Here is a 55,790-nt window from a genome sequence, read left to right on the forward strand (position 1 = left end):
AACCCGCCATCGAGACGATCTGGACGGCCTCCGGGGCCGATCGCCGCCGGTGCGACCCCGCCCCCGAAGCCGATGGGGCCGCGCTCGACCGGCTGGAGGCGGGTCTGCTGTCGCCCGAGTCCGATGGCGCACGGGAGGCGCTGGACGATCTCGCCGCCTGGGGGATCCCGGCAGAGGAGGTCGCGGATCTCCATGTTCCCGCCATGGCGCGGCGCCTCGGGCTCCGCTGGCACCGGGACGAGCTGAGCTTTGCGCAGGTGACCATCGGCATGTCGCGGCTGCAGCGGCTGGTGCGGGATATCGTGGCGGAGTTCGACACGGACCGCTGCGTGGGCCGCGAGGTCGGCTCGCTGCTGCTGGTCGTGCCCGAACAGGAGCAGCACACCCTTGGCGCGATCCTCCTGTGCGGCCAGCTGCGCAGGCGGGGTCTGTCGGTGCGGCTCTGGCTGGGCTTTCGGCCCGGGGATGCCGCCGATGCCCTCACGTCAGGATCCTATGACGGCGTGTTCATCTCCGCTTCGCGCTCATACGGTCTTGAAAACCTTCAGGAGGTCATCAAATCTGTGCGCGACGCCGCGCTGTCGACCCTGCCGGTCTGCATCGGAGGTTCCTTTACGGAACCCTTGCGACTGCCGAGGGACGTAGAGGCCGCGGTCCATATGACCGAGGACATCGACGAGGCGCTCGAGATTTGCGGTATCCACACCAGAGTCGCGCCGCCCGCGCCCCGCGCGTTACGGAGTTAAATCATGGTACAGCGCACGACCCCGGCGGACTGGAGATGACCTCCAGGGGCATGCGCTATTGGGAGAGCGGAGCGATACCGCTCATCGCCCCCGAGATCCTGGGCGACATCATCACCCAGGTGGCCGATGTCGGCATCGTCATCAATGAATCGGGTTCGGTCCTCTCGGTGATGGTGAACCCGCAGACGGACGGCCTGCAGCGCCTCGTTCAGCTCGAGGGCGAGGACCTGCGCAGCGTTCTTGCCCGGGAAAGCATATCGAAATTCGACGAGCGGCTGACGGCGTTTCTCGAAGGCAAGGGAAGCGTGCGGCCGGTTGAGCTGAACCACGACGAGGCGCGCATCCCGATCGGCTTTCCGGTGCGCTACAGCTTCCATCGGATCGGGCCCGATGGCGCGATCCTGCTGCTGGGCCGCGACCTGCGGCCCATAGCCGAGATGCAGCAGCAGCTGGTGAAGGCGCAGATCGCGCTGGAGCGGGATTACGAGACCCAGCGCGAGTTCGACACCCGGTTCCGCGTGCTGATGGAGGCCACGCGGGACGCCCATCTCTTCGTCTCCCTCCAGACCGGACGAATCACGGAGGCCAACACCGCCGCGGCGACGGCGCTGGGCAGCGACCGCGACGACATCGTGAACACGGCGCTGACCGCGCTGGTCGAGGGCAGGCGCAAGGGCGAACTGATCGAGGCGCTGACGACGCAGGCGCTGGCCGAGCGGCCGGTGGCGGTCGAGGCGCGGGCGCGCAAGGGCGGAGACCCGCTGCGGCTGGTTCCGACGATCTTCCGGTCCGGCGGGGACCGGATGCTGCTCTTGCGGGTGGAGACCTCCTCGGAGGGAGCCGCCGGCGGCGACGCCCTGGCGACCAACCTGATGGGGCTGTTCCAGCTCGGCCCGGACGCCATCGTCTTCACGGACGATGCGGGCACGATCCTGTCGTCCAACGAGGGGTTCCTCGAACTGATCGACGCGGCCCACGACCTGAGCGTGAAGGGGCGGTCGCTGTCCGATTTCCTCCAGCGCGGCTCGGTGGACCTGCGGGTGCTGGCCGAGAACGCCGCCCGGGCGGGACGGATGCGGATGTACGCCACGAAGGTGGTGGGCGACTACATCTCGCCCCGGGCGGTGGAGATCGCGGCGACGGCCCTGCAGGGCGGGGAAAGGACTGTCTTCGCCTATGTGCTGCGCGACACCAGTCGCGCCGAGACCGTGCGCACCGCCGCGTCGCCGATGACGGACGAGGGCGTGCGGTCGGTGATGGAGCTGGTGGGCAGCGCCACGCTGAAGGACATCGTGGCCGAGACGACGAACGTGGTCGAGAAGATGTGCATCGAGACCGCGGTCGAGCTGACGATGAACAACCGCGTGGCCGCCGCCGAGATGCTGGGCCTGTCGCGGCAGTCGCTCTACGTGAAGCTGAGGAAATACGGGCTGCTGAGCAGGAACGAGGACGGCGAGGACTGAACCTTGCGGCCTCTGGCGCAAGGGTCCACGCTGGGCGCCCATGTCGCGGCATCACCATCATCATGACCATGGCGGCGACCGGCGGCTGAGTGCCGCCGTCGTGGTGAACCTTGGCCTGACAGTGGCGCAGGTGGCGGGCGGACTGCTGTCGGGCTCGCTCGCGCTGATCGCGGATGCGCTGCACAATCTCAGCGACGCGATGTCTCTGATCATCGCGCTCGTGGCAAGACGCATCGCCCGCAGGCCGCCCGATGCGCGGATGACCTTCGGCTATGCGCGGGCCGAGACGGTGGCGGCGCTGATCAACTACACCACGCTGATCCTCATCGCGCTCTATCTCGGCTACGAGGCGGTCGCCGGCCTGATCTCGCCGGACCCGGTGGGTGGATGGATCATGATCGTCGTGGCAGGAATCGCGCTGGTGGTGGACCTCGTGACAGCCGCGCTGACCTACGCCATGTCGAAGCAGAGCCAGAACATCCGCGCGGCTTTCCTGCACAATCTCGCCGATGCGCTGGGATCCGTGGCGGTGATCGTCGCCGGCGTGCTCGTGCTGCTCCACGACTGGTGGAGGGTCGATTCGATCGCCACACTCGGGATCGCGGGCTATGTGCTGTGGATGTCCGCGACGGAGATCGGCGGCGTGATCCGGATTCTGATGCTGGGCGCGCCGGACGAGCCCTCGACCGGGGAGGTGATCGGCGCGATCCGCGGGGTGGACGGAGTCGGCGACGTGCACCACGCGCATCTGTGGCAGATGGAGGAGCATGCGACAGCGTTGCAGGCCCATGTCACGCTGGATGCCGGGCGGTGGGGGAACGCCGACGCCATCAAGGCGGAGATCAAGGTCCGGCTGCGGGAACGGTTCGGGATCGGGCACGCGACACTGGAGCTGGAATGCGCGCGGCACGGCTGCGTGGATGCGGCCGTCGTGGGCCACGGCGACAGCTGAGAGGGGCTGGACCGGAGGGGACGGGCTGCGACCCGCTGTCCGACTGTAAGGCTGAGTTTACACTTGCCGAAATGCCGATTGTCATCCTAATCTGACAGTCATGAGCGTCCTGTCCGATCTGCCCCCCGTCGAACGCCGCTGGCCCGAGCCCCGGGCGGCACTGCGGCTGATCAAGCCGATCACCTGGTTTCCACCGATGTGGGCCTTTGCGTGCGGCGCGGTCTCGGGTGGCGGCTCCTTTGCGGAAAACTGGGGCCTTGTGGTGCTGGGCGTGCTGCTCGCGGGTCCCATCGTCTGCGGCATGAGCCAGGCGGCGAACGACTGGTGCGACCGGCACGTCGACGCGATCAACGAGCCGGACCGCCCGATTCCCTCGGGCCGCATCCCGGGCCGCTGGGGCCTCTGGATCGCCCTCGCCATGTCGGTGCTGTCGCTCGTCGTGGGCTGGCAGCTTGGCCCCTGGGGCTTTGCCGCGACCGTGGCGGGCGTGCTGGCGGCCTGGGCGTACAGCCAGGAGCCCGTCCGGCTGAAGCGGTCGGGCTGGTGGGGACCGGGGCTTGTGGGGCTCAGCTACGAGACCCTGCCCTGGATCACCGGCGCGGCGATACTTTCTGCCGGCGCGCCGTCGCCCGAGGTGCTGATCGTCGCCCTGCTCTATGGCCTCGGCGCGCACGGGATCATGACGCTCAACGACTTCAAGGCCCTGGAAGGCGACACGCAGACGGGCGTGAATTCCCTGCCCGTCACGCTGGGCCCCGAACGCGCGGCGCGGCTGGCCTGCTGGGTCATGGCGCTCCCTCAGGTCGCGGTGATCCTGCTCCTGGCCTACTGGGACCGGACCGGCCACGCCATCGCCGTGACATGGCTGCTGATCCTGCAGACCCATGCCATGCGGGTCATGCTGAACGACCCGGAGGGCAAGGCGCCATGGTACAACGGAACCGGCGTGGTTCTCTATATCTCGGGGATGATGGTCACGGCCTTCGCCCTGCGCGGACTGGGGGTCTAGGATGACACTCTCCTGGGTCCAGATCGTGCGGCTGGGGCTGGTGCAGATGTGCCTCGGCGCCATCGTTGTGCTGATGACCTCGACCCTGAACCGGCTGATGGTGGTGGAACTGTCCCTGCCCGCCGTCCTGCCGGGCCTGCTCGTGGCGCTGCACTACGGCATCCAGCTGAGCCGGACGCAGCTCGGCTTCGCCTCCGACCGGGGCGGGCGGCGGACGGTGTTCATCACCGGCGGAATGGCGGTGCTGGGCGCAGGGGCGGCGCTGGCCACCTCCGCGATCCTCCTGTTTCCTGTCAACTACTGGGCGGGCCTCTCGGTTTCGATCCTCGCCTACGCGCTGATCGGGCTCGGCGCGGGGGCCGCAGGCACCTCCGTTCTGGCGCTCCTCGCCACGGCGACGGCGGCAAGGCGGCGCGCGGCGGCGGCGACGATCACCTGGCTGATGATGATCTTCGGCATCGCAGTGACGGCGGGTGTCGTGGGCACCCTGCTCGATCCCTATTCGCCGGGCCTGCTCATGCGGATCGTGGGCGCGGTCACGGTGGGCGCGGTCGTCGTCACGGCCTTTGCCATCCATGGGATCGAACGCAGCGTGCGCGCGGTGCAGGAGCCGGAACAGACGCCGTTCCTCGAAGGTCTGGCACAGGTCTGGGCGGAGCCGCGCGCGCGGGTGTTCACCATGTTCGTCTTCCTGTCGATGACCGCCTATTTCATGCAGGAGCTGATCCTCGAGCCCTACGCCGGCCTCGTCTTCGGTTTCACGCCTGGACAGTCCACCCAGCTGTCGGGCGCACAGAACGGCGGGGTGTTCCTCGGGATGATCACGGTCGGCGTGCTGGCCACAGGCCTCGGTCTCGGAACGCTCCGGCACTGGGTCATCGCGGGGTGCCTCGGGTCGGCTGCGGCGCTGTCGGTGATCTCGGCCATCGGCCCGGCGGGGCTGTCGACGCTGCTGGTCCCCGCCGTGGTCGCCATGGGCTTTTTCAACGGCATGTTCGCGGTCGCGGCGATAGGCTCGATGATGGCCATGGCGGGCGAGGGCCGGGAACGGCGCGAGGGCACGCGCATGGGCCTCTGGGGTGCCGCGCAGGCCATCGCGGCGGGCTTCGGCGGGCTGACAGGTGCTGCGCTCGCGGACGTGATGCGCACCGTCCTGCCCGACGCGTCGGCCTTCGGCACGGTCTTCGTGATCGAGGCCACACTCTTTGTCGCGGCGGCCCTGATGGCCGCGCGGATCATGGACCGGGGCACCGTCCCCCAGCTGGTACCGGGAGAATGAGCATGTACGACGTGATCGTTGTGGGAGGCGGGCCCTCGGGTGCCACCGCCGCCGAGGACCTGGTGCGGTCCGGCCATTCCGTGGCGCTGCTGGACCGGGCCGGGCGGATCAAGCCTTGCGGCGGCGCGATCCCGCCGCGGCTGATCGCCGATTTCCACATTCCCGAAAGCCAGATCGTGGCGAAGATCACCACCGCGCGGATGATCTCCCCCACCGGGCGCAAGGTGGACATCCCGATCGAGAACGGCTTCGTCGGGATGGTCGACCGGGAGCATTTCGACGAGTTCCTGCGCGTCCGCGCCGCCGAGGCGGGGGCCGAGCGGCTGACCGGCACCTACCTCAGGATCGAGCGGGACAAGGACGGCACCCATGTCGTCTACCGCGAGAAGGCGACGGGCGAGGAGAAGCGCGCCACCTGCCGGCTGGTGATCGGCGCGGATGGCGCGCGGTCGAACGTGGCGCGGGACGAAGTGCCGGGCGGCGACAGGATCCCGTATGTGATCGCCTATCACGAGATCATCGAGAGCCCCGGGCCGCGCGGCGAGTATCATCCCGATCGTTGCGACGTGGTCTATGACGGGCGCATCTCGCCGGACTTCTACGGCTGGGTCTTTCCGCACGGCACATCCGCCAGCGTCGGTATGGGCAGCCTGGTGAAGGACGTGAACCTGAAGGAAGCGACGGCGGCGCTGCGGGTTGCGGCGGGCCTCGACGACTGCAGGACGATCCGCCGCGAGGGCGCGCCGATCCCGCTCGAGCCGCTGAAGCGGTGGGACAACGGGCGCGACGTGCTCCTGGCTGGCGATGCCGCGGGCGTGGTGGCGCCCTCCTCGGGCGAGGGCATCTACTACGCGATGATCGGCGGGCGGGTCGCGGCGACGGCGGCGGCGGCGAAGCTGAAGACCGGGCGGATCAGGGACCTGCAGCTGGCGCGGAAGCTCTTCCTGCGCGAGCACGGGCAGGTGTTCCGGGTGCTGGGCGCCATGCAGAGGGCATATTACCGCAGTGACGAGCGGCGGGAGAGGTTCGTATCGCTGTGTCATGACATCGACGTGCAGCGGCTGACCTTCGAGGCCTACATGAACAAGAAGCTGGTGAAGGCGCGCCCCCTCGCGCATCTGAAGATCGGGGTGAAGAACCTCGCGCATCTGACCGGGCTGGTTGGACCCGAACGCGTGTGACCGCGCCGATCCCGGCCTGGGTCAACGGAACGCTGCAGCCGGTCGACAAGCTGCTCGTCCACCAGCGCGGGCTGAAGCACAAGGCGGTCAGCGTGTTCGTGCTGAAGGGCGCCAAGGTGCTGATCCAGCAGCGGGCGGCGGGGAAGTACCACACGCCGGGGCTCTGGGCGAACACCTGCTGCACCCATCCCGACTGGGGCGAGACGGCGGCCGACTGCGCGGTCCGGCGGCTCGAGGAGGAGCTGGGGATCACCGGGCTGCATCCGGCGCCGAGGGACCGGGTGGAATACCGGGCCGACGTGGGCGGCGGGATGATCGAGCACGAGGTCGTGGATATCTTCGTCGCCCTGGCCGGGGAGGACCTCGTGGTGCAGCCGAACCCCGAGGAGGTCATGGCCGTCGACTGGGTGGATTTCTACGATCTGGCGGCGGCGGTGAAGCGGCGGCCGGAGCAGTATACGCCGTGGCTGCGCATCTATCTCGAGGAACACCAGGCCGCGATCTTCGGCGACCTCGTGCGAGCCTGAGCCGGGGCGTACACAGTGAACACCCCTTCAAGTTCCTGATTTTAAATCCAAAAAGTGTTAATGGTTTGGGTGCGCGGCGGGGGCGCTGCCCCCGTTCGGGTGCGCGTCCGGCTACGCGTCCGGCTGCGCCGGACCCCCGGACTACCTCAGGCCGGATAAGACCGGGGGAGGGCGCGCCGGGCGGAGCGTGTCGCCCCGCCCGGGCGCAGCATCAATCGGCGCGGACGAGGGTGCCGCCGCAGGCCTCGAGCGCGGTGGCGGCGATGTCGGTCGCGGTGAGGCCGGCATCGGCATACATGGCCTCGGGGGAGGCCTGGTCGATGTAGCGGTCGGGGAGGGTCATGGTGCGCACGGCGCAACGGCCGTCGAGCTGACCGGAGTTCGCCAGGTGGTGCAGGACCATGGCGCCGAAGCCGCCCTGGGCGCCCTGCTCCACCGTCAGCAACGCCCGGTGGCCGCGCATCAGGCGGCGGATCAGCGCGGTGTCGAGGGGTTTGGCGAAGCGCGCGTCGGCGAGGGTGACCGACAGGCCCTGCCTCTCCAGCAGCGCCGCGGCGCGGCGGCATTCGCCGAGATGCGCGCCGAACGAGAGAAGCGCCACGTCGGAACCGTCCTGCAGGACGCGGCCCTTCCCGATCTCCAGCACCTCGCCGCGCTCTGGCAGGGGGGCGCCCTCCCCCTCGCCGCGGGGGTAGCGGAAGGCGATGGGGCCGCTGTCATGGGCGGCGGCGGTAGCGGTCATGTGCACCAGCTCCGCCTCGTCGCCCGCGGCCATCACCACCATGTTCGGGAGCGCGGCGAGAAAGCCGATGTCGAAGGCCCCCGCATGGGTCGGCCCGTCGGCGCCGACGAGGCCCGCGCGGTCGATGGCGAAGCGCACGGGCAGGTTCTGCAGGGCGACGTCGTGGACGATCTGGTCGTAGCCGCGCTGCAGGAAGGTGGAGTAGATCGCGCAGAAGGGGCGCAGGCCGGAGGCCGCCATGCCGGCGGCGAAGGTGACGCCGTGCTGTTCGGCGATTCCCACGTCGAAGACCCGGGTCGGGAAGCGGTCGGCCATCAGATCGACGCCGGTGCCCGAGGGCATGGCGGCGCTGACGGCGACGATGCGCGGGTCTTCCGCGGCGAGTTTCGTGAGGGTCTGGCCGAAGACCTTGGTGTAGGACGGCGCGTTGGGACGACTCTTGGCCTGGGCGCCGGTGGCGACCTCGAACTTGGACACGCCGTGACCACGGTCGGCGGCGAGCTCGGCGGGGGCGTAGCCCTTGCCCTTGACGGTGCAGACATGGATCAGCACGGGCCCGGTGGCGCGGGCGCGGGCGGCGCGCAGCACGGGCAGAAGCTGGCCCATGTCATGGCCGTCGATGGGGCCGATGTAGCTAAGGCCCAACTCCTCGAAGAGCGTGCCCTGCCCGCCCGGAAGCCCGGTGACGAGCTGGCGCGCGCGGCGGGCGTGGTCGCGGATCGGGCCGGGGAGCGCGGCCTCGAAGCCCTCGGCCATCCTGTGCGCGGCGCCGAGCGGGCCGTCGTAGAGTGAGGAGAGGTATTTCGACATGGCGCCCGTGGGGGGTGCGATGGACATCTCGTTGTCGTTGAGGATGACGAACATCCGGCGCTTCTCGTGGCCGGCGTTGTTCAGCGCCTCGTAGGCCATGCCGGCGGAGATCGCGCCGTCGCCGATCACGGCGATGGCGTCGCCCGTGGGCAGGCCCATGTCGCGGCCCACGGTGAAGCCGAGCGCGGCGGAAATGGAGGTGGAGCTGTGCGCGGCGCCGAAGGGATCGAAGGCGCTTTCCGCGCGCTTGGTGAAGCCCGAGAGGCCGCCCTCCTGGCGCAGGGTACGGATGCGGTCGCGCCGTCCGGTCAGGACCTTGTGCGGGTAGCACTGGTGGCCCACGTCCCAGATCAGCTTGTCCCGGGGCGTGTCGAAGACGGTGTGGAGCGCCACGGCAAGCTCCACCACGCCGAGGGACGATCCGAGGTGGCCGCCGGTCTCGGACACCGCCGAGATCACCTCTGCGCGGAGTTCGCGGGCCACCTCGGCGAGGGTGGCGTCCGAAAGGCCGCGCAGGTCGGCGGGGTAGTGGACGCGGTCGAGATTGGGGGTCATGGGTCGCATCGGTCCGGTCTCCTCCCGGGTATGAAAAAGGCGCCGCGTCGGGTCTTCTTCCCTCCGCGGCGCCAGGTCCTGTAGCCAACAGGAAGGGAACCGGGGGTTTGCGCCCCCTGTGACGGACCGGTCGGGGACCGGACCGACGGCGGAGGGGGCGGCGCGGGGGCCGCCCCCTGTCTCGTCAGGCGGTGCCCGCCAGCTCCTCGGCGGTGAGCACGAGGCCCAGCCGGTCGCGGACGACCGGGTCGGGGGTGTCCCGGCTCTCGGGGGGCAGAAGCTCTCCGATCGCCGCGAGAACCGCTATGACGAGCCAGATCGAGACCACCACGATCGCGGCGTAGCCTGCGCCCTTGAGCATCAGGTAGCCGGTGGTCGCGGCCAGCTGGCCCTTGCGCCCGATCCGAAGGATGTCGTTGTCGTCAACCATCGTCGTCTCTCCTTACTGCGGCGCGTAGCCGTGGTCCTGGGCCCAGACGTACCAGTTGTCCACGACCGTGCCCGTGAGCAGGATCCCGATACCGCCGGTCAGCGTGGTCAGAACCGCGAACCACCAGGCCCAGCGGTGGATGCCCTCCATCGTGGCGTTGAAGCCCATGGTCCAGCGCCAGAAGAGCGCCGCCCGTTCCGAGGCCGTTCCGCGGTCGACGATCTGCTCGATCTCGCGCTCGCCGCCGAAGCGGGAGACCGCGAGGATCGTGGCGCCGTGCATCGCGAAGAGCAGCGCGGAGCCGTAGAGGAACACGATCGAAAGCGCGTGGAACGGATTGTAGAACAGGTTGCCGTAGGTGATCGAGAACAGGTTGGTCCAGTCGAGGTGGCTGAAGATGCCGTAGGGCACCGCCTCGGACCAGCTTCCCATCAGGATGGGCCGGAACAGTCCGAGCACGAGGAACAGCCAGATCGCCGAGGCGAAGGCATAGGCCACATGCTTGCCCATCTTCAGGTCCGCCGCCCGCTGATAGGTCCGCACCCACCAGGTGCACACCGAGATCAGCAGGAAGAAGGACGCGATCAGCCAGCCCAGACCCTCGCCCAGCGGCGGGATGCCGAGACCGTAGGAGGCCGGCGGCGGCTCCAGCGAGAAGTAGAAGAGATCCCGCAGGAAGACCGCCGGGTTGTAGCCGGCCTGGTCCCAGAAGGCGAGGCCCACGAGCACGAACCACGCCGTGCCGGTGGCGAGGCTGATCACCCCCCAGGGCCCGAGGTAGATCGGCCCGAGCTGGGCGTTCCCGAAGATGCCGAAGAGACGGCTGATCCCGGGTTTGCCGAAGCGGCCCTCATGGAGGTCGAGGCCCGTGTCGTCGATCCCCATTTCCGGGGGCCCGGCCACCTGCACCTGGGTGAAGATGTTCTGGTATTCCCGGGTCAGATAGTCGTTGGGCTTGCGCCGGGACGACGGGGCTCCGTTCGGTGTGCTGACGTCAGCCATTGATGCCTCCCTCGAGATTCACCCACCAGGGCAGGTCCACGTACCAGTACCACCAGTCGGCCCAGACCCCGAACCAGACGGTCCCGGAGATCACGATGCAGACCGCGCTCCAGAATCCGGCATTCAGCGCAAGGAACAGACCGAGGCGGTGGATGCCGAGGGGGCCGATGGAATAACCGATGAGATCACGGAAATAGGTGTCCTCATGGTCGGGGGATTTGACCTTCTCGCCCTTCTCCGGATTCACCGCCGACAGGACCAGAGACCCGTGGAGGGCGAGCGCGAGCGTCGTCGTGAAGAAGAACGTGATCGCGATCATGTGGGCCGGGTTGTAGTGGAAGTTGCCGTAGGTGTAGCCGACGTTGTTGACCCAATCGAGGTGCGACCAGATTCCGTAGGGGAACGCATGGCCCCAGGCGCCGAGCAGGACGGGCCGGATCACGACGAGGCTCGTGTAGGCGAGGATCGCCACGCTGAAGGCGAAGGGCACATGGTAGCCGATGCCGAGCTTGCGGCAGATTTCCACCTCGCGCAGCATCCACGAGATGAAGGCGCCGTGGGCGCAGATCGTGATGATCTGCCAGAGCCCGCCCTCGCGGAGCGGTGCCGCGCCGAGACCGTATTCGAGCGGCGGCGGGTCGATCGAGATCAGCCAGGGGTTCCACACCCCCTGGATGGCCGTCCCGTAGAAGATCAGAGCGGTGCCGAGGGCGGCGAAGAAGAGTGTCGTGACTCCGAAGAAGCCCACGTAGAAGGGGCCCACCCAGAAATCGAACAAATCGCCGCCGACCAGCGTCCCGCCCCGGACGCGGTACTTTCTTTCGAAGGTGAGCTGAGCCATCTTCAAACTCCTATGACGCAGTCCGGTCGGAATAGGGCGCCGGTCCGCAAGTTGGTCGGGTTGTCCGCGGCCGACCCCGGAAAGGGTGCCGCCCGCGGACGCAAGGTTATCCCGTGTCCGCGCCTTACTCGGCGGCGGCGGCGGTCGTTTCCGGCGCGAACGCCAGCTCGAACCAGTTGGTCGCGGGATTGCTGAGCAGGACGAGGTGAATCATCACTGCCAGGAGGAACAGGAAGACGCCCTGAGCCACGAAAACGCGGCGGGGATCCCAGATCATCCAGATCTTGTAGAACTGCGACATTTCTCAGTTCCTTCCTTACCAAGCGAACCAGGGCAGTTTGATGTACGTCAGGATATGAGCCACGACGGCCACGATCGTGAAGATCGTGAACCCGCTCATATACACCGAGTGCAGCTCCTGCGCCTGCTCGTCAGTGAGACCCGTAAAGGACAGGTCCGTATTGTCAGCCATGGATAGTCTCCTGAAACTGACGCCGCGAAACCCCCGCGGCCGGGGTTCGACAGAGGCTCATCCTCTGCCCTGGCTCCGCCGTTCCCCCCGTTTCGGGGAGGAAAGCGACAGATACGGGACCGGCCCCGGGGGACCGGACCACGATGACGTCCCTCACGCAGAGAAGATGTGAGGGGTGATGATGCGGGCCTGGGTCCAGGCCCGGCTCACCGGATCCTTGGCCGGCAGACGCCCGTGGCGCAGCGCCGTCAGCGTCCAGGTCAGGAGCGCGAGGGGCAGCGTGGCGAGGAAGATCAGCCCGAAGTAGGCGTAGTATTCCCGGCGCTGGGCATTGGCCCGGTGGCGCGGGGCGACGGGGCCGTTGGTGGTCAGTTCGCTCATGGGAAGTCTCCCTTCCTTGGGTCGAGGGCCGTGACGGTCTCGAGCACGACGCGTTCCGCGCCGGAGTCGAGGGCCGCCGCTTCGGCTGCGTCGCGCAGCGTCTTGGCGGCGGAAATGCGGGTGAGGATCGGGTGGCGGGCCACGATCTCGTCGAGCTTGGCCTGTGCATCGGCATCCCACGGAAAGCTGCGGCGCAGCGGCGTGGCGGTGGCCTCGCCCTCGTCCATGCGGGTGCCGAGGGGCAGGATGTGGAAGAGCGCGTCGAAGAGGCCGTTGCAGACCTCCTGCAGGACGTAGGTCGCCCCGGCGTAGCCCATGAAGGGCGTGCCGGTGGCGCGCCGGATGGCGGCGCCCGGAAAGCTCGCCGGGATGAAGGCGGGCGCGGGTCCGTGGCCGGCCTTCTGCTCGGCGAGGTACATCTTCTCGTTGATCGAGCCCATGACGATGAGCGGGCGCTTCTCGGCGATCATGCCGCGCACCGCCTCGTTGTCGGTCTTAGTGCCCCGGGTGCGGGCCACGGCGAAGGCGCAGGGAAAGCCCAGATCGCCTTCGAGATAGTGGCGGATGCCGCGGGCATAGGTCTCGGTCGCCACGATCCCGAAGGACGCGGTGGCGTAGAAATCCTGCGTGACCGAGCGCCAGAGATCCCAGACGGGCTTCAGTGTCGAATGCTTCTCGCGCTCGATGAAGGGCTCGGGGTCGAGGCCTGTCAGCTCTCCGAGCTTGCGCAGGAACCTGGTCGTGGAGTCGATGCCGAAGGGGGCCTGCAGGTAGGGCTTGCCCAGCACCTCGCAGAGCCCGCGGCCGAACTCGCGGTACATGCAGATGTTGACGTCGGCGTTCACGAGGTTGCGCATCTCGGCGAGATGGCTGCCGAGCGGCATCACCATGTTCACCTCTGCGCCGATGCCTTCGACGAGGCGCCGGATCTCGGCGAGGTCGGAGGGCATGTTGAAGGCGCCGTACATGGGCCCGAGGATGTTCACGCGGGGGGCGGCCCCCTCCTCGCGCTTTTTCTCGGGGGGCATCCGGCCCTTGGTCATGCCGAACTCGGTGAAGATCCAGGTCATCGCGCGGTCGGCGCTCTCCCACTGGTCCTCGTCGATGGTGCGCGGCAGGAAGCGCTGGATGCTGGTGCCCTGGGGCGTGACGCCGCCGCCGATCATCTCGGCGATGGAGCCGGTGACCACGACCGCCGGCAGCGCCGGGTCGAGCGTGTCCCAGGCGCGCTTCATGGCGCCCTCGGTGCCGTCGCGGCCAAGCTCTTCCTCGGCGAGCCCCGTCACGACGATGGGCAGCTCGTGGGGCGGCAGGCCGTCGGTGTAGTGCAGGACCGAGGTGACGGGCAGGTTCTCGCAGCCCACGGGGCCGTCGATCACCACCTGCAGGCCCTTCACGGCGCAGAAGGCGTAGACGGCGCCCCAGTAGCCGCCGGCGCGGTCATGGTCCTGGATCAGCATGGGCGCCTCCGGGGGAGGCACGATCTTCCAGAAGATCGTGGGGCCCAATGAATTTCTAGAAATTCATTGCGGGTCATATCATCTGCTCCGCCGCGGCGGCGCGGGCCTGCTTGTCGAGCTTCTTCTGGTGCTGGGCGCGGAAGTCGGGGCGCAGGTTCGGCGCGCCCTCCCAGATGCCGGCGGTATCGCCCGCGCCCACGCCCTGGAAGAAGGCCTTCATGTCGTCCATCCGGGCCTTGCCGGCGATGGCGGCGTTCACCACCTCCTGCAGGGAGCCCGCGCCGGCGGGACCCATCAGCGGCCGGGCCGAGATGAGGTTGGTGAAGTAGAGGCCGGGGATGCCCAGTTCCTTGGCCTTCTGCACCACGGGTGTCGTGCCGATGGCGAGGTCGGGCTCGAATTCCTGCATCGCGCCGAGATCGTCCTCGAGGCTGGCGCGATAGGTGACGTGCACGCCCTTGGCAGCAAGCCACTCGGCATCCTCTGCGAGCCAAGGCGTCTTCGGGCAGGCGGTGCCGACGTAGCGGACATCCGCGCCGCTCTCGATCAGGAGGCGCGCGACGAGAAGCTCGGAGCCCTCGTAGCCCGAGAGGGTGATGCGGCCCTTGATGCGGCTGCCCTGAAGCGCACCGCGGATGGCGGGAAGGAAGGCGTTCTGCGCGGCGGCCACGCGGCCCGGGTCGATGCCGAAGGTCTCGCCGATGGCCGCCAGCCAGGCGGCGGTTCCGTCGAGGCCCACGGGCGCCGAGCCCAGGACGGGGCGGCCCGCGGCCTGAAACTCGCGTACGGAGGCGGTGTAGAAGGGATGGATCGCGGCCACGGCGCCGCAATCAAGCGCGGCGTAGAGCTCCCGCCATTCGCGGCAGGGCACGACGGGACCGGCGGCGAGGCCCAGGGGGGCCAGCATCGCGCCGATCATCATCGGGTCGGCGGGGAACATCTCGCCCAGCAGGGTCACGGTGGGCAGGTCGTTCGTTCCGCTCGCGGGACGCGGGACGGGGCCGGCCATGGCCTCCTCGCGGGCGTATTTCAGCATGGCGCCGGCGAGGACGTCCTTCGCCTCGGCATGGGTCGGCACGCCGAAGCCCGGCACGTCGATGCCAATGATCCGCACGCCGTCGATCTCGTCCGGCAAAAGGCGCAGCGGCACGCCCGAGGCCGTGGGCACGCAGAGGTTGGTCACCACGATGGCGTCGTAGCGGGCGGGATCGGCGAGTTCGTAAACGCCGTCGCGGATGTCCTCGAAGAGCTTTCCGGTGACGAGCGATTCCGAGTTGAACGGGACGTAGCCGACCGACCGGCGGGCGCCGTAGAAATGCGACACGAAGGTCAGGCCGTAGACGCAGCAGGCGCTTCCCGAGAGGATCGTGGCGACGCGCTTCATGCGAAGTCCCACGCGGAGCGAGCCAAAGGCGGGGCACATGGACTGCGGCTTGTCGTGGGGCCCCGTGGGGTAGTCCTCGCGGAACTTCCGCATGAGGTCGGGCGCGGCGCGTTCGGCGGCGGCGGTCATCTCCGAGCCCGAGTGGCAGCCGAGCCCGTCCACCGGGGCGGGCGCGCTCGTCTCTCCCTGCGGGCGAGTCTCGCTGCGGATCACCTCGACGGTGCCGCTGTCGTCGTAGCCGACCTCGTATCCCTCACGCGTCGTCATAGATGACCTCGAGCGACTCGCGGGGTTTGGCGTGCTTGCCGCGCATGTCCGCGTCGGTGGCGGGCTCCAGCGTCACGCCCGCGCCGGTGTCGGAGCCGTCGAAGAGCTCCAGCAGTTCGTCCTGGGTCAGGGCGGCGGGCCGCAGGGGCGGCGCCTCGGCGACGTTCATCCCGAGTTCGGCAAAGAGCGCGCCCCAGGGCGAGGCATCGGTGCCGACGATCTGGTAGTTGGCAGATTTCTTGCGCAGGTCGTCGTCCTGGGGGATCGAGGCGAGGATCGGGATGTCGACGGCCTTCGCGAAGGCCTGGGCCTCGCCGGAATGGTCGTCCTTGTTCACCACGAGGCCCGCGACGCCGACGTTGCCGCCGAGCTTGCGGAAGTATTCCACCGCGGAGCAGACGTTGTTGGCGACGTAGAGGCTCTGCAGGTCGTTGGAGGCGACGAGGATCACCTTCTGCGCCATGTCCCGCGCGATGGGCAGGCCGAAGCCGCCGCAGACCACGTCGCCGAGGAAATCCAGCAGGACGTAGTCGAAATCCCAGTCGTGGAAGCCCAGCTTCTCCAAGAGTTCGAAGCCGTGGATGATGCCGCGCCCGCCGCAGCCGCGGCCCACTTCGGGGCCGCCGAGCTCCATGGCGAAGACGCCGCCGCGCTTGAAGCAGACGTCGCCGATCTTCACCTCCTCGCCGGCGAGCTTTTTCTTCGTCGAGGTCTCGATGATGGTCGGGCAGGCCTTGCCGCCGAAGAGCAGCGAGGTGGTGTCGGATTTCGGGTCGCAGCCGATCAGCAGTACGCGCTTGCCCTGTTCGGCCATCATGTGGCTGAGGTTCGCGAGCGTGAAGGACTTGCCGATACCGCCCTTGCCGTAGATCGCGATGATCTGGGTCTTCTTCGTGGGCTCGCCCTGGGGCACCTCCAGCGAGGGCTCGGCGGCCTCGTCCTTCAGCCGGGTGTCGTAGTCCTTGAGGTTGGGGACTTCGTCTTTCATGCGGCGCTCCAGTCGAGGATCATCTTCAGGCAGGCGGGATCGTCGAAGGCCTTCGGATAGGCTTCGGCGGCCCGGTCGGCCGGAAGGCGGTGGGTTATCAGGCCGTCGAGCGACAGGGCCCCGGACTCGACCAGCGCGCGGGTGGCGAGCAGGTCATCACGGGTCCATTCGGCGGCGATGCGAAGCCGCGCCTCCTTCATGAAGGCCGGCGGGAAGGCGAAGGAGAGCGGCGCGGTGTAGAAGCCGGCCAGCACCACCTCGCCGCCCCTGGCGATCCGGCCGATCCAGTCGTTCAGGAGATCGCCGCGGCCCGAGGCATCGTAGATCGCGCGGTAGTCGCGGCGCGGATCGTCGTCGGGATGCAGCACCTCGTAGCCCGCGGCGCCGGTCCGGCGGCCGGGGTCGACCTCCCAGACGGTGGGGACGGGCGCGCCCGCGGCGAGGGTGAGACGGGCGAGGAGGCGGCCGAGGACGCCATGGCCGACGATCAGGTCGGGAACCGTCACGTTCGGACCGGCGAGGGCATGGCGCGCGGTGGCGGCGAGCGCGAGAAGCGCGCCCTCCGGCCCGTGGGCCGCGTCGATTCGCACCGCGCGGTCCGCCGCCGACACGAGCCGGGAGGAGGCCCCGCCGAAGAGACCGAACGCACCCCGGTAGCAGCTGGCGCCCGGAACGAACACATGGTCGCCGACCGCGTAACCCGTCCCGGATCCTGCCTCGACCACCTCTCCGGCGGCCTCGTAGCCGGGAACGAGTGGATAGCCCATTCCGGGGAAGGGCGGCATCTGGCCGGACCAGAACAGCTTCTCCGTGCCGGTGGAAATGCCGGAATGCGCGATCTCCACGACGATGTCGCCGGCACCGGGGTCGGTCACCGGGAGGTCGCCCAGGGCGAGCGACCGAGGGGCATCGAGGATTACGGCACGGCTCAGCATCAGACTGTCCCTCCGCTCCGCGACTCCGAGTCGGTGTGTCACGGCAGCTTGTCTTTTCATGTGTCAGTCTACCCTGACATCCTGCTTTGTCAATTCGGGAGGACAGGCATCTGTCAACTTTTCCTGACACCCTGCAGGACGGTCGTGACGAAGGGCCGCCGGGACCGGGGCGGTCCGGCGACCTCGAAGCCCGCTTCGGCCATGAGGCGCCCGATCTCGCCTGGGCTGCGCACGCGTCCCGTCCGCATGGCCATGCAGTAGAGCGCGAAGTAGGCGTCGCCGGCGGTGCTGCCGCCCATGGGCTCGCTCAGGATCAGCCTTCCGCCGGGCGGAAGCGCCGCGTGCACCTCGCGCAGCAGGGCGGCCACCGTCCCGTCGGCGTGGTCGTAGAGAACGCGCACGAGGCTGATCGTGTCGGCCCCGCGCGGCAGGGGGTCGTCGCGGAAGGAGCCTGCGCGGATCTCCGCCCGCTGGCCGAGCCGCGCGACCGCGCCCGGAACCACGGCGGGCAGATCGAACAGCGTCAGCTTCAGCCGGGGATGCGCGACGGAGACCGCATCGAGAAAGGCGCCGGTGCCGCCGCCCACGTCCATCAGGTGCCTGGTCCGGTCGAGACCTGCGAGCGCGATCGTGTCCTCGGCCACGAGCGCCTGGCTGTCGGCCATGAGCTGCGAATAGCGCGCGGCGCGACTTGGGTCCTCCGCCGCGCCCGCGCCGAAGACATAGGGCCAGAAGCCCGCGAGTTCGGTTTCCGTCTCGCCGCGGAAGAAGGCGGCGGGATCGGCGAGGTCGCGGTAGAGGATGGCGTGGTGGGCGATCATGTCGGGCAGGCCCGGAACGGCGGCGAGCGCCGCCCCGCGTGACGTCAGCCGCGCCCTGCCCGCCCGCAGGCGCAGAAGGCCGAGGCTGGCCGCGGCGCGCAGCAGCACTCGCATCCGATCGGGCGGCACGCCGGCGCATCGGGCGAGATCGGCCTCGGGCGCGGGTCCCCCGGCGAGGCGGGAGAGCGTGCCGAGCTCCACCAGCGCCATCAGGATCTGGCTGTGGCAGAAGCCCGCGACGATGTCGAAGATCGCCTCCCCCTCGCGCCGGGCGATGCGACGGAGGCCGGGAATGCGCATGGCAAGACCCTGGAAGCGGCGCGAGGCGGCCAGTCTCTGGACGAGTCCCCTCCCCTCTTTGGGCTCGAAGTATCCCGGGGGAGTCCGCGGCACGCGGACGGGGGCAGAGCCCCCCTCCTCGAGGCCGGCCTCACTCACCCGGCACGGTCCGGCGCGCGCCGGCGGGCACGATCCGGTCGGCATAGGCGCGCACCATCTGCGCCAGCGCGGCCTCGCCGGGGCAGGAGGGGATCGAGGCGATGGCGCCCGAGAGGATGTCGTCGAGATGCCGCACCGCGCCGGTGAGACCGTAGGTCGCGACCGCGTTGGGCCGGCCGTGGGTCTCGTCCTGGCGCACGGGCTTGCCCAGTTCCTCGGCGGAGCAGATGGCATCGCGCAGGTCGTCCGCGACCTGGAAGGCCGCGCCGATGCGGGCGCCGAGTTCCTCCCAGGGGTCAGGGTCCTGCCCCGCGGCGATGGCGCCCATCTGCGTCGCCGCCATGAAGAGCGCGCCGGTCTTGGCGCGGTGATAGGCGGAAAGGTCGATCTCGCCCTCGCTTTCCCAGCCCTGCCCGGCGCAGATGCCGCCGGGCATCCCGGTGCGTTGCGCGAGGTGCAGCGTCAGGGCGCAGGCGCGGAGGGGGTCCTCGGCGCCCGCGGCGGCGATCACCTCGAAGGCAAGCACGATGAGGCTGTCCCCGGCAAGGACAGCGAGCGGCTCGGAATAGGCGCGGTGGACCGAGGGCTTGCCGCGGCGGCGGTCGGCATCGTCGAAGGCGGGCAGGTCGTCATGAACGAGGCTCGCGCAATGGATCAGTTCGATCGCCGCGGCGGCGGCATCGGACAGGGCGGGGCGGTCGTCGCCGCAGGCGGCGGCGACCGAGAGCAGGATCGTCGGACGGATTCGCGCGCCGCCGGGATTCACGGCATAGTCGAGCGCGGAGGACAGCCGCCCCGGGCCGCCCTGGCCGCGGGCGATCGCCCTGGCCATCGCGGCCTCGATCCGGTTGGAAAAGCCCATGGTCATGATCTCCGGGACGGGGAGTTGGCCGATGTCAGCGCAATCGGACAGGCAATGTGTAAACCAGACTGGACATTCCGCACCGGGGAGTCAACTATTCCTTACAGGAGGGTCCATGCCGGCTGCCGCTAAGCAGGTGATCGTCGTCGGTGCGGGCATCGGCGGGTTGGCAGCCGCGCTGCGGCTGGTCCATGCGGGCCATGCCGTGACGGTGATCGAGCGGGCGGAGGCGCCGGGCGGCAGGATGCGCACCCTGCCCAGCATTGCCGGGCCGGTGGACACGGGGCCCACGGTACTGACGCTGCGGCCGGTGTTCGAGGCGCTGTTCGCCGACGTGGGAGAGACGCTCGCGGATCATGTGACGCTCGACCCCCTGTCCGTGCTGGCGCGGCATTTCTGGGACGACGGCACGGTGCTCGACCTGCACGCAGACGCGGAGGCGAACGCGGAGGCCGTGGGCTCGGTCTTCGGAGCGCGGGCGGCGGCGGAGCTGCGGCGGTTCTCGGCGCGGGCGGCGCGGCTCTTCGCGGCCTTCGAGGGACCGATGATGCAGGCGGCCGATCCGCAGCAGTCGGCGCTCGCGCTGACCGTCATGCGGCGTCCGCGGCTGGCGCTCGACATGGCGCCGCACCGGTCGCTGGCGGCCCTGCTTCAGTCGAGTTTTTCCGAGCCGAAGCTGGCGCAGCTCTTCGCGCGCTATGCCACCTATGTGGGCGGCACGCCCGGGCAGGTTCCCGCGCTGCTGTCGCTGATCTGGGAGGCCGAGGCGCGGGGCGTCTGGGCCGTGCGCGGGGGCATGCACGCGCTGGCGCGGGCGGTGGCGGAGCTGGCCGCGAGGAAGGGCGCCGCCTTTCGCTACGGCGTCGAGGCGACGCGGATCGTGCAGCAGAACGGCCGCGCGGTCGCGGTGGAGACGAGCGCGGGGCGAATGGCCGTCGACGCGGTGCTCTTCAACGGCGATCCGAGGGCGCTGACCACCGGGCTTCTCGGCCCTGCCGGCCAGGGCGCCGTGCCCGTTGACGCGGTGGAGCCGCGGTCGCTCTCGGCGCAGGTTCTGGCCTTTGCGGCGGAGTTCCGGGGACCGGAGCTTGCCTATCACAACGTCTTCTTCGGCGAGGACCCCGGCGCGGAGTTCGCGGCTCTGGAGCGAGGCGAGTTGCCGGAAGACGCCTCGATCTATCTGTGCGCGCAGGACCGCGCCCTGGGCCCGGTGACGGGCGTCGAACGGGTCGAGATCATCCGCAATGCTCCGCCGCTCGGCCCCGACACCGGGACGGACGAGACGATCGAGAGGGAGAAGGCGCTATGTCAGAGACGGGTTCTGGACCGCTTGGGGGACTTCGGCCTGGTGCCCGATCCGCGGCCCCTGCCCGAGGCGCTGACCGTGCCAAGGGACTGGGACAGTCTTTATCCGGCGAGCCTCGGATCGCTCTACGGGCGCTCGCCGAGGGGGCTGACGGCGGGGCTGAAGCGGCCGAGGGCGCGGACGGCACTTCCGGGCCTCTACCTTTGCGGGGGCGGGGCGCATCCGGGGGCGGGGGTGCCCATGGCGGCGCTCTCCGGCCGGCATGCGGCAGAGGCGATCACGAGCGACCTTTCTTCCACCTCGCCGTCCCCCGGGACGGCTACGCCTGGTGGTATGTCGACGGGCTTTCCGAAGACGGGCGGAAGGGCATTTCGATCATCGGCTTCATCGGATCCGTCTTCTCCCCTTGGTATGCCTGGGCCGGACGACGCGATCCCCACGACCACGTCTGCCTGAACGTCGCCACCTACGGACCCGGCGGGCGTTTCGCCATGACCGAGCGCGGGAGCCGCTGGCTCGGTACCTCCGCGGACCGGCTGGAGATCGGCCCCTCGTCGATGACCTGGACCGGATCGGAGCTGGTGATCGACATCGACGAATGGAGCGGGCTGCCCCTCGTGGGGCGGATGCGCGGACGGGTCACGGTCAGGCCCCGCGCGCTGACCTCGGTGGAGCTGCCGCTGACGCCCGACGGCGCCCATGTCTGGCGGCCCTTCGCGCCGGTGTCCGACATCGAGGTCGACCTCGAAGGCGCGGGCAACCGCTGGCGGGGGCATGGCTATTTCGACGCCAATTTCGGCACGCGGGCGCTGGAGGCGGATTTCGGCTTCTGGACCTGGGGGCGGTTTCCCACGGGCGACGGCGCGACCTGCATCTATGACGCGGACCGGCTGGACGGCACGCACCTGGCGTCGGCCTTCCGGTTCGGGCCGGACGGATCGGCGGAGGAGGTGGAGGCGCCGCCGCGCACGTCTTTCCGCCGTTCTCTCTGGGCGGTGCGCAGAGAGACACGGGCCGATCCCGGAACGGTGCCGAAGCAGGCCCTGAACATGCTGGATGCGCCGTTCTATTCGCGCTCGGCCGTGACCACGCGGCTCGATGGCGAGGTGACGACGGGCGTGCACGAGGCGCTTGACCTGCAACGGTTCCGGTCAGGCCTGCTCAAGCCGATGCTCGCGGTCCGGGTGCCGCGGCGGAGGTAAGGGGTGTGCCGGGAAGATGCCTCGCCTACGGCGAGGTTTCGGTGGGTGTTGCGGTAGGCCGGGCTTGAGCCCGGCCAGAGATGCGCCATGCGTCTGCGGCGACGGCGGGCGGTGCCGTCAGTCCTCGACCGGTTCGACCGTGTCGCCGATATCGGCGGCGTCGGGGGTCTCTTCGGGGTGCGTCGCCGAGACGGCGCGTTCGGCGAGCTGGGTGAAATGGCGCATCGACGCGAGGTGCAGGTAGGTGCATTCCAGCTCGTCGGTGCGGAACATCGTCTCCAGCTCCTCGGGGCCGATCGCCTTCAGTCTCTCGCGGTCGACGCACCTGAAGCCCGTGAGCCTGCGCTGCTCTCCCGAGGGCAGCGTGAACTGGGCCTCCATGGGGCGCAGGAGGTCGAGCTCCACGAGCCGGCGGCAGTAGACCTGGGTGCGGTTGAACTGCATCTGGTAGTCTTCGAGAAAGCGCAGGATGCCGCGCAGGTACTGGGTCTGTCCGCCCTCGCTGTCGAAGAGCCGTTCGCCGCGGCCCTCGGTATTCACGCCCGAATGGGCGGCGTCGAGATGCAGCACGAGCTGGCCCTGCTCGGTCTGGTGGCTGAAGACGAAGGGATAGCGCCGCACGAAGAGCGGGATATAGCGCCCTGTCCAGGCGCCGCTTGCGTCCACATAGGCGTTCTGCGCACCGCTCGCGCCGAGGATCACGGTGGGCACCGTGGCGTCGCCCTCACCGGCGAAGACGACGGGATATTCCGCACCGGCCTCGGCGAATTCGGAAGCGACCAGAGGGACCGAATTGACCCCGGCGGCGAAGGCGTAGCTGTCCCCGGTCTTCACGCAGGTGTCGCGATGCGTCTCGGAGCTGACCGGAACGGGGGACCGGTAGAACAGAAGCTGGGTTGTCATGGTGCGTCATCCTCCTCGATGCCCCAGAATGATCACGGAAACCGGGCTTGGCAAAGCCAATCGGGGAGGGAGATCAGAGTTCGGCCGGTCGGAGCGGCTTCTGGTCGGGATTGAGGCGCCAGATCTCGATATTGAGCGCCGCGGCGACGGTGACCCAAGCGAGGTAGGGCAGCAGCCCCAGACCCGCCAGCGTGTCGAGCTGCCAATGGGTGATCGTGGCGCCGAGGACCGATAGCCACAGGCCCGCCATGATCGGCAGGGAGCCCTTCATGTTCCTCAGGCCGAAGAACACGGGGGTCCAGACCGCGTTGAAGGCGATCTGCGCCGCCCAGAAGGCCATGGCATAGGCGCTGCCCTCCAGTGGCGCCACGCGGGAGGCGGCGAAGGCGGTCAGGACGTAGATCGTCGTCCACATGACCGGAAAGACCCAGTTGGGCGGGGTGAAGGACGGCTTGTTCAGCTTTTCGTACCAGGGCCCCGTCGGGAACAGGGCGCCTGTGGAGCCGGCGGCGAAACACGCTCCGAGGAACAGGAGGAACAGCAGGAAATCCATTGGGCAACCTTAGGCGCCCATGCGCTCGCGTCCAGTGCTGTCTTGCGCGGCGAGACCGTCGAGGATCGCCATGAGCTGGGATGTGCGGCAGGGCGCCGTGCGCGGGCGCGCAGCGGCCTCGACGAGAAAGGCGGTCTCCGGAAGCGGCGGCGCGTGCAGGACGGCGGGGCGGGGCATGAGGCTGGAGGAGACGGCATTGAGCAGCGCCTGCCCCATGAGCACGGCCTTGCGGCCCCGTCCGGTATGGGCCCGGGTGGTGATGGAGTCGCATCCCGCGCGGCGGACCTCGGTGCCGATGGCGCCGTAGAGCAGCCGCGCGGCCCAGATGCCCATGCGCGCGTCGCGCGGCAGGGCGGGGATGCCGGCCTCGGAGCGCACATAGAGCCTGCGCGCCTCGGACAGGAGCCGGGAGACCATGCGGCGGATGCCGTCATCGGGCAGGGGCTCGAAGAGGAAGGCGTCGGGTTCGCGCCGCAGTTCGGCGAACCAGTCGGTGGGCAGGTAGAGCCGCCCGGCGCGGGCATCCTCGCCCACGTCGCGGGCGATGTTCGTCAGCTGCATCGCCACGCCCAGATCGCAGGCGCGGGCGATGGCATCCGCGTCGCGCACGCGCATCAGCACGCACATCATCGCGCCCACGGCCGAGGCGACGCGGGCGGAGTAGTGCCGCACGTCGGACAGGGTGGCGTAGCGGTCGCCGCGCGCGTCCCAGGCGAGCCCCTCCAACAAGGCCTCGGGGAGGGCGCGCGGCATCTCGAAATCCGCGATGATGGCGGCGAAGGCCCGGTCGGCGGGCGCGTTCACCGGCCTGCCGCGATAGGCCAGATCGAGCCGGTCGTGGAGCGAGAGCACCGCCCGGGTCTTGTCGCTGCCCTCGTCCACGAGGTCGTCCGACAGGCGGCAGAAGGCGTAGAGCGCCAGCGCCGGATCGCGGACGCGGGCGGGCAGCACGCGGGAGGCGGCATGGAACGACAGCGAGCCGGTGCGGATCGCCGCGTGACAGGCCTTGAGGTCGGCCGGGGCGATCATTCGGCGGCCATGGGCAAAGGCGCGCTTTGCGCGGCGGGGATCATGCCCGCGAGCACCTCGGCGGAGGCGACCACGCCCGGAAGGCCCGCCCCGGGATGGGTGCCCGCGCCGGCGAGGTAGAGACCCTTCGCCTCCTCGCTGACGTTGTGGGGCCGGAACCACGCGGATTGCAGGATGCGCGGTTCGATGGAGAAGCCCGAGCCGTGGGGGGAGAGATAGCGGCTCTCGAAATCGGCGGGGGTCAGGATGTGGCTGGCCGAGAGGTGCCGCTCGAACCCCGGGATCGTGCGCTCGAGGACGGCGGCGACCTTGCTGCGGTAGGTCTCGCGCTCGGTCTCCCAGTCCACCGCGTTGTCCCAGCCGAGGTGGGGGACGGGGGAGAGCGCGTAGAACGTGTCGTCGCCGGCGGGCGCCACGCCCGGATCGGTGACCGAGGGGCGGTGGAGGTAGAGCGACATGTCGTCGGCCAGGCGACCCTTGATGAAGATGTCCTGCAGCAGGCCCTCGTAGCGGGGACCGGACAGGATCGTGTGGTGCCCCACGTCGCGCCATTTGGCGGCGGTGCCCTTCGTCCCGAAGTACCAGACGAAGAGGCCCATGGACCAGCGGCGCCTGGCGACATGGCGGTCGGTCCAGCGCTTGCGCGGATGGTTGCGGAGGAGGCGGGTATAGGTGTGGCCCGCGTCGGCGTTCGACACCACGAGGGGCGCGGCGAGGGTTTCGCCGGACGACAGGCGCACGCCCGAGGCGCGGCCCTTGTCGAGGAGGATCTCGTCGGCCTCGGTCTCCAGCCGGATGGTGCCGCCCTGGGCGCGGATCACGTTCGCCATCGCGTCGGCGATCGCCTGCACGCCGCCCATCGCGTAGTGGACGCCGTATTCCTTCTCGAGGTGGCTGACGAGTGCGTACATCGAGGTGACGTGGCAGGGATCGCCGCCGATGAAGAGCGGGTGGAACGACAGCGCCATGCGCAGGCGCTCGTCCTTCACGAGGCTGCGCGCGAGGCCGAGGATCGAGCGGTCGGCCCGGAGGCGGGCGAAGGCCGGCAGGACCTTCACCGTTTCAATGATGTCGTGCATCGGGATGCGGCCGAGGCCCTGGAAGCCGATGCGGTAGCGGGCCTCGGAACCCTTGAGGAACCTGAGGTAGCCCTTCACGTCGCCGGGCGACAGGCGGCGGACCTCCTCGACCATGCGGTCCGTGTCGCCGCAGGCCTTGAAGGAGGAGCCATCGATCCATCGGATCTCGTAGAAGGGATCCAGAGGGCGCAGGTCCACATCGGCTTGAAAGTCGCGGCCGCAGGCGCGCCACAGGTCCTCGAAGAGCGACGGGTAGGTGACGATGGTCGGCCCAAGGTCGAACCGGTGGCCCTCCTTCGTGATCGAGGACCCGCGCCCCCCGGCCCGGTCGAGCCGGTCCACCACGGTGACCTGATAGCCCTTGGCGCCCAGTCGCATCGCGGAGGCGAGACCGCCGAGGCCGGCACCGACGACGACGGCGCGATGATCGGGAGAGTGTGTCAACATAAGTGGACAGTAGGATGGTCAGGGCGTTGTGACAATAGGTCCTTTGCATCCGCGACGGAGTGTGTCAGCATAAGTTGACACATTCAGGGAGCCCGTCTTGGCGAACTGCGCCAGCCTCAGCCTCTTCCGCTTCGACCGACTGCGCGACCGGGTCTGGGTGTTCTCCCAGATGGGCCTTGCCCGGCCTGCTCTGGCGCGCACGCCGGGGATCGGGTTCTGGAAACTGGTCGGATCGGGCACGGGCGAAGGCTTTACGCCGGTTCCGAATACGGCGGTCTGGGGCATCCTCGCCACCTGGCCCGATCTCGCGACGGCGCGGGAGCGCACCGCCTCGGCGTCGGTCTTTGCGCGCTGGCGCGGGCGTGCGGCGGAAAGCTGGACGGTGTTCCTGTCTCCCACCTCCGCGCGGGGCCAATGGGCCGGAACGGAGCCGTTCGAGACCTCCCCCGACGGCGGCACTGGCCCCCTCGCCGCGATCACTCGGGCCACGGTCCGTCCGCGCCGCGCGCTGCGGTTCTGGAAGCGTCAGCCGGACATCAGCGCGGTCATCGGCCGCGATCCGGAGGTGATGTTCAAGATCGGCGTCGGAGAGGTGCCCTGGGTGCAGCAGGTGACCTTCTCGATCTGGCCGGACGAGGGCGCCATGGCGCGATTCGCCCGGCGCGGGCCCCATGCCGAGGCCATCCGCGCGGTCCGTGACGAAGGCTGGTTCCGCGAAGAGCTCTATGCCCGGTTCCGGGTCGTCGGCGATGCCGGCACCTGGGGCGGGGTCTCCCCCCTTGCCACACGACCGGAGGCCGCATGAAAGCGCCGTTCCCCTTTTCCGCCATCGTCGGACAGGACGAGATGAAGGACGCCCTGATCCTGACAGCGATCGACCCGTCGATCGGCGGGGTGCTCGTCTTCGGCGACCGGGGCACCGGCAAGTCAACCGCCGTGCGGGCGCTGGCCGCACTCCTGCCGCCGATACGGGGCGTGAAGGGTTGCCCGGTGAACTCGGCCCGCGTCGAGGACGTGCCGGATTGGGCCGGGTTGGAGACGAAAGAGGTCGTCGAGATGCCCACGCCCGTGGTCGATCTGCCCCTGGGCGTGACCGAGGACCGGGTGACCGGCGCGCTCGACATCGAGGCGGCGCTGACCCGCGGCGAGAAGCGGTTCGAGCCGGGGCTGCTGGCGCGGGCGAACCGGGGGTATCTCTATATCGACGAGGTGAACCTTCTGGAGGATCACGTCGTGGACCTGCTGCTGGATGTCGCCGCCTCGGGCGAGAATCTGGTGGAGCGGGAAGGGCTTTCCGTGCGGCATCCGGCGCGGTTCGTGCTGGTGGGCTCGGGCAACCCGGAGGAGGGCGAACTGCGGCCGCAGCTTCTGGACCGGTTCGGCCTGTCGGTGGAGGTTTCGTCGCCACGGGAACTGGGACCCCGCATCGAGGTGCTGAAGCGTCGGGACGCCTATGACCGCGATCACGCCGCGTTCATGCTGCGCTGGCAAGCGGAGGACGCCGCGATCCGCGAGCGCATCCTGGCCGGGCGGCGCGCCCTGACGGAGCTGGAGACAGCTCCCGGGACGATAGAGGATATCGCGCGGCTGTGCCTCGCGCTGGGCGCTGACGGTCTCAGGGGCGAGCTGACGCTGCTGAAGGCGGCGCGCGCCTATGCCGCCTGGCGCGACGATACGGCCGTGGTCCGGACCCATGTCCGGGCGGTGGCGCAGGTGGCGCTGCGGCACAGGCTGCGGCGCGATCCGCTGGACGAGGCCGGAAGCGGTACGCGGGTGCAGCGCATCGTGGAGGACGTGCTTGCCTGACCTCGCCTCCCCGGCGTTCCGCGCGGCGCTGGCGCTCGATCTTCTCGGCGTCGATCCGGGCCTCGGCGGGCTGGTGATCCGCGCGCGGCAGGGGCCGGTGCGGGCGGCGCTGCTGGAGCGGCTGGACCGGCTGCCCCTGCCCCGCCACAGGCTGCATCCGCAGGTGACGGACGAGGCGCTCTACGGCGGGCTCGACCTTGCGGCGACGCTGGCCGCTGGGCGGATGGTGCAGGAACAGGGTCTGCTTTCGGAGCCCTCTGCGCTGGTCATGGCCATGGCGGAGCGCTGCTCTTCGGGCCTGACGGCCCGTCTCGCGGGCTGTCTCGACGAGGGGCGCGGGCATGTGCTGATCGCGCTCGACGAGGGCGCCGACGCGGAGGAGGCCTGTCCCGAGGCCCTGATCGACCGGGTCGCGTTCCAGGTGGAGCTGTCGCAGGTGTCGCCGCTGGCGCTCGACTTCGGGGAGGAGCGCGATCTCGACGCGGCGCGGGCCCGGCTCGATGCGATGCCCGTGACGGTGGACCTGCACCGGCAGGTGACGGAACTGGCCGCGGCCTTTGGCATCGCCTCCCTGCGCGCGCCGCTCTTCACCCTGCGCGCGGCGCGGGCGCTTGCGGCGCTGTGGGAGTGCGAGGCCGATGCGGAGGTGGTGCAGGCCGCCTGCGCCCTGACCTTGTCCCATCGCGCGACGCAGGTTCCCGGAGCGCCCGAGGAGGAGCCCGCCGAAGAGCCCCCGCCCGAGCCGTCCGAGGGGAGCGACGGAGGGGCGAAGGACAACGAGATGCTGGAGCTGCCGCAGGAGCTGCTGATCGAGGCGGTCCAGGCCCTGCTGCCGCCCGACCTGATGGCACGCATCCGCTCGAGGACCCTGCGCGGCGGGCATGGCTCCGGCGCGGGGGCGGCGCGCAAGGGCAACCGGCGGGGAAGGCCCTTGCCCTCGCGGCCCGGGCGGCCCGGATCGGGCGTGCGGGTGGACCTCGTGGCGACGCTCCGCACCGCGGCGCCCTGGCAGCGCCTGCGCGCGCAGCAGGCGCCCGGGCGAGAGGGGCTTCACATCCGCGCCTCGGACATCCGGGTGAAACGGTTCGAGGACAAGTCCGACCGGCTGCTGGTCTTCCTCGTCGATGCCTCGGGCTCCGCCGCCCTCGCCCGGCTCGCCGAGGCGAAAGGGGCGATCGAGCTCTTGCTGGGCGAGGCCTATGCAAGGCGCGACCATGTTTCGCTCGTGGCATTTCGCGGGACCGGGGCGGAGGTCCTTCTGCCGCCGACGCGGTCGCTGGTGCAGACGAAGCGGCGGCTTGCCGAACTGCCGGGCGGCGGCGGCACGCCGCTGGCCGCCGGGCTTCAGGCCGCCATGGGCGAGGCGATGGCCGCGCGGCGGCGCGGCATGGCGCCCACCATCTGCCTGCTGACGGACGGGCGAGCGAACATCGCGCTCGACGGATCGGCGAACCGCGCCCAGGCCGCCGAGGATGCTCGGCGCGTGGGCCGGGCGGCGCGGCTGGCGGGGGCCGAGGCGCTGGTTCTCGACTGCGGGATCAGAGCCGAACCTGGCCTGAAAGCCCTCGCCGCCGCGATGGACGCCCCCTATCTCGCCCTGCCCCGCGCCGACGCGCGCCGCCTGAGCCGGGCGGTCGGCGCGGCGCTCGGCGACTGAGGTGCGCTGGCCCGAGGACGCGCAGGGCTGGCCGCTGACAAAGCATTCGCGCTTCGTGCTGTGCCGGCCGCACCGCTGGCATGTGCAGGAGGCGGGAACCGGCCCGACGCTGGTCCTGATCCACGGCGCGGGCGGCGCGACGCAGAGCTGGCGCGGGCTCTTCCCGCGGCTGGCGGACTCCTTCCATGTCGTGGCGGTGGACCTGCCGGGCCAGGGCTTCAGCCAGTGCGGCGCCCGCGCGCGGCTGGGCCTCGACGGGGTCGCGGAGGATCTGGGGGCGCTGCTGGCCCGGGAGGGCTGGCGGCCCGCGGCGCTCATCGGCCATTCGGCGGGCGCCGCCGTGGCCTTGCGGATGGCTCTGACCGAGCCGGTGCCGGTCCTGGCGATCAATCCCGCACTGCAGAACTTCCGCGGCGCCGCGGGCTGGCTGTTTCCGATGCTGGCGAAGGTGCTGGCGCTGAATCCGTTCAGCGCCTCGCTGTTCACGGGCACGGTGACCCGGTCGACCGTGCGGCGACTCATTGAGGGCACGGGCTCCCGTCTCGGGCCGGAGGGGCTCGATCTCTACTACCGGCTGGTCCGGGACCGCGGCCATGTGGACGGGGTGCTCGGGATGATGTCGCAATGGTCCCTGGAGGGTCTCCTGGCCCGCCGCGACCGGATCGGAAGCCCGGTGCGCTGTCTCGTCGGGCTGGCGGATGGCGCCGTGCCCCCCGCTTCGGTGCGAGCGGGCGTGGCGGGTCTTCGCGATGTCGCTGTCGAGGAATGGGACGGTCTCGGGCACCTGATGCACGAGGAAGCGCCGGACCGGGTGGCGGACTGGGTGCGGCGGACCATGGCGGCCCTGCCCCCGGGGACCGGCATCGCCTGACCGCGCCCCGCCATCGCTTTTTCTGGCCGGAAATATCCCGGGGGTGAACGCCGAAAGCTCGCGGCTTTCGGCGGAGGGGGCAGCGCCCCCAGCTACGGCCGGAACTCCTGTACCTCGAGAAGGTCGGGGATCACGTCCGCCGTGCCCTTTCGGGTGACCATGAGCGCGGCGGCGCGGATCGCCTGGCCTATGGCCTGCGGCATGGGCTGGCCCCGGTCGAGACCCCCGAGCAGATAGCCAGTGAAGGTGTCGCCCGCGCCGGTGGTATCGACGGGGGTCACCGGGATCGCGTCGAAATGCAGGATGTCGGGGCCCCGGACCCAGTCGCAGCCGCGGGCGCCGAGCGTGACGATCACGTCCCGCACGGGCAGGTCCGAGGGCCCCTGTCCGGTCGCCTCGCGCAGTTGCTCGGCCTCGACCGCGTTCAGAACCAGGAGGTCGGCGTGGGGCAGCATCGCGCGGGTCGCGGCGGCGTCGAAGGGCGCGGCGGCATAGGCGACGGACAGCCCCATGTCGCGGGCGATGCGGGCGCCCTCCTCCTGCATGTTGGTCTCGTTCTGGGTGACGAAGAGGTCGCCGGTGCGGGCCTCCGACAGGGCGCTCTGCAGCATCTCGAGCGGGATCTCGCGGTTGGCGCCGGGCCAGAGGGTGATGGCATTCTCACCGTTGCTGTCGACGGTAATGACCGCGTGACCGGTCCCCTGGGCGGTGCGGGCGATGAAGCGGGTGTCGACGCCCATCTCCGTCAGGCGCAGGACGATCCAGTCGCCGTCCGCGCCCAGCGCGCCGATATGCTTCACCTGCGCGCCGGAGCGGGCCAGCGCCACGGACATGTTGGCGCCCTTTCCCCCGAGATAGTGCCGCTTTTCCGTGGCCGCCAGCGTCTCGCCCGGGCCGGGGATATGCGGGACGGAATAGACGATGTCCTCGTTGATCGAGCCGAGGTTCCAGACGGCCATGGCGGGGCTCCTTTCCGACGCTGGCGGGAGGGTAGCGGGGTTCGTCCGGGGGCGCCACGGCGGGCCGGGCGGAGGGTGGGTCGAAAACCCACCCTACGGTCACCCGGGTAGGGCGGGTTTTCAACCCACCCCGCCCCTCAGTCGATGTTGCAGGCCGCGATCACCGCCATGTTGAGGATGTCGTTCACCGTCGAGACGGTGGAACAGATCTGGATCGGCTTGTGCACGCCCGACAGGATCGGGCCGATCACCGTGGCGCCGCCCATCTCCTGCAACAGCTTGACCGAGATCGACGCCGAATGCCGCGCGGGCACCACCAGCACGTTCGCGGGGCCGGTGAGCCGCGAGAATGGATAGGCCTCGGCGGAGCGCGGGTTCAGGGCCACGTCCACGGCCATCTCGCCCTCGTATTCGAAATCGACCCCCCGCTCGTCGAGCACCCGGGGCGCGGCGTGCATCTTCGCCGCCCGTTCGGACACCGGATAGCCGAAGGTCGAGAAGCTGACGAAGGCCACGCGCGGCACGAGCCCGAAGGCCCGGGCGACCGACGCGCCGCGTTCGGCGATGTCGGCGAGGTCGTTCTCGTCGGGCCATTCATGGACGAGGGTGTCGGCGATCAGCACGATCCGGCCCCGCGCGAGAACCGCCGTCACGCCCACTGCGCCGTCGTGGGGCGCCGCGTCGTAGACATGGTTGATCAGCTCGAGCACATGGGCCGACTTGCGCGTGGCGCCGGTCACCATCCCGTCGGCATGTCCGTGCGCCAGCATCAGCGCCGCGAAGACGTGGCGGTCGCGGGCGGCGAGGCGGTGGACGTCCTGCTGGTCGATGCCCTTGCGCTGCAGCCGCTGGTAGAGGAAGGCCTTGTAGGTCTCGAGATGGGCAGTGTTGGCCGCGTTGACAACGGTCAGCTCGCGCACGGCGTCGCCCAGCCCCTCGGCCTCCAGCTTCTTCTTCACGTCGTCCTCGCGGCCCACCACGAGAGCCTGGCCGAAGCCGTTCCGCTGATAGGCCACCGCCGCGCGCAGGACGCGGGGATCGTCCCCTTCGGCGAAGACCACGGTGGCCTGGGCCGCGCGGGCGCGGTTGTTGAGGCTGCGCAGGATGCTGGCGGTCGGGTCCATCCGGCCCTTGAGGCCGGTCTCGTAGGCGTCCATGTCCACGATCGGACGGCGCGCGACGCCGGTGTCCATGCCCGCGCGCGCCACGGCGGGCGGGATGCGGTGGATCAGCCGCGGATCGAAGGGCGTGGGGATGATGTAGTCGCGGCCGAAGGTCAGTTTCCGGCCATAGGCCAGCGCCACCTCGTCGGGCACCTCCTCGCGGGCAAGCTCGGCGAGGGCGCGGGCGCAGGCCAGCTTCATCTCGTCGTTGATGGCGCGGGCGTGGATGTCGAGTGCGCCGCGGAAGAGATAGGGAAACCCCAGCACGTTGTTGACCTGGTTCGGATAGTCGCTGCGCCCGGTGGCGACGATGGCGTCGACGCGGACGGCGTGGGCCTCTTCGGGGGTGATCTCGGGATCGGGGTTCGCCATGGCGAAGATGACCGGGTTGTCGGCCATGCTCTCGACCATCGCGGGCGTGACCGCGCCCTTGACCGACACGCCGAGGAACACGTCCGCGCCATTCATCGCCTCTTCGAGGGAGCGCAGGTCGGTTCTGACGGCGTGGGCCGATTTCCACTGGTTCATGCCCTCGGTGCGGCCCTGGTAGATGACGCCCTTGGTGTCGCAGACGATGCAGTTGTCGTGCCGCGCGCCCATGGCCTTCAGAAGCTCGATGCAGGCGATGCCCGCCGCACCGGCGCCGTTGAGGACGATCTTCACGTCCTCGATCTTCTTTCCCGACAGGTGCAGCGCGTTCATCAGCCCGGCGGCACAGATCACGGCGGTGCCGTGCTGGTCGTCGTGGAAGACGGGAATGTCCATCTCTTCCTTGAGGCGCTGCTCGATGATGAAGCATTCGGGCGCCTTGATGTCCTCGAGGTTTATCCCGCCGAAGGTCGGTCCCAGAAGCCGCACCGCCTCGCAGAAGGCGTCGGGATCCTCGGTGGCGATCTCGAGGTCGATGGAGTTGACGTCGGCGAAGCGCTTGAAGAGCACCGACTTGCCTTCCATCACCGGCTTGGAGGCCAGCGCGCCGATGTTGCCGAGGCCCAGCACGGCGGTGCCGTTCGAAATGACGGCGACGAGGTTGCCCTTGTTGGTGTAGTCGTAGGCGGTCTCGGGCCGGTCGCGGATTTCCTCGCAGGGGACGGCCACGCCGGGGGAGTAGGCGAGGCTCAGGTCCCGCTGGGTCGTCATCGGGACGGTGGCGTTGACCTCCCACTTGCCCGGTACGGGCTCCATGTGGAACGTCAGTGCGTCCTCCCGCGTCAGCCTCTGCTTCGTCATCGTCCCCTCCCAAGAACTTCTTGTGCGGAAAAGTCAGGTGCGACGGGCCATGTCAATGGGCGGGGGCAAAGCTGCGCCGGTGATCGTCCCACCTCAGGCCCAGTCGGCTGGCGTAGCGCCGGAACTCGTGGCCGTTGGCGAGGCGGTTCAGACGGTCGGACCAGCTGCGCACCGGGATCGCGTGGATGTCGCCCACGCCATCCACCAGAACGAACTGGCGCTCGCCGCCCCGGTCTCCGAGGACGAAGTTCTTCGGGTTGAGATCGCTGGCGCGCAGGTTCCAGCGGTCGATGCGCCCGACTACATCGTTGAGCAGGGCGATGAGCGGCGCGTCGAGGGCCTTCTCCTCCGCCAGGGTCCGCAGCGTCGGTCCGAGGGCGCGGTTGCCGAGGGTGATCCGCTCCACCTCGAGGGCCCAGCCGAGGTCGGTCTCCACATAGCCGTAGGAACGCGAGAAGGGCGGAGCGCCTGCATCGTCGGGCGCGCGGAGGAAGGCCCGGGCCTGTTCGGCCTGTTCGGCACGCGACGACCGCAGGTCCACAGAGCTCAGGACCGCCCGCGACAGTCGGCGCAGGCTGAGGCGGCGACGGGGCGGGCGCACGTCGAGCACCTTCAGCAGCCGATCCGCGTGGAGAGGATGAAGATAGACACGCCGCTCCGCCCCGCGGGCCACAGGCGGAATGCCGGAGAGGCGGAGGGGTGCATCCCCGTGAGACATTCACTAGACCATGCGAGACCTTCAGGGTCCTGAGCTTGGGTAACGCGCGATGCAATGCAACAGTTTCGTGACGGCAACGCCATGACCGCCCCGGTCACGCCGATGATGGCGCAGTATCTCGACATCAAGGCCCAGCACCCCGACGCGCTGCTGTTCTACCGGATGGGCGATTTCTACGAGATGTTCTTCGACGATGCCGTGGCGGCCGCCGAGGCGCTGGACATCGCGCTGACGAAGCGGGGCAAGCATCTGGGCGAGGACATCGCCATGTGCGGCGTGCCCGTGCACTCCGCCGAGGGCTATCTGCTGACGCTGATCCGCAAGGGGTTCCGCGTCGCGGTGGCGGAACAGCTCGAGGACCCGGCGGAGGCGAAGAAACGCGGCTCGAAATCCGTGGTGAAGCGGGACGTGGTGCGTCTGGTGACGCCCGGCACGCTGACCGAGGACGGGCTTCTGGATGCGCGGCGGCACAATTTCCTGGCCGCCTACGCCGAGGTGCGGGACGGCGCCGCGCTGGCCTGGGTGGATATCTCCACGGGTGCCCTGTGGGTCGCGCCCTGCAGCCGGATGCGGCTGGGACCTGAACTCGCGCGGCTCGGCGCGCGGGAGCTTCTGCTGCCCGAGGCGCTGGAGCGGGATCTGCGGGCACTTGGGGAGGATCTGGGCGCCGCGGTGACGCCGCTCGCCGGCACGTCCTTCGATTCCACGGGCGGCGCGCGGCGGCTGGCGGAGGTGTTCCGGGTGGAGACGCTGGACGGGTTCGGCACCTTCGGCCGGGCGGAGGTGTCTGCGCTCGCGGGGCTCGTGGATTACATCGAGATCACCCAGCGCGGAAAGTTGCCGCTCCTGCAGCCACCGCAGAGGGAGGCGGAGCGGGCGGCGATACAGATCGACGCCGCGACCCGGCGGTCGCTGGAGCTGACGCGCGGCACGGACGGCGGGCGCGCGGGCTCGCTTCTGGCCGCGGTGGACCGGACGGTGACGGCCGCCGGCGCCCGGCTGCTGGAGCGGCGGGTCGCGGCGCCCTCGTGCCGGCTGGAGGACATCCGCGCGCGGCAGGAGGCGGTGAGCTGGGCGGTGGAGACGCCCGACCTCGCCGACCGGCTGCGCGAGAGGCTGCGGCGGGTTCCCGACGTGGACCGGGCGCTGTCTCGGCTGGGGCTGGAACGGGGTGGACCGAGAGACCTCGCCGCCGTGCGGGCGGCACTGGAGCAGGCGGCGGAGATCGCGGCGCTGCTGGAGGGGGCGACGCTGCCGGGGCTGCTGGCGGAGGCGCTGGGCGATCTGGTGGGACAGGGGGCGCTGACGGAGCTGCTGGAGGCGGCGCTGGTGGCCGAGCCTCCCCTTCTGGCGCGCGACGGCGGCTTTGTCGCCCCGGGCCATGACGAGGAGCTGGACGAGGCGCGCAGGCTCCGGGACGAGGGCCGGTCGGTCATTGCCGGGATGCAGGCGGATCTTGCCGAGGAGGCGGGGGTTCCGGGGCTGAAGATCAAGCACAACAACGTGCTGGGCTATTTCGTGGAGGTCACCTCCACCCATGTCGAGAAGATGCAGGCGCTGGGCGAGCGGTTCATCCACCGTCAGACCACGGCGAACCAGTATCGCTACACGACGGTGGAGTTGTCGGAGCTGGAGACCCGCATCCTGAACGCGGGCGGGCGGGCACTGGAGATCGAGCGGCGCATCTTCGGGGAGCTGACGCGCGCGGTGCTTGCCGAGGCGCCCCGGTTGATGTCTCTTGCACGGGCGCTGGCGGAGATCGACCTTGCCGCCGGACTGGGGGACTTGGCGCGGGCGCGGGACTGGTGCCGGCCGGTGGTGGAGGAGGGCACCGCCTTCGAGATCCGCGGCGGGCGTCATCCGGTGGTGGAGGAGGCGCTGCGGCGGGCGGGCGATCCGTTCGTGGCCAACGACTGCGACCTGACGGAGGCGCGGATCCACCTGCTGACGGGTCCGAACATGGCGGGCAAGTCGACCTACCTGCGGCAGAACGCGCTGATCGCGGTGCTGGCGCAGATGGGGGCCTGGGTGCCCGCGGAATCGGCGCGGGTCGGGATCGTGAGCCAGCTCTTCAGCCGGGTGGGCGCGTCGGACGACCTGGCGCGGGGGCGGTCGACCTTCATGGTGGAGATGGTGGAGACGGCCGCGATCCTGAACCAGGCGGACGAGGGGGCGCTGGTGATCCTCGACGAGATCGGGCGGGGGACCTCCACCTATGACGGACTGTCGATCGCCTGGGCGACGCTGGAGCATCTGCAGGGGGTGAACCGGTGCCGGGCTCTTTTCGCCACCCATTACCACGAGCTGGCGCAGCTGGCGGGCAAGCTGGAGGGGGTCGAGAACGCGACCGTCACGGTGAAGGAATGGGAGGGGGAGGTCGTCTTTCTGCACGAGGTGCGGCGGGGGACGGCGGACCGGTCCTACGGCGTGCAGGTGGCGCGGCTGGCAGGTCTGCCGGCGGCGGTGGTGGACCGGGCACGGGTGGTGCTCGAGGCGCTGGAGAAAGGGGAGCGGGAGAGCGGTGGCAGGGGGGCCGCGGTGATCGACGATCTGCCCCTGTTCACGGCGGCTCCTCCGCCGTTACCGGCGGCGTCGCGGGCGGGGCCTTCGAAGGTCGAGGCGCGGCTGGGGGAGGTCCTGCCGGACGAGCTGTCGCCGCGGGAGGCGCTGGAACTCGTCTATGAATTGAAGGGGCTTCTGGGGCGGGACCGGTAGGGCGTCCACGCGTGGACAGTGGGGCAGGTGATTGATATTTCTGTGTTCTCCGGACGGAACGGTTTCGGGACGGTGGGGTCACGGGATCTTTGCCGGGTCGTGCCATCGGGTGCCGCGACGAACAGGCCCGACCGAGGGGGGGGGTCGGGCCAGCGTCGTGGTGGGGTCGTGGTGGGTTGGAAACCCACCCTACGGGGGGGGTAGGGTGGGTTTTCAACCCACCATCCGCGGACCCGGTCAGGGCGTAGGGTGGGGTTTCAACCTACCGTCCCCGGGACCGCTCAGGGCGTAGGGTGGAGTTTCAACCCGCCGTCCCCGAAGCGGGTCAGCCCGCGGGCATGGAGCTGACGCCGACCTGCGCGGGGCGCAGGAGGCGGTCGTGGAGCATGAAGCCCACGGCGGCGACCTGGATGATGTCGCCGGCCTTCGTGCCGGGCAGAGGCGCCTCGAACATGGCCTGGTGAACCTGCGGATCGAAGCGGTCGCCGACCTCCGGCGCGATGGGCTCGATCCCGTGTTTCTTGAACACGTTCAGAAGCTCCTTCATCGTCAGCTCCACGCCCTCGAGCAGCGCCTTCGAGACCTCGCGGCTTTCGTCGTTGGCGGTCTCGAGCGCGCGGCTGAGGCTGTCGAAGACCGGCAGCATGTCGCGCGCCAGCTTCGTTCCGCCGTAATGCTCCGCCTCGCGGCGGTCGCGGTCGGCCCGCTTGCGGACGTTCTCGGCCTCGGCCAGCGCCCGCACGAAACGGTCTTTGAATTCGTCCCTCTCGGCGCGCAGGGCCTCGAGTTCGCCGCCGCCCTCTGCGGGCGCCTCCTCCTCCGGGCCGGTCTCCGCGACACCGTCGGTCGGCTGGGCGTCGCCGCGCAGCTCCGCGGCGACCTCGTCCATGAATTCCTGCTCGCTCTTCGGCTTGGCCATGTCTGTTCCTTCACGCGCGGTCGGAAATGAGGCGCCCGACCAGCTGGGCTGTATAATCCACGATTGGCACGATCCGGCCGTAGTTCAGCCGGGTCGGCCCGATCACGCCGACGGCGCCGACGATCTTGCGGTCGGCGTTCATATATGGAGAAACGACGAGAGAGGAACCCGTCAGCGAAAAGAGCTTGTTCTCCGACCCGATGAAGATGCGCACGCCGTCGCCTTCCTCGGTCAGGTCGAGGAATTCGGCGATGTCGCGCTTGCGCTCGAGATCGTCGAAGAGCTCCCTGATCCTCTCGAGGTCCTCGGCCTCGGTTTCTCCGGTCAGGAGATTGCCGCGTCCGCGGACGATGAGCCGCTCCGTGGCCTCCCCCTTGTCCTGCCAGAGCACCAGCCCCTGTTCCACGAGATCGGCGGCCAGCGCGTCGATCTGCTGACGGCGCGCGGCGATCTCGCGGCGCATGACGTCCGCCAGTTCCGAAAGCGTCCGGCCCTCGGCCAGCGCGTTGATGAAATTGGCGGCCTCGCGCATGGACGAGGGCGTCTGGCCGGGCGGAGGGGTGAAGACGCGGTTCTCCACATGGCCGTCGGCGAAGACGAGCACGACCAGCGCGCGGTCCTGGGCGAGGCTGACGAACTCGACATGCTTGACCGGCGCGGCGCGTTTCGGGGCAAGCACGAGGCTCGCGCCGCGCGTGAGGCCGGAGAGGGCCTGTCCGACGCTGTCGAGAAGGCCGGCCACGTCGCTGGTGTTCGAGCCCAGGGTCGCGTCGATCTTCTCGCGGTCCTCACCGGCGAGATCGCCGAGCTCCAGCAGGCCGTCCACGAAGAGGCGCAGACCCAGTTGCGTCGGCACCCGGCCGGCGCTGACATGGGGACTGCCGAGCAGGCCCAGGTACTCGAGATCCTGCATGACGTTGCGGATCGTCGCGGCGGAGACCTGTTCGGACATGCTGCGGGTCAGCGTGCGGGAGCCCACGGGCGCACCGGTGTCGAGATAGCTTTCGACCACCCGGCGAAACACTTCGCGCGAGCGGTCGTTCATCTCGTCGATCAGGGTGGTCTTGTCTGTCACGTCCGGTTTCCGGAGAACGGGCGGCCCAATTAGAACGACCCGCCGGGGGAGGTCAATCGGGGTTGGACTGCGCCCCGCGCCGGGGGTAGGGGAGGCTGAGCGGATCAGGGGAGACGGACGATGCGGCCATCGGGGCGGGCACTGGACGAATTGAGGGCGGTCTCGATCGAGACGGGGGTGACGAAACATGCGGAAGGCTCCTGCCTCGTGCGGATGGGCGACACCCATGTGCTGTGCACCGCGAGCCTCGAGGACCGGCCGCCGCCATTCCTGAAGGGCACGGGTCTCGGCTGGGTCACGGCGGAATACGGGATGCTGCCCCGGTCCACCGGGAGCCGGATGCGGCGTGAGGCGACCGCGGGAAAGCAGGGCGGCCGCACGGTGGAGATCCAGCGGCTGATCGGGCGCAGCCTGCGCGCGGGCGTGGACCGGGTGGCGCTGGGCGAGCGGCAGATCACCGTGGATTGCGACGTGCTGCAGGCCGACGGCGGCACGCGCTGCGCCGCGATCACGGGCGGATGGGTCGCGCTGAAGCTGGCGGTGGGCAAACTGATGAAGGCAGGCGAGGTGCGCACCGATCCGCTGGGCGACCCGGTCTCGGCGGTGAGCTGCGGGATCTACGCCGGCCAGCCGGTGCTGGACCTCGATTACCCGGAGGACAGCGAGGCGGGCGTCGACGGCAATTTCGTGATGGCCGGGAACCGGCTGATCGAGGTGCAGATGTCGGCGGAGGGCGCGACCTTCTCGCGCGGGGAGATGGACCAGCTTCTGGCGCTGGCGGAGGCCGGCTGCGCGGCACTCGCGGAGGCGCAGCGCGCGGCGGTCGCATGACCCGGCGGTTCGACGGAGAGCGGCTGGTCGTCGCCACGCACAACGCGGGCAAGCTGGAGGAGATCGCGGCGCTGCTGGAGCCCTTTGGGGTGGCGTTGACCTCGGCGGGCGATCACGGGCTGATCGAGCCCGAGGAGACGGAAGACACCTTCGTCGGCAATGCGCGGATCAAGGCCCATGCGGCGGCGGGGGCCACCGGCCTGCCGGCGCTCGCGGACGACAGCGGGCTGACGATCGACGCGCTGGGCGGCGATCCGGGCGTCAGGACGGCGGATTGGGCCGAAACAGGGTCTGGCCGGGACTTCGCGCTCGCCATGACCCGCACCTGGAACGCGCTGGAGGAGGTCTCCGCCCCCGAGCCGCGCCGGGCGCAGTTCCGTTGCACGCTGGTGCTGGCCTGGCCCGACGGGCATGACGAGGTGTTCGAGGGCGTCATGCCGGGACGGATCGTCTGGCCGATGCGGGGCGACCAGGGGCACGGGTACGATCCGATCTTCCAGCCGGACGGGCATGAGCTGACCTTCGGCGAGATGGACCGTTGGGAGAAGAACGAGATCAGCCACCGGGCGCGGGCCTTTGCCGCGCTGGTCGAGGGGTGCTTTGGCTGAGGACTGGCAGGCGGGGGGCTTCGGCCTTTACGTGCACTGGCCGTTCTGCCAGGCGAAATGCCCCTATTGCGACTTCAACTCGCATGTCGTGGCGGGGGTGGACCAGGAGCGCTGGGCGAGGGCGCTGGTGGCGGAAATCCGGAGGTACGGGGAGCAGACGGGGCCGAGGGTGCTTGGCAGCGTGTTCTTCGGGGGTGGCACGCCGAGCCTGATGGGGCCGGAGACGGTCGCCGCGGTCCTGGAGGCGGTGCGGGAGACCTGGCCGAGGGCGAACGATCTCGAGGTGACGCTGGAGGCCAATCCGACTTCGGTGGAGGCAGGGCGGTTCCGCGGCTACCGGGATGCGGGCGTCACGCGGGTATCTCTGGGCGTGCAGGCGCTGGATGACGAAAGCCTGCGGCGGCTGGGGCGGCTGCACAGCGCGGACGAGGCGCGGGCGGCGTTCGGGATCGCGCGGGACGTGTTCGAGCGGGTGAGCTTCGACCTGATCTATGCGCGGCAGGATCAGGGGGTGGAGGACTGGCGGCGGGAGCTGGGTGCGGCGCTGGCGCTGGCCGTGGATCACCTGTCGCTCTACCAGCTGACGATCGAGGAAGGCACGGCCTTTGGCGCGCGACATGCGGCGGGGGGCCTGAAGGGATTGCCGGACGAGGATCGGGCGGCGGACCTGTGGGAGGTCACTCAAGAGATGACGGCAGCGGCGGGGATGGCGTCCTATGAGGTGTCGAACCACGCGCGACCAGATGCGGTATGTTACCACAACATGGTGTATTGGCGCTCTGGGGATTACGCAGCGGTCGGGCCGGGGGCGCATGGGCGGCTGACGCTGGACGGGCAGCGTTGGGCCACGGTGGCGCATCGGGCGCCGGGCAAGTGGATGGACGGGGTTGAACGAACCGGGACGGGCGAGGAAGAGCGGACGCCGCTCTCGCACGAGGACCGGCTGACGGAGATGCTGCTGATGGGGCTGCGCCTGCGGGAAGGCGTGGCTGTCGAGCGGCTGGACCGGCTGGGCTGGGACCCTGCGCCCGCGAGGGAACTGGCGGAGGCAGGGTGGCTGCGGTTCGAGGGAGGGCGGCTGGCCGCGACGGCGCAGGCCTGGCCGGTGCTGAACGCGGTGCTGCGGGAGCTGGTGCCCGGTTAACCGCCCGAGAGAGCGCGCAGGAGGTCGTCGAGCTGGCCAAGGTCGGCGTAGCGGATCGAGAGGGTGCCGCCTTCGGTGCCCGGGATATGATCTATGGTGACGCGCATCCCGAGAGCGGCCGCGAGTTCGGCCTCGATCTGGCGGGTGTCGGCATCCTTCTCCGGGGCGGTGCGCCGGGGCTTGGCAGACGTCTGTTCCGGCTTGCGCCGCGCCAGCGCCTCGACCGCTCGGACGGAGAGGCCCTCGCTGACCACGCGGGCGGCGATCGCCTCGGCCTCGTCGTGGCCGACGAGAGCGCGGGCGTGACCCGCGCTCAGGCGGCCTTCGGTCAACAGGTGGCGCACGCTGTCGGGCAAGGTAAGCAGGCGCAAGGCATTGGCGATGTGGCTGCGGCTCTTGCCCAGCGCGGTGGCGAGCTGATCCTGGGTATGGCCGAACCGGTCCATAAGCTGACGATAGCCTGCGGCCTCGTCCACCGGGTTCAGGTCGGCGCGCTGGATGTTCTCGATGATCGCGACCTCGAGCACCTCGGTGTCGTCGAAATCGCGGACGATCACCGGAAGCTCGTGGACCTGCGCCTGCTGCGCCGCGCGCCAGCGGCGCTCGCCCGCGACGATCTCGAAGGCCTCCGGCGTGCGAGGAGAGGGGCGGACGATCAGGGGCTGGATCACCCCCTTCTCGCGGATCGAGGCGGCCAGTTCGGCCAGCGCATCGGCGTTGAAGCTGCGGCGCGGCTGATCCGGGTTCGGGTGGATGCGGTCGATGGGCAGCGTCCGTTCAGGCGCGCGCGGCGCATCTGGCGCAGTCACCGTCGGGCCGACATCGGCCATCAGCGCGGAGAGACCCCGGCCGAGGCCGCGGGACTTGGGGCGGGAATCGGACATGGACGGTCTCCGGTCAGGCGTTTCGGGCGAGCAGTTCGGCGGCCAGGGCGCGGTAGGCCTGGGCGCCGCGGCTGGCCGGATCGTAGTCGAGCACCGGCATGGCGTAGGACGGGGCCTCGGATAGGCGGACGTTGCGCGGAATCACCGTCTCGAACACCAGATCGCCAAGGTTCTCGCGGGCATCCTCCTCGACCTGGCGGGCGAGGTTGTTGCGGGCGTCATGCATGGTGAGGGCGATTCCCTCGATCCGCAGGCCTGGATTGGCGCGCTCGCGAACGTCTCGGATGGTGAGCATGAGCTGGGAGAGGCCCTCGAGGGCGAAGAACTCGCTCTGCAGCGGGACGATCACCGCGTCGGCCGCGACGAAGGCGTTGACGGTGAGGAGGTTGAGCGAGGGCGGGCAGTCGATCAGCACATAGTCGTAGGACCGGCCGACCGGGGTTTGCAGGGCGGTTTGCAGCAGGTAGATGCGGCGTTCGTTGGCCACGAGGTCGATATCGGCGGAGGCAAGATCGGTCGTCGCGGGGATGATGGCGAGATTGGCCACATTCGTGGACTGCACGGCGTCGGCGAGCGGCGCGCCGGCCATCAGGATGTCGTAGGTGGTCGTCTGACGCGCCCCGAGGTCGATGCCGAGGCCGGTCGACGCGTTGCCCTGGGGGTCGATGTCGATGATCAGCACCTTCTGCCCGGTCGCGGCCAAGGCGGCCCCCAGGTTGATCGCCGTCGTGGTCTTTCCCACGCCGCCTTTCTGGTTGGCGACAGCAAAGATCCGGGGCACCTGGGGTCGGCTCGGGTCAGACACGGACGATCCTTTCGATCCTGAGAATGGCGGCTTCGGGATCGGTGATACTGCGGGTTTCGGAGAGGGCAAAGTCCCAGTTGGCCCTTGCCTCGTCTATTTCGGGGGCACGGGCGCGGCCCTTGGGCAGAAGGGCGATTCCCTCGGCGGCAAGGTGCCGGTCGGCGAAGCCGAGGAGGCGCGTCAGGGGGGCAAGGGCGCGGGCGGAGACGATTGCGGCGTTGTGCGGAGGCAGGGCCTCCGCGCGGTCGGTGCGGACCTCGGCGTCGAGACCGAGCGTCCGGATGGCGGTGCGCAGGAACGTGGCCTTGCGCGTATCGCTTTCCACCAGCGTAACCAGGGTATCGGGGGAATGCTCTGCAAGAATCGTGGCGACGACGAGACCGGGGAAACCGGCGCCGCTGCCAAGGTCGAGCCAGGGACCGGCCGGGCGCGGGGCGAGGGGGACAAGCTGCGCCGAATCGCGGATATGTCGGTTCCAGATGTCGGCGCGGCTGTCGGGGGCGATCAGGTTGATCCGCCGCGTCCACTTGTCGACAAGATCCTCAAGCGACGCGAGACGCTCCAGTGTTTCACGTGAAACATCGAGGCCCGGGACGCCGAGTTCGCGCAGGCTCACGAGGTTTTCGCGAGTTCGGCGCGGCGGATGCGGGCGAGGATCAGCAGGAGCGCCGCCGGCGTCATGCCGTCGATGCGGGAGGCGTGGGCGAGTGTCGCGGGCCGCGCGGCGGAGAGCTTTCCGGCCAGTTCCCTGGAAAGGCCCTCGATGGCAGCATAGTCCATCCAGTCGGGGATCACGCGGTCCTCGTCGCGGTTGAGCGCCTCGACGTCCTTTTGCTGGCGCTCGATGTATTGCGCATAGAGTGCGTCACGCTTCAGCTGGTCGCGGATATCGGGCGCGATGTCGGCGAGGTCGGGGGCGAGGATCAGCAGCCCGTCGAACTCCAGATCGACGAGGGTCAGAGCCTCCACCCCCGAGCGGGGCGGTCCCTCGGCATTGAGGCGCACGCCCATCGCGGCGATGTCGCGGGCGGGCAGGCGAAGGGCGGACAGGCGGGCGCGGCCAGCCTCGAGCGCCGTCCGTTTCTCCTCGAACGCCTGCCAGCGGGTCTCGCCGACGCAGCCGATCTGGCGGCCCCAGGCGGTCAGGCGCTGATCGGCATTGTCGGCACGCAAGGAGAGCCGGAATTCCGCGCGGGAGGTGAACATGCGGTAGGGCTCGCTCACGCCGCGGGTGACGAGATCGTCGATCATCACGCCGATGTAGCTGCTGGTACGGCTGAAGGTGACCGGCGCCGTGCCGCGCGCCTGCGCAGCGGCGTTGAGGCCGGCGACGAGGCCCTGGGCGGCGGCCTCCTCGTAGCCCGTGGTGCCGTTGATCTGACCGGCGAGGTAAAGGCCCCGCGTTGCGCGGAGTTCCAGCGTGGGCTGAAGCGCGCGGGGATCGACGTAATCGTACTCGATGGCATAGCCGGGCTGGAGGATCTCCGCCTCCTCGAGCCCCTCGATGGAGCGGACATAGTCCTGCTGCACCTCGGCGGGCAGGGAGGTCGAGATGCCGTTGGGGTAGACGGTGTGATCGTTCAGCCCCTCGGGTTCGAGAAAGACCTGGTGGGAGGTCTTGTCGGCGAAGCGGACGACCTTGTCCTCGATGGAGGGGCAATAGCGCGGGCCGACGCCGCTGATATGGCCGCCATACATGGCAGAGCGGGAGAGGTTCTCGCGGATGATCTCGTGCGTGCGCGCGTTCGTGTGGGTGATGCCGCACGCGATCTGCCGGGCCGTGGGCGCGGTGTTCAGGAAGGAGAAGACGACGGGCGCGTCGTCGCCGGGCTGCATCTCGAGGCGGGACCAGTCGATGGTGCGTCCGTCGAGGCGGGGCGGGGTCCCCGTTTTCAGGCGGCCAAGGGGGAGGCTGAGGGCGTCCATTCGTTCGGCCATGCGGATCGCGGGCGATTCACCCATGCGGCCGCCGGAGCGGGAGACGTCGCCGATGTGGATGACGCCGCGGAGGAAGGTACCGGTGGTCAGGATCACGGCGGAGGCATGGACGCTGGTGCCGTCCGCGAGAAGGACGCCGGCGATGCGGCCGCCTTCGTCGATGAGGTCGACGGCCTCGCCCTCGATCACCTCGATCAGCGGAGCGGCGGAAATCTCCGCCTGCATGGCAGAGCGGTAGAGCGCGCGGTCGGCCTGGGCGCGGGGGCCCTGGACCGCGGGGCCCTTCTTGCGATTGAGGAGGCGGAACTGGATACCCGCCGCGTCGGCCACACGGCCCATGATCCCGTCGAGGGCGTCGATCTCGCGCACGAGATGGCCCTTGCCGAGGCCGCCGATGGCGGGGTTGCAGGACATGACGCCGATGGTATCCCGGGACAGGGTGACGAGGGCGACGCGGACGCCGCAGCGGGCAGCGGCGTGGGCCGCTTCGGTTCCGGCGTGGCCGCCGCCGATCACCACGATGTCGGTGTCATGTTTCACGTGAAACAATCCTCATTTCCCGATGCAGAAGCTGGCGAACACTTCGTCCAGCACCTGCTCCACGTCAACCCGGCCCACGAGCTCGTCAAGGGCGAGGATCGCCTCGCGCAGGCGGTGCGCCAAGAGATCGGGCGTCTGGCCCATGCGATCAAGCCCCTCGATCACGTCGTCCAGGGCGTCTGCCGCGCGGTCCATCGCCGCGCGATGCCGGGCCCGCGACGCGACACCGCTGCCCTGGGCCAGGGGCTCCAGCCGGGCCACGATCTCTGCGATCAACGCGTCGAGGCCCTCGCCCGTCAGACCGGAGACGGCGAGGCCCGGGGCACCGCCCCGGTCCGCCTTGCCGGTCACCACAAGATCGCCTTCGCGCAGTTCCTCCGCCGGCACACCGCCCGGTTCCACGAGATGCACCCGAAGATCGGCCAGCGCCGCCCGGGCGCGGGCACGCTCCATGCCGATCCGCTCCACCTGGTCGCCACCCTCGCGCAGACCGGCGGTGTCAAGTAGCGTCACCGGAAGGCCCGACAGCTCCATCTGCACCTCGATCACGTCGCGGGTGGTGCCCGCAACTTCGGACGTGATCGCTGCCTCCCGCCCGGCCAAAGCATTGAGAAGAGTGGATTTTCCCACGTTCGGCGCACCGAGGATCGCCACCTCGAACCCGTCCCGCACCCGCTCCGCCGCCGCCACGCCCGCGGATTCGCGGCGCAGGTCCCTCAGGACGGTCCCGAGAAGCGTCGCAACCTCGGGTGAGACATCCTCGGGCACGTCCTCGTCCGCGAAATCTATCGTCGCCTCGATCAGGGCGGCCGCCCGCACCAGATCGCGGCGCCAATCCTCCGCCCGCTTGCCGAGTGCACCGGCGAGGGCGCGCATGGCCTGGACGCGCTGGCGTTCGGTCTCGGCGTCGATCAGATCGGCCAGGGCCTCCACCTGAGCGAGATCGAGCCGCCCGGCAAGAAAGGCACGCTGGGTGAATTCCCCCGCAGTCGCGGCACGCAGGCCGGGCAGGGTCCCCAGCACGCGCAACACGGCGGACACCACGGCGGGACTGCCGTGAAGATGGAGCTCCGCCACCTCTTCGCCGGTGAAACTGCCCCCGGCGGCGAAGGTCAGGACCAGCGCCTCGTCCAGCACATCGCCGCCGGACCGGAGCTTGCGCAGGGATCTTCCCGGCCACGGCAGGGCGCCGGCGAGGTTTTCGGCCGCCGCCCGCGCTTCGGGTCCGGAGATGCGGACAACCGCCACCCCCGCCCGTCCGCGCGCGGAGGCCAGTGCAAAGATGGTGTCCATGGCAGAGCCCCCTCCGGGCGATGCCCCGTCAGGTATTCATCGAATCGAAGAACTCGGAGTTGGTCTTGGTCTGCTTCAGCTTCGACAGCAGGAACTCGATCGCATCCGTGGTTCCCATCGGGTTGAGGATGCGGCGCAGGACATAGGTCTTCTGCAGGTCCACCTTGTCCACCAGCAGCTCCTCTTTCCGGGTGCCGGATTTCAGGATGTCCATGGCGGGGAAGACGCGCTTGTCCGCCACCTTGCGGTCGAGCACGATCTCGGAGTTGCCCGTGCCCTTGAACTCCTCGAAGATCACCTCGTCCATCCGGCTGCCGGTGTCGATCAGCGCGGTGGCGATGATCGTCAGGCTGCCGCCTTCCTCAATGTTCCGCGCCGCGCCGAAGAACCGCTTCGGCCGCTGGAGTGCGTTGGCGTCGACGCCGCCGGTGAGCACCTTGCCCGAGGAGGGCACGGTGGTGTTGAAGGCCCGACCGAGCCGCGTGATCGAGTCGAGCAGGATCACCACGTCGCGCTTGTGCTCGACCAGGCGCTTCGCCTTCTCGATGACCATTTCACTGACGGCGACGTGACGCGTCGCGGGTTCGTCGAAGGTGGAGGAGATGACCTCGCCCTTCACGGACCGCTGCATGTCGGTCACCTCTTCGGGCCGCTCGTCGATCAGCAGAACGATCAGGTAGATCTCGGGGTGATTGACCTCGATCGAATGGGCGATGTTCTGCAGGAGCACCGTCTTGCCGGTCCGGGGCGGCGCCACGATCAGGCTGCGCTGTCCCTTGCCGATGGGAGAAACGAGGTCGATGATCCGGGCCGAGCGATCCTTGGTCGCCGCCTCGGTCTCGATCTCCATCTTCAGCCGTTCGTCGGGATAGAGCGGGGTCAGGTTGTCGAAGGCCACCTTGTGGCGGGCCTTCTCGGGATCCTCGAAGTTGATCTTCTCCACCGAGACGAGAGCGAAGTACCTCTCCGCGTCGTTCGGCTCCTGGATCACGCCCTCGACGGTGTCGCCGGTGCGCAGCGAATACTGCCGGATCATGTCGGGACTGACATAGATGTCGTCCGGACCGGGCAGGTAGTTCGCCTCGGGCGAGCGCAGGAAGCCGAACCCGTCCTGCAGCACCTCGAGCACGCCGTCGCCGCCGATCACCCAGTCCTCGTCGGCGCGTTCCTTGAGGATGGCGAACATCATGTCGCCCTTGCGCATCGTCGAGGCGTTCTCGATCTCGAGCTCCTCGGCCATGGACAACAGATCCTTGGGGCTCTTCGCCTTCAGATCGGCGAGGTTCAGGCGGTATTGGGACATCTGGTCGCTCCCGGCCTGGTCCCTGGGACCGGCACATCGCGTAAGAGTGGGGGAAATTCGGGCCCGGACGGGCTTCGTCGCTGCTTAGGCCGGTCCGGAGCTCCTGTCAATTCGCTGCCGGAGGCCCGTGGTTACCTCTCTTCATCTCAGGAAAGAGAAGATCTGATGATGCTGTAAGGAGCTGGGGACAACCGCCGTCTCTCAGATTCTCCACCGTGTTGTCCACCGGGGGATGACCAAAAGTCAGGCAGGCCGGCATTGCAGGGCGCAGAATAATCATTTTATGTCAGAGAGTTGAATGTTGCATGCGGGCCGCGGCTGAGAAACCGCCGCTTGACTTCGCCGGACCCCGGAACCTGTCCACAGGGCGAGTTGTCCTTTGCCCATGGGGACGGGCTGTGGCATGTCGGGGACGGGTCCGGCGCCCGGGGGCCGGAGAGCGGAACCCGGCGCCGGTCCGGCCCCGTTTGTCCGTTTCCATCCCGTCCTCGCCAACAGGTTATCAACATGTCATCCCCCCTCGTTCTCGCGTCCGGGTCGGGCATTCGTGCAACATTGCTGCGGAACGCCGGGCTCACCTTCGACGTGGAGGTGCCCCGGGTGGACGAATCCGCGGTGCGCGATTCGCTGCTGGAGGAGGGAGCTCTGCCCCGGGACATCGCCGATGCGCTGGCCGATCTGAAGGCGGCGAAGGTGGCTGCCCGACGGCCCGGGGCTCTGGTCATCGGCTGCGATCAGGTGCTGGTCCATGACGGCGAGATCCTGTCGAAGCCGGAGACTCCGGACGAGGCGCTGGACCAGTTGCGGCTCCTGTCGGGGCGCAGCCATACGCTCCTGTCGGCGGCGGTGGTCCATGACGAGGGCGGAGCGGTCTGGCGGCATGTGGGAGAGGCGCGGCTGACCATGCGCAGGCCCTCCGAGGACTGGCTCGAGGCCTATGTCGCCCGGAACTGGGAGAGCATCCGCCACTCCGTCGGCGGCTACAAGCTGGAGGAGGAGGGCGTGCAGCTCTTCACCCAGGTCCGTGGCGATCATTTCACCATTCTCGGGATTCCCCTGCTGGAACTCTTGTCCTGGCTGATGCTTCGCGGAACACTCCCGTCATGAGCGAGACTGGCATTCCCCTCGCCGGCGTCATCGGCCATCCGATCGCCCATTCGAGGAGCCCGCAGCTGCACGGGCACTGGCTTTCCCGTTACGGCCTGCGCGGTCATTATGTGCCCATGAACGTGGCGCCGGACGACCTGGCGGAGGTGCTGCGCGCCCTGCCAAGGGCCGGGTTCGCGGGGGTGAACGTCACGATCCCACACAAGCGTGCCGCGCTGGCGCTGGCCGACGAGGTGACGGAGAGCGCGCGGCGGATCGGGGCCGCGAACACGCTGACCTTCGCGGACGGGCGGATTCATGCTGACAATACCGACGGTTACGGGTTTCTTGAGAACCTGCGTCAGGGGGCGCCCGGCTGGGATCCGGCCGCTGGCGCCGCGACGGTCCTGGGGGCTGGGGGCGCGGCGCGGGCGGTGATCGTCGCGTTGATGGATGCGGGCGTGTCGGAGGTCCAGCTGACCAACCGCACCCGGGCCACTGCGGAAGCCCTGCGGGCGGAGCTGGGCGGCCCGATCCGGGTGCGGGACTGGATGCAGGCGGGCGACGCGCTGCGGGATGCGGCGCTGGTCGTGAACACGACCTCGCTGGGGATGACGGGCGGCGGTCCGTTCCTCGTGCCGCTCGATGGCCTGTCGGCCGATGCACTCGTGACGGATCTCGTCTACACCCCTCTTGAAACGCCACTCCTGCGGGGGGCGCGGGACAGGGGATGTCGCACGGTGGATGGGCTGGGGATGCTGCTGCACCAGGGGGTTCCGGGATTCGAGCGCTGGTTCGGCCGGCGGCCGGAGGTGGATGACGCGACGCGGGCGGCGGTGCTGGCATGAGCCCGCGACCCTGGGCCCTGGGGCTGACCGGCTCCATCGGGATGGGCAAGTCCACGACCGCCCGGATGTTTCACGACGAGGGACTGCCCGTCTGGGATGCGGATGCCGCGGTGCACCGCCTCTACGGCGCGGGCGGTCCGGCGGTGGGGCCCATGGAACAGGCCTTTCCCGAGGCGGTGGTGGATGGCGCCGTGTCGCGGCCGGCGCTCAAGCGGCTGATCGCGCGGGATGCGGATGTGCTGCGGAAGGTCGAGGAGCTGGTGCATCCGCTCGTGGCGGCGGACCGGCGCGCCTTTCTCGACACCGCAGAGGCGGAGATCGTCGTGTTCGATGTGCCGCTTCTCTTCGAGACCGGGAGCGAGGGGCAGTTCGACAGCGTGCTGGTGGTCACCGCGCCCCTCGACGTGCAGAAGGACAGGGTCCTGTCGCGGCCTGACATGACCGAGGCCCATTTCGCCGCCATCCTGAGACGCCAGATGCCCGACGCCGAGAAGCGCCGCCGCGCCGATCATGTCATCGAGACGATATCGATGGAGGCCGCGCGGGCGGATGTGCGGGCGCTGATCGCGGAGCTGAAGGAAAGGCGCCGACATGCGTGAGATCGTGCTCGATACCGAGACAACCGGGTTCGAGCCGTCCGAAGGCGACCGGATCGTGGAGATCGGCGCGGTGGAGCTCAATGGTCATGTTCCCACCGGGCGGACCTATCACCAGTATATCAATCCGCAACGCGCGATGCCCGCCGATGCCTTCGCCGTGCACGGGCTGAGCGAGGAATTCCTCGCGGACAAGCCGACGTTCCGGGAGATCGGCCGGGCGTTTCTCGACTTCGTCGGGGATGCGAAACTGGTGATTCACAACGCCGCCTTCGACATGAAGTTCCTGAATGCCGAACTGGGCTGGGCGGGCCTGCCGGGCCTGTCCGAGGACCGGGCCATAGACACGCTGGCCATCGCGCGGCGGCGGTTTCCCGGCTCGCCCGCGTCGCTCGACGCCCTGTGCCGGCGGTTTGCCATCGACAACAGCGCGCGGACACTCCACGGCGCGCTGCTGGACAGCGAGATCCTCGCCGAAGTCTATCTGGAGCTTATCGGCGGTCGGCAGCCGGATTTCGCGCTGACCGCGGCGCAGGGCGGCGGCCGGACGAGCGAGGCAGACGCGACCTGGCGGCCCGGCCCGCGCCCCGAACCGCTGCCGCCCCGGATCACCGCGGAGGAAGCGGCCGCCCATGCCGCTTTTGTCGAAGGCATGGGCGAGGGCGCCCTGTGGAAGAGGTTCGGCTGAAGCTCAGGCTTCGGCCGTGCCGTTCGACGTCGCAGGCTTCTGTTCCTGCACGCGGCGGGCGATTTCCTGGCGGTAGAGTTGCAGGAAGTCGATCTGCTCGAGGTTCAGCGGCGGGAAGCCGCCGTCGCGGGTGACGTCGCTGACGATGCGGCGCACGAAGGGAAAGGTCTGCCGGGGGCATTCGATCAGCAGGTAGGGGTGAAGCTGCTGCTCGGGGACGCCCTCGATCCGGAAGATGCCGGAATACTCGAGTTCGAGGAGGAAGAGGGTCTCGCCCTTGTCCTTCGTCTTCGAGGTGATCGTGAACTTGGTGATGACCTCGTAGGTGTTTTCCTGGGACCGCTTCTTTGCGTCGAGGTTCACCTGCACCTGGATCTCGGGCTGGACCTCGCCGGAAACGCCCTTCTGGGCCATCACGTTCTCGAAGGACATGTCGCGCACGAACTGGCCGAGGATGCGCTGGGTCACCTGCGGCTGGGCCTGGGGCTGGCCGGCCCCGGGCTGATCGGTTCCGGTGTTCGTGGTATCGTCGGACATGGCAGGCTCTCCGCTCGCAGTTCGGGTTGGACGCGTCCTAGCAGCCGGTCCGCCCGGGAACAATGCTCAGTGCCGCGTCCAGCCCGAGGGTTCGGTGCCGCTGCCGCCGGTGCGGTCGGGCGTGACGTCCTCGTACTCCACGTCGATCACCCGGTCGCCGCGCCGCGGCCTGCGCGGATCGCCCCCGGGAGGCATCCCGCCGCCGGGCCGACCGAAGCTCTGGACCTTCACCCGCTTGCGGATCTCGCGGAAGGCGACGCGCCGGACGCCGGGGATCAGGAGCGCGAACCCCACCGCGTCGGTGAAGAACCCGGGTGTCAGGAGCAGTGCGCCGGAAAACAGGATCATTGCCCCGTGGGCGAGCGGTTCGGTCGGATCGTCGAGCCGGTCGAAGGACTGCCGGAGGCGCGAAAGCTCCGCCGCGCCCTGGCTGCGGACCAGCCAGGTGCCGAGGATCGCGGTCAGGACGACGATTCCCAGCGTCGGCCACAGGCCGATCAGACCGCCGATCTGGATGAACAGGGCGATCTCGATCAGGGGCACGGCGACGAAAATCGCGAAAAGGGCCATAGGGTCGCACCTCAAACTCGTGTCATCGGGCCGGGGCGCGCCTTGCTCTGGTGGACACCCCTCTGTCGCGACCTTACATAAGGGCGACGATCCGATCCCGCCATGGCCGGCCGCCCGAAAGGCTCTGACACATGAACTCTCCGATCATCCAGCTGCTGGTGCTTGCAGGAATCGCCGTATTCCTGATCCTGCGGCTGCGCAGCGTCCTCGGCACCCGGGAAGGATTCGAGAAACCGCAGGTGTCGGACAGCAGCCGGGCGGCCCAGAGAAAGCGCCCGGATCTCGAGGTCATAGAGGGCGGGCCCGATCGGGACATCATCGACCATGTGCCCGAAGGCAGCGACGCGGCGAAGGCGCTGGCGTCGATGAAGCGGGCCGATCCCGATTTCGGCGTGTCGGACTTCCTCGGCGGTGCACGTGGCGCCTACGAATGGATTCTGATGGCCTTCGAGAACGGCGATCTCTCCGAGGTGCGCCCGTTCCTGTCGGATGATGTCTACGAGGCCTTTGCCGGCGTCATCGAGGAGCGCAACCGGCAGGGTCTGACGGTCCATGCGACCTTTGTCGGGCTGTCGGAGATCACGCTGAAGGATGCGGAATTCGACGAAACCAGCCGCGAGGCGGAGCTGACGGTGAAGTTCGTGGGCGAGATCACCTCGGTGGTGCGCGACAACGCGGGGGACATCGTCGAGGGCAGCCCGTCGGAGATCAAGCGTCAGCGGGACGTCTGGACCTTCGCCCGGAAGATGGGGGCCGACGACCCCAACTGGGTGCTCGTCGCCACCGGAGAATGACGGGGCTGAGGCGGCTTCTTGCCGCGGCGGCGTTCACGGCATCGGGGACCGTCGCCATGGCAGAGGCCCGGGATATCTCGATCCTGTCGTTCGGGGATCTCGACGGCTGGGCGGAGGACGATCACCACGCGGCGCTCGAGGTGTTCCGGTCGACGTGCATGGATCTCGACGCGCCGGACTGGCGGACGCTCTGCACGCTGGCGGCGGACGCGGCCGACGCGCGGGCCTATTTCGAGCTGTTCTTCGCGCCCGTGCTGATCCGCGACGGGGCGGAGCCGCTCTTCACCGGCTATTTCGAACCCGAGCTGAGAGCGGCGGCGGAGCCCGACGAGGTTTACCGCTATCCGGTCTACCGGGTGCCGCCGGAGCTGGGCGATGTTCCGTGGCTCACCCGGCGGGAGATCGAGGAGAGCGGCATCCTTGCCGACCGGGGTCTGGAGATCGGCTGGGTGTCCGATCCGGTCGAGCTGTTCTTTCTGCAGATCCAGGGATCGGGGCGTCTGCGCATGGCGGACGGGCGCGTGGTCCGGCTGGGATATGGCGGGGCGAACGGGCGGCCCTACAGCTCCATCGGGCAGGAGCTGGTCAAGCGCGGGATCTACGAGCCGCACCAGGTCTCCGCCGACGTCATCCGGTCCTGGGTCCGGCGCAATCCCGACGACGGGCAGGATCTGCTGTGGACGAACGACTCCTACGTCTTCTTCCGCGAGATCGGGGAGGTGCCGCTGTCGAAGGGGCCGCTGGGCGCGATGAACCGCTCGATCACCGCGGGTCGCAGCGTCGCGGTGGACCCCTCGATCGTGCCGCTCGGCGCGCCGGTGTGGCTGGAGAAGGACGGCGCCGATCCGATGCGGCGGCTGATGGTGGCGCAGGATACCGGCAGCGCGATCAAGGGCGCGCAGCGGGCGGATATCTTCTATGGCACCGGCCGGCGGGCGGGGCTGGAGGCCGGGCGCATCCGGGATGGCGGGCGGATGGTGGTGCTGCTGCCGATCCAGAGGGCCTGGGCGCTGCTGCCCGAGACGGTTTAGTGAGTCGGAGGCGCCGCACGCTCACCCCTGAGGAGCGGGCCCTGTGGGACAGCGTCGCGCGCAAGGCCGATCCGATCCGCAAGGGGCGCAGTTCGGTGCCGCAACCCGCGCCGGCGGCAAAGCCGCCCGGCCCGGCCAAGCCGCGGTCGGAGGCGCCTCCGCCGCTGCCGCCGTTCCGTGTCGGCTCGAAGGTGGATCACAGCCGCGATCACGACCTCATGGCCTCGCTGACCGAGCAGATGGCGCGGACACCGGTGCAGATGCATCGCAACGACGCGGCGCGGCTGAAGAGGGGCAAGCGCCAGCCCGAGGCGCGCATCGACCTGCACGGGATGACGCTTGCCGAGGCGCATCCCGCGCTGATGCGCTTCATCACCGGCGCCCATGCCAAGGGCCTGCGGCTCGTGCTGGTGATCACCGGCAAGGGCAAGGACAGGGACGAGCCCGGCCCGATTCCTCGGAGGCTGGGCGCGCTCAGGCACCAGGTGCCGCAATGGCTGCGCATGGCGCCGCTCGCGGCGCTTGTGCTCGACGTCATGCCGGCGAACCAGCGTCACGGGGGCGATGGGGCGCTTTATGTCACGCTACGCCGGGGCCGGTAGCTGCGCCCGGACCTTGAGGATGCCGAGAGTGGCGCAGATCGCCGCAACGGCGAAGTAGACCGCGAGACCGTACATCTGCGCGGGAAAGTCGATGCCGGCGTCGATCAGCACGCCGCTGATCCCGGGACCGATGGCCGTGCCGAAGACCATGATGGCGGTGGAGGCGGACTTGATCGCGCCCAGGTGCCGGGTGCCGAAGTACTCGGCCCAGAACGCGCCGGGCACGGTGGCCTGCATCCCCTGTCCCAGCGCCACGACCATGAGTCCCACCGCGGCCGCGACGAGCCCACCCGCGGCTGCGAGGATCAGGAAGCCCAGCAGGAACGGCAGCATGTAGAGCATCACCACGCGCCCGGCGCCGAAGCGGTCGATGGCGAGGCCGCTCGCGAAATTCGCCGCGATCAGCGTGACGGTGAAGAACGGCATCAGCGCGACCCACTGCGGCAGCGTCCAGGGCTTCACTTCGGCGATATGCACCTGCTGGAAGAAGAGCGCGGTGCCCCAGGCGGGCGGGC

At 69.5% G+C, this 55,790-nt stretch carries 55 protein-coding genes (2 of these 55 only partly in view); 24 read left to right on the top strand and 31 right to left on the bottom strand.

What is annotated here, in order from left to right:
* The 7 genes from EAT49_RS07470 to idi form a co-directional block, all read left to right on the top strand.
* On the top strand, positions 1-746 hold the 3' portion of the coding sequence (locus EAT49_RS07470; RefSeq protein WP_123641669.1) for a cobalamin B12-binding domain-containing protein. Its footprint begins 70 nt before the window's first position; only the last 746 of its 816 coding nucleotides appear in the window; its start codon lies off the left edge, out of view; it ends in the stop codon at positions 744-746.
* A gap of 35 nt (positions 747-781) precedes the next feature.
* On the top strand, positions 782-2,209 hold the full coding sequence (gene ppsR, locus EAT49_RS07475; protein ID WP_123641670.1) for a transcriptional regulator PpsR: 1,428 nt from the start codon (positions 782-784) through the stop codon (positions 2,207-2,209).
* 40 nt (positions 2,210-2,249) lie between these two features.
* Positions 2,250-3,161, top strand: a complete 912-nt coding sequence (locus EAT49_RS07480; protein WP_123641671.1) for a cation diffusion facilitator family transporter — start codon at positions 2,250-2,252, stop codon at positions 3,159-3,161.
* A gap of 100 nt (positions 3,162-3,261) precedes the next feature.
* Complete coding sequence (gene chlG / locus EAT49_RS07485; protein WP_123641672.1) at positions 3,262-4,170, top strand: chlorophyll synthase ChlG; 909 nt, start codon at positions 3,262-3,264, stop codon at positions 4,168-4,170.
* Between the two features lies 1 nt (position 4,171).
* Positions 4,172-5,449, top strand: coding sequence for a BCD family MFS transporter (locus EAT49_RS07490; RefSeq protein WP_123641673.1), 1,278 nt, complete (start codon positions 4,172-4,174; stop codon positions 5,447-5,449).
* 2 nt (positions 5,450-5,451) lie between these two features.
* Complete coding sequence (locus EAT49_RS07495) at positions 5,452-6,630, top strand: geranylgeranyl diphosphate reductase (RefSeq protein WP_123641674.1); 1,179 nt, start codon at positions 5,452-5,454, stop codon at positions 6,628-6,630.
* Complete coding sequence (idi, locus tag EAT49_RS07500) at positions 6,627-7,157, top strand: isopentenyl-diphosphate Delta-isomerase (protein WP_123641675.1); 531 nt, start codon at positions 6,627-6,629, stop codon at positions 7,155-7,157. Before EAT49_RS07495 ends, idi begins: the two co-directional genes overlap by 4 nt.
* A 211-nt stretch (positions 7,158-7,368) precedes the next feature.
* Here idi and dxs read toward each other — a convergent pair whose 3' ends face one another.
* From dxs to EAT49_RS07565, 13 genes are all read right to left on the bottom strand, one after another.
* Positions 7,369-9,273 carry a 1-deoxy-D-xylulose-5-phosphate synthase gene (dxs, locus tag EAT49_RS07505; protein ID WP_246003788.1) on the bottom strand — a complete coding sequence of 635 codons (1,905 nt, stop codon included), beginning with the start codon at positions 9,271-9,273 and terminating at the stop codon, positions 7,369-7,371.
* Positions 9,274-9,448: 175 nt separating this feature from the next.
* On the bottom strand, positions 9,449-9,694 hold the full coding sequence (gene pufX / locus EAT49_RS07510; RefSeq protein ID WP_123641676.1) for an RC-LH1 core complex protein PufX: 246 nt from the start codon (positions 9,692-9,694) through the stop codon (positions 9,449-9,451).
* A 12-nt stretch (positions 9,695-9,706) separates the two neighbouring features.
* The gene (gene pufM / locus EAT49_RS07515) at positions 9,707-10,696 is read right to left on the bottom strand and encodes a photosynthetic reaction center subunit M (RefSeq protein ID WP_123641677.1); all 990 of its coding nucleotides are present in this window, start codon (positions 10,694-10,696) and stop codon (positions 9,707-9,709) included.
* Positions 10,689-11,537, bottom strand: coding sequence for a photosynthetic reaction center subunit L (gene pufL, locus EAT49_RS07520; protein WP_123641678.1), 849 nt, complete (start codon positions 11,535-11,537; stop codon positions 10,689-10,691). Before pufL ends, pufM begins: the two co-directional genes overlap by 8 nt.
* 124 nt (positions 11,538-11,661) lie before the next feature.
* On the bottom strand, positions 11,662-11,838 hold the full coding sequence (gene pufA, locus EAT49_RS07525; protein WP_123641679.1) for a light-harvesting antenna LH1, alpha subunit: 177 nt from the start codon (positions 11,836-11,838) through the stop codon (positions 11,662-11,664).
* A gap of 15 nt (positions 11,839-11,853) precedes the next feature.
* A complete protein-coding gene (pufB, locus tag EAT49_RS07530) occupies positions 11,854-12,009 on the bottom strand; it encodes a light-harvesting antenna LH1, beta subunit (protein WP_123641680.1) in 156 nt (51 codons plus the stop codon).
* A gap of 153 nt (positions 12,010-12,162) precedes the next feature.
* A complete protein-coding gene (pufQ, locus tag EAT49_RS07535) occupies positions 12,163-12,390 on the bottom strand; it encodes a cytochrome PufQ (RefSeq protein ID WP_123641681.1) in 228 nt (75 codons plus the stop codon).
* Positions 12,387-13,850 carry a chlorophyllide a reductase subunit Z gene (gene bchZ / locus EAT49_RS07540; protein WP_123641682.1) on the bottom strand — a complete coding sequence of 488 codons (1,464 nt, stop codon included), beginning with the start codon at positions 13,848-13,850 and terminating at the stop codon, positions 12,387-12,389. The genes pufQ and bchZ overlap by 4 nt, the downstream gene beginning before the upstream one ends.
* 73 nt (positions 13,851-13,923) lie before the next feature.
* Positions 13,924-15,501: a chlorophyllide a reductase subunit Y gene (gene bchY, locus EAT49_RS07545; protein WP_123641683.1), complete on the bottom strand. Its 1,578-nt coding sequence runs from the start codon at positions 15,499-15,501 to the stop codon at positions 13,924-13,926.
* The gene (locus tag EAT49_RS07550) at positions 15,488-16,489 is read right to left on the bottom strand and encodes a chlorophyllide a reductase iron protein subunit X (RefSeq protein WP_123641684.1); all 1,002 of its coding nucleotides are present in this window, start codon (positions 16,487-16,489) and stop codon (positions 15,488-15,490) included. Before EAT49_RS07550 ends, bchY begins: the two co-directional genes overlap by 14 nt.
* Positions 16,486-17,424, bottom strand: coding sequence for a chlorophyll synthesis pathway protein BchC (gene bchC / locus EAT49_RS07555; protein ID WP_123641685.1), 939 nt, complete (start codon positions 17,422-17,424; stop codon positions 16,486-16,488). The genes EAT49_RS07550 and bchC overlap by 4 nt, the downstream gene beginning before the upstream one ends.
* Positions 17,425-17,537: 113 nt before the next feature.
* The gene (locus EAT49_RS07560; protein WP_246003789.1) at positions 17,538-18,545 is read right to left on the bottom strand and encodes a methyltransferase; all 1,008 of its coding nucleotides are present in this window, start codon (positions 18,543-18,545) and stop codon (positions 17,538-17,540) included.
* Between the two features lie 130 nt (positions 18,546-18,675).
* A complete protein-coding gene (locus EAT49_RS07565) occupies positions 18,676-19,545 on the bottom strand; it encodes a polyprenyl synthetase family protein (RefSeq protein ID WP_185020692.1) in 870 nt (289 codons plus the stop codon).
* A gap of 115 nt (positions 19,546-19,660) precedes the next feature.
* Between EAT49_RS07565 and crtD the strand changes: the two genes are divergently transcribed.
* Positions 19,661-21,307, top strand: coding sequence for a 1-hydroxycarotenoid 3,4-desaturase CrtD (crtD, locus tag EAT49_RS07570; protein ID WP_123641687.1), 1,647 nt, complete (start codon positions 19,661-19,663; stop codon positions 21,305-21,307).
* Positions 21,226-22,053 (top strand): carotenoid 1,2-hydratase, encoded by an 828-nt coding sequence (gene crtC / locus EAT49_RS07575; protein ID WP_123641834.1) that lies wholly within the window; start codon positions 21,226-21,228, stop codon positions 22,051-22,053. The genes crtD and crtC overlap by 82 nt, the downstream gene beginning before the upstream one ends.
* A 117-nt stretch (positions 22,054-22,170) precedes the next feature.
* Here the strand turns inward: crtC and EAT49_RS07580 are convergent, their stop codons facing one another.
* From EAT49_RS07580 to EAT49_RS07595, 4 genes are all read right to left on the bottom strand, one after another.
* Complete coding sequence (locus tag EAT49_RS07580; protein WP_123641688.1) at positions 22,171-22,956, bottom strand: SapC family protein; 786 nt, start codon at positions 22,954-22,956, stop codon at positions 22,171-22,173.
* A 73-nt stretch (positions 22,957-23,029) separates the two neighbouring features.
* On the bottom strand, positions 23,030-23,509 hold the full coding sequence (gene tspO / locus EAT49_RS07585; RefSeq protein ID WP_123641689.1) for a tryptophan-rich sensory protein TspO: 480 nt from the start codon (positions 23,507-23,509) through the stop codon (positions 23,030-23,032).
* Between the two features lie 9 nt (positions 23,510-23,518).
* Complete coding sequence (gene crtB, locus EAT49_RS07590; RefSeq protein WP_123641690.1) at positions 23,519-24,538, bottom strand: 15-cis-phytoene synthase; 1,020 nt, start codon at positions 24,536-24,538, stop codon at positions 23,519-23,521.
* Positions 24,535-26,064: a phytoene desaturase gene (locus EAT49_RS07595; protein ID WP_123641691.1), complete on the bottom strand. Its 1,530-nt coding sequence runs from the start codon at positions 26,062-26,064 to the stop codon at positions 24,535-24,537. Before EAT49_RS07595 ends, crtB begins: the two co-directional genes overlap by 4 nt.
* A 97-nt stretch (positions 26,065-26,161) precedes the next feature.
* On the opposite strand from EAT49_RS07595, the gene crtA reads away from it, so the two are divergent.
* Genes crtA through bchO form a run of 4 tightly spaced genes read left to right on the top strand, consistent with a single transcriptional unit; the run spans position 26,162 to position 30,398 of the window.
* The gene (crtA, locus tag EAT49_RS07600; RefSeq protein WP_123641692.1) at positions 26,162-26,869 is read left to right on the top strand and encodes a spheroidene monooxygenase; all 708 of its coding nucleotides are present in this window, start codon (positions 26,162-26,164) and stop codon (positions 26,867-26,869) included.
* Positions 26,866-27,870 carry a magnesium chelatase ATPase subunit I gene (gene bchI, locus EAT49_RS07605; RefSeq protein ID WP_123641693.1) on the top strand — a complete coding sequence of 335 codons (1,005 nt, stop codon included), beginning with the start codon at positions 26,866-26,868 and terminating at the stop codon, positions 27,868-27,870. The genes crtA and bchI overlap by 4 nt, the downstream gene beginning before the upstream one ends.
* Entirely contained in the window at positions 27,863-29,527 is a 1,665-nt protein-coding gene (locus tag EAT49_RS07610) for a magnesium chelatase subunit D (protein WP_246003790.1), read from the top strand. The genes bchI and EAT49_RS07610 overlap by 8 nt, the downstream gene beginning before the upstream one ends.
* A 1-nt stretch (position 29,528) precedes the next feature.
* Positions 29,529-30,398, top strand: a complete 870-nt coding sequence (gene bchO / locus EAT49_RS07615) for an alpha/beta fold hydrolase BchO (RefSeq protein WP_123641695.1) — start codon at positions 29,529-29,531, stop codon at positions 30,396-30,398.
* 92 nt (positions 30,399-30,490) lie between these two features.
* Here bchO and EAT49_RS07620 read toward each other — a convergent pair whose 3' ends face one another.
* The 3 genes from EAT49_RS07620 to EAT49_RS07630 all read right to left on the bottom strand — a co-directional run bounded on the left by EAT49_RS07620 (position 30,491) and on the right by EAT49_RS07630 (position 34,468).
* Entirely contained in the window at positions 30,491-31,357 is an 867-nt protein-coding gene (locus EAT49_RS07620; RefSeq protein ID WP_123641696.1) for a ribokinase, read from the bottom strand.
* 137 nt (positions 31,358-31,494) lie between these two features.
* Positions 31,495-33,750 carry an NADP-dependent malic enzyme gene (locus EAT49_RS07625; RefSeq protein ID WP_123641697.1) on the bottom strand — a complete coding sequence of 752 codons (2,256 nt, stop codon included), beginning with the start codon at positions 33,748-33,750 and terminating at the stop codon, positions 31,495-31,497.
* A 52-nt stretch (positions 33,751-33,802) separates the two neighbouring features.
* Positions 33,803-34,468: a YrbL family protein gene (locus EAT49_RS07630; protein ID WP_123641698.1), complete on the bottom strand. Its 666-nt coding sequence runs from the start codon at positions 34,466-34,468 to the stop codon at positions 33,803-33,805.
* A 54-nt stretch (positions 34,469-34,522) separates the two neighbouring features.
* Here EAT49_RS07630 and mutS point away from each other — a divergent pair, with 54 nt between their 5' ends.
* The gene (gene mutS, locus EAT49_RS07635; protein WP_246003791.1) at positions 34,523-37,183 is read left to right on the top strand and encodes a DNA mismatch repair protein MutS; all 2,661 of its coding nucleotides are present in this window, start codon (positions 34,523-34,525) and stop codon (positions 37,181-37,183) included.
* Positions 37,184-37,508: 325 nt separating this feature from the next.
* On the opposite strand, the gene EAT49_RS07640 is transcribed toward mutS, so the two are convergent.
* Together EAT49_RS07640 and hrcA are read right to left on the bottom strand one after the other, a co-directional pair.
* A complete protein-coding gene (locus tag EAT49_RS07640; RefSeq protein WP_123641699.1) occupies positions 37,509-38,102 on the bottom strand; it encodes a nucleotide exchange factor GrpE in 594 nt (197 codons plus the stop codon).
* 10 nt (positions 38,103-38,112) lie between these two features.
* Positions 38,113-39,147 carry a heat-inducible transcriptional repressor HrcA gene (hrcA, locus tag EAT49_RS07645; protein ID WP_425459517.1) on the bottom strand — a complete coding sequence of 345 codons (1,035 nt, stop codon included), beginning with the start codon at positions 39,145-39,147 and terminating at the stop codon, positions 38,113-38,115.
* Positions 39,148-39,297: 150 nt separating this feature from the next.
* On the opposite strand from hrcA, the gene rph reads away from it, so the two are divergent.
* From rph to hemW, 3 genes are read left to right on the top strand one after another with little or no spacing between them, the layout of a single operon-like run.
* On the top strand, positions 39,298-40,008 hold the full coding sequence (gene rph / locus EAT49_RS07650; protein ID WP_123641701.1) for a ribonuclease PH: 711 nt from the start codon (positions 39,298-39,300) through the stop codon (positions 40,006-40,008).
* Positions 40,005-40,616: an RdgB/HAM1 family non-canonical purine NTP pyrophosphatase gene (rdgB, locus tag EAT49_RS07655; protein WP_123641702.1), complete on the top strand. Its 612-nt coding sequence runs from the start codon at positions 40,005-40,007 to the stop codon at positions 40,614-40,616. The genes rph and rdgB overlap by 4 nt, the downstream gene beginning before the upstream one ends.
* Entirely contained in the window at positions 40,609-41,760 is a 1,152-nt protein-coding gene (gene hemW / locus EAT49_RS07660) for a radical SAM family heme chaperone HemW (RefSeq protein WP_123641703.1), read from the top strand. Before rdgB ends, hemW begins: the two co-directional genes overlap by 8 nt.
* Here hemW and EAT49_RS07665 read toward each other — a convergent pair.
* From EAT49_RS07665 to rho, 6 genes are read right to left on the bottom strand one after another with little or no spacing between them, the layout of a single operon-like run.
* Positions 41,757-42,644 (bottom strand): ParB/RepB/Spo0J family partition protein, encoded by an 888-nt coding sequence (locus tag EAT49_RS07665; protein ID WP_123641704.1) that lies wholly within the window; start codon positions 42,642-42,644, stop codon positions 41,757-41,759. The genes hemW and EAT49_RS07665 overlap by 4 nt on opposite strands.
* Before the next feature lie 13 nt (positions 42,645-42,657).
* A complete protein-coding gene (locus tag EAT49_RS07670) occupies positions 42,658-43,449 on the bottom strand; it encodes a ParA family protein (RefSeq protein ID WP_123641705.1) in 792 nt (263 codons plus the stop codon).
* Positions 43,442-44,065, bottom strand: a complete 624-nt coding sequence (locus tag EAT49_RS07675) for a 16S rRNA (guanine(527)-N(7))-methyltransferase RsmG (protein ID WP_342773822.1) — start codon at positions 44,063-44,065, stop codon at positions 43,442-43,444. Before EAT49_RS07675 ends, EAT49_RS07670 begins: the two co-directional genes overlap by 8 nt.
* A complete protein-coding gene (gene mnmG / locus EAT49_RS07680; protein ID WP_123641706.1) occupies positions 44,062-45,936 on the bottom strand; it encodes a tRNA uridine-5-carboxymethylaminomethyl(34) synthesis enzyme MnmG in 1,875 nt (624 codons plus the stop codon). Before mnmG ends, EAT49_RS07675 begins: the two co-directional genes overlap by 4 nt.
* A gap of 3 nt (positions 45,937-45,939) precedes the next feature.
* On the bottom strand, positions 45,940-47,220 hold the full coding sequence (gene mnmE / locus EAT49_RS07685) for a tRNA uridine-5-carboxymethylaminomethyl(34) synthesis GTPase MnmE (protein ID WP_123641707.1): 1,281 nt from the start codon (positions 47,218-47,220) through the stop codon (positions 45,940-45,942).
* Positions 47,221-47,248: 28 nt separating this feature from the next.
* The gene (gene rho / locus EAT49_RS07690) at positions 47,249-48,523 is read right to left on the bottom strand and encodes a transcription termination factor Rho (protein WP_123641708.1); all 1,275 of its coding nucleotides are present in this window, start codon (positions 48,521-48,523) and stop codon (positions 47,249-47,251) included.
* A gap of 507 nt (positions 48,524-49,030) precedes the next feature.
* Here rho and EAT49_RS07695 point away from each other — a divergent pair.
* Genes EAT49_RS07695 through dnaQ form a run of 4 tightly spaced genes read left to right on the top strand, consistent with a single transcriptional unit; the run spans position 49,031 to position 51,741 of the window.
* On the top strand, positions 49,031-49,630 hold the full coding sequence (locus EAT49_RS07695) for a Maf family protein (protein WP_123641709.1): 600 nt from the start codon (positions 49,031-49,033) through the stop codon (positions 49,628-49,630).
* The gene (locus EAT49_RS07700) at positions 49,627-50,457 is read left to right on the top strand and encodes a shikimate dehydrogenase (RefSeq protein WP_123641710.1); all 831 of its coding nucleotides are present in this window, start codon (positions 49,627-49,629) and stop codon (positions 50,455-50,457) included. The genes EAT49_RS07695 and EAT49_RS07700 overlap by 4 nt, the downstream gene beginning before the upstream one ends.
* Positions 50,454-51,056 (top strand): dephospho-CoA kinase, encoded by a 603-nt coding sequence (coaE, locus tag EAT49_RS07705; protein WP_123641711.1) that lies wholly within the window; start codon positions 50,454-50,456, stop codon positions 51,054-51,056. The genes EAT49_RS07700 and coaE overlap by 4 nt, the downstream gene beginning before the upstream one ends.
* Entirely contained in the window at positions 51,049-51,741 is a 693-nt protein-coding gene (gene dnaQ, locus EAT49_RS07710; RefSeq protein WP_123641712.1) for a DNA polymerase III subunit epsilon, read from the top strand. The genes coaE and dnaQ overlap by 8 nt, the downstream gene beginning before the upstream one ends.
* A 3-nt stretch (positions 51,742-51,744) precedes the next feature.
* Here the strand turns inward: dnaQ and secB are convergent, their stop codons facing one another.
* Both secB and EAT49_RS07720 read right to left on the bottom strand, forming a co-directional pair.
* Complete coding sequence (gene secB / locus EAT49_RS07715) at positions 51,745-52,278, bottom strand: protein-export chaperone SecB (RefSeq protein WP_123641713.1); 534 nt, start codon at positions 52,276-52,278, stop codon at positions 51,745-51,747.
* A gap of 66 nt (positions 52,279-52,344) precedes the next feature.
* Positions 52,345-52,848 carry an FxsA family protein gene (locus tag EAT49_RS07720; RefSeq protein WP_123641714.1) on the bottom strand — a complete coding sequence of 168 codons (504 nt, stop codon included), beginning with the start codon at positions 52,846-52,848 and terminating at the stop codon, positions 52,345-52,347.
* Between the two features lie 131 nt (positions 52,849-52,979).
* Here EAT49_RS07720 and EAT49_RS07725 point away from each other — a divergent pair, with 131 nt between their 5' ends.
* Genes EAT49_RS07725 through EAT49_RS07735 form a run of 3 tightly spaced genes read left to right on the top strand, consistent with a single transcriptional unit; the run spans position 52,980 to position 55,275 of the window.
* On the top strand, positions 52,980-53,642 hold the full coding sequence (locus tag EAT49_RS07725; RefSeq protein WP_123641715.1) for a Tim44/TimA family putative adaptor protein: 663 nt from the start codon (positions 52,980-52,982) through the stop codon (positions 53,640-53,642).
* Positions 53,643-53,698: 56 nt separating this feature from the next.
* Complete coding sequence (mltA, locus tag EAT49_RS07730) at positions 53,699-54,673, top strand: murein transglycosylase A (RefSeq protein WP_246003792.1); 975 nt, start codon at positions 53,699-53,701, stop codon at positions 54,671-54,673.
* On the top strand, positions 54,673-55,275 hold the full coding sequence (locus tag EAT49_RS07735) for a Smr/MutS family protein (RefSeq protein ID WP_123641717.1): 603 nt from the start codon (positions 54,673-54,675) through the stop codon (positions 55,273-55,275). Before mltA ends, EAT49_RS07735 begins: the two co-directional genes overlap by 1 nt.
* Here the strand turns inward: EAT49_RS07735 and EAT49_RS07740 are convergent.
* Positions 55,258-55,790, bottom strand: the 3' end of a protein-coding gene (locus EAT49_RS07740) for an MFS transporter (RefSeq protein ID WP_123641718.1). The gene runs 691 nt beyond the window's last position; 533 of the gene's 1,224 nt are visible here — the last part of the coding sequence; the start codon falls outside the window, past its right edge; the stop codon is at positions 55,258-55,260. The genes EAT49_RS07735 and EAT49_RS07740 overlap by 18 nt on opposite strands.

Source organism: Histidinibacterium lentulum (assembly GCF_003789055.1).
GTDB classification, from domain to species: domain Bacteria; phylum Pseudomonadota; class Alphaproteobacteria; order Rhodobacterales; family Rhodobacteraceae; genus Oceanicola; species Oceanicola lentulus.

Bases quoted from the DNA above. Each gene is read 5' to 3' on its own strand.
- ppsR (WP_123641670.1), top strand. From the start codon at position 782: ATGACCTCCAGGGGCATGCGCTATTGGGAGAGCGGAGCGATACCGCTC.
- EAT49_RS07480 (WP_123641671.1), top strand. From the start codon at position 2,250: ATGTCGCGGCATCACCATCATCATGACCATGGCGGCGACCGGCGGCTG.
- chlG (WP_123641672.1), top strand. From the start codon at position 3,262: ATGAGCGTCCTGTCCGATCTGCCCCCCGTCGAACGCCGCTGGCCCGAG.
- EAT49_RS07490 (WP_123641673.1), top strand. From the start codon at position 4,172: ATGACACTCTCCTGGGTCCAGATCGTGCGGCTGGGGCTGGTGCAGATG.
- EAT49_RS07495 (WP_123641674.1), top strand. From the start codon at position 5,452: ATGTACGACGTGATCGTTGTGGGAGGCGGGCCCTCGGGTGCCACCGCC.
- dxs (WP_246003788.1), bottom strand. From the start codon at position 9,273: ATGCGACCCATGACCCCCAATCTCGACCGCGTCCACTACCCCGCCGAC.
- pufX (WP_123641676.1), bottom strand. From the start codon at position 9,694: ATGGTTGACGACAACGACATCCTTCGGATCGGGCGCAAGGGCCAGCTG.
- pufM (WP_123641677.1), bottom strand. From the start codon at position 10,696: ATGGCTGACGTCAGCACACCGAACGGAGCCCCGTCGTCCCGGCGCAAG.
- pufL (WP_123641678.1), bottom strand. From the start codon at position 11,537: ATGGCTCAGCTCACCTTCGAAAGAAAGTACCGCGTCCGGGGCGGGACG.
- pufA (WP_123641679.1), bottom strand. From the start codon at position 11,838: ATGTCGCAGTTCTACAAGATCTGGATGATCTGGGATCCCCGCCGCGTT.
- pufB (WP_123641680.1), bottom strand. From the start codon at position 12,009: ATGGCTGACAATACGGACCTGTCCTTTACGGGTCTCACTGACGAGCAG.
- pufQ (WP_123641681.1), bottom strand. From the start codon at position 12,390: ATGAGCGAACTGACCACCAACGGCCCCGTCGCCCCGCGCCACCGGGCC.
- bchZ (WP_123641682.1), bottom strand. From the start codon at position 13,850: ATGCTGATCCAGGACCATGACCGCGCCGGCGGCTACTGGGGCGCCGTC.
- bchY (WP_123641683.1), bottom strand. From the start codon at position 15,501: ATGACGACGCGTGAGGGATACGAGGTCGGCTACGACGACAGCGGCACC.
- EAT49_RS07550 (WP_123641684.1), bottom strand. From the start codon at position 16,489: ATGAAAGACGAAGTCCCCAACCTCAAGGACTACGACACCCGGCTGAAG.
- bchC (WP_123641685.1), bottom strand. From the start codon at position 17,424: ATGCTGAGCCGTGCCGTAATCCTCGATGCCCCTCGGTCGCTCGCCCTG.
- EAT49_RS07560 (WP_246003789.1), bottom strand. From the start codon at position 18,545: ATGCGCATTCCCGGCCTCCGTCGCATCGCCCGGCGCGAGGGGGAGGCG.
- EAT49_RS07565 (WP_185020692.1), bottom strand. From the start codon at position 19,545: ATGGGCTTTTCCAACCGGATCGAGGCCGCGATGGCCAGGGCGATCGCC.
- crtD (WP_123641687.1), top strand. From the start codon at position 19,661: ATGCCGGCTGCCGCTAAGCAGGTGATCGTCGTCGGTGCGGGCATCGGC.
- EAT49_RS07580 (WP_123641688.1), bottom strand. From the start codon at position 22,956: ATGACAACCCAGCTTCTGTTCTACCGGTCCCCCGTTCCGGTCAGCTCC.
- tspO (WP_123641689.1), bottom strand. From the start codon at position 23,509: ATGGATTTCCTGCTGTTCCTCCTGTTCCTCGGAGCGTGTTTCGCCGCC.
- crtB (WP_123641690.1), bottom strand. From the start codon at position 24,538: ATGATCGCCCCGGCCGACCTCAAGGCCTGTCACGCGGCGATCCGCACC.
- EAT49_RS07595 (WP_123641691.1), bottom strand. From the start codon at position 26,064: ATGTTGACACACTCTCCCGATCATCGCGCCGTCGTCGTCGGTGCCGGC.
- bchI (WP_123641693.1), top strand. From the start codon at position 26,866: ATGAAAGCGCCGTTCCCCTTTTCCGCCATCGTCGGACAGGACGAGATG.
- EAT49_RS07620 (WP_123641696.1), bottom strand. From the start codon at position 31,357: ATGGCCGTCTGGAACCTCGGCTCGATCAACGAGGACATCGTCTATTCC.
- EAT49_RS07625 (WP_123641697.1), bottom strand. From the start codon at position 33,750: ATGACGAAGCAGAGGCTGACGCGGGAGGACGCACTGACGTTCCACATG.
- EAT49_RS07630 (WP_123641698.1), bottom strand. From the start codon at position 34,468: ATGTCTCACGGGGATGCACCCCTCCGCCTCTCCGGCATTCCGCCTGTG.
- mutS (WP_246003791.1), top strand. From the start codon at position 34,523: ATGCAACAGTTTCGTGACGGCAACGCCATGACCGCCCCGGTCACGCCG.
- EAT49_RS07640 (WP_123641699.1), bottom strand. From the start codon at position 38,102: ATGGCCAAGCCGAAGAGCGAGCAGGAATTCATGGACGAGGTCGCCGCG.
- hrcA (WP_425459517.1), bottom strand. From the start codon at position 39,147: ATGAACGACCGCTCGCGCGAAGTGTTTCGCCGGGTGGTCGAAAGCTAT.
- rph (WP_123641701.1), top strand. From the start codon at position 39,298: ATGCGGCCATCGGGGCGGGCACTGGACGAATTGAGGGCGGTCTCGATC.
- rdgB (WP_123641702.1), top strand. From the start codon at position 40,005: ATGACCCGGCGGTTCGACGGAGAGCGGCTGGTCGTCGCCACGCACAAC.
- EAT49_RS07665 (WP_123641704.1), bottom strand. From the start codon at position 42,644: ATGTCCGATTCCCGCCCCAAGTCCCGCGGCCTCGGCCGGGGTCTCTCC.
- mnmE (WP_123641707.1), bottom strand. From the start codon at position 47,220: ATGGACACCATCTTTGCACTGGCCTCCGCGCGCGGACGGGCGGGGGTG.
- rho (WP_123641708.1), bottom strand. From the start codon at position 48,523: ATGTCCCAATACCGCCTGAACCTCGCCGATCTGAAGGCGAAGAGCCCC.
- EAT49_RS07695 (WP_123641709.1), top strand. From the start codon at position 49,031: ATGTCATCCCCCCTCGTTCTCGCGTCCGGGTCGGGCATTCGTGCAACA.
- EAT49_RS07700 (WP_123641710.1), top strand. From the start codon at position 49,627: ATGAGCGAGACTGGCATTCCCCTCGCCGGCGTCATCGGCCATCCGATC.
- coaE (WP_123641711.1), top strand. From the start codon at position 50,454: ATGAGCCCGCGACCCTGGGCCCTGGGGCTGACCGGCTCCATCGGGATG.
- dnaQ (WP_123641712.1), top strand. From the start codon at position 51,049: ATGCGTGAGATCGTGCTCGATACCGAGACAACCGGGTTCGAGCCGTCC.
- secB (WP_123641713.1), bottom strand. From the start codon at position 52,278: ATGTCCGACGATACCACGAACACCGGAACCGATCAGCCCGGGGCCGGC.
- EAT49_RS07720 (WP_123641714.1), bottom strand. From the start codon at position 52,848: ATGGCCCTTTTCGCGATTTTCGTCGCCGTGCCCCTGATCGAGATCGCC.
- EAT49_RS07725 (WP_123641715.1), top strand. From the start codon at position 52,980: ATGAACTCTCCGATCATCCAGCTGCTGGTGCTTGCAGGAATCGCCGTA.
- mltA (WP_246003792.1), top strand. From the start codon at position 53,699: ATGGCAGAGGCCCGGGATATCTCGATCCTGTCGTTCGGGGATCTCGAC.